General features: G+C 75.4%; 38 protein-coding genes and 1 riboswitch (1 of these 39 only partly in view). Of the genes, 18 read left to right on the forward strand and 20 right to left on the reverse strand.

Annotated features, from left to right (window positions below; all coding sequences use genetic code 11):
* Both ACJTNH_RS11665 and ACJTNH_RS11670 read left to right on the forward strand, forming a co-directional pair.
* On the forward strand, window positions 1-328 hold the 3' end of the coding sequence (locus tag ACJTNH_RS11665; protein ID WP_458175781.1) for a zf-HC2 domain-containing protein. 431 nt of this gene lie to the left of the window's left edge; the window shows 328 of its 759 coding nt (coding positions 432-759); its start codon lies off the left edge, out of view; its stop codon occupies window positions 326-328.
* A 110-nt stretch (window positions 329-438) separates the two neighbouring features.
* On the forward strand, window positions 439-2,367 hold the full coding sequence (locus ACJTNH_RS11670) for an alpha/beta hydrolase (protein ID WP_458175783.1): 1,929 nt from the start codon (window positions 439-441) through the stop codon (window positions 2,365-2,367).
* Window positions 2,368-2,369: 2 nt separating this feature from the next.
* On the opposite strand, the gene ACJTNH_RS11675 is transcribed toward ACJTNH_RS11670, so the two are convergent.
* A complete protein-coding gene (locus ACJTNH_RS11675) occupies window positions 2,370-3,611 on the reverse strand; it encodes an arginine deiminase (protein ID WP_458175785.1) in 1,242 nt (413 codons plus the stop codon).
* Between the two features lie 71 nt (window positions 3,612-3,682).
* Between ACJTNH_RS11675 and ACJTNH_RS11680 the strand changes: the two genes are divergently transcribed.
* Together ACJTNH_RS11680 and ACJTNH_RS11685 are read left to right on the forward strand one after the other, a co-directional pair.
* Window positions 3,683-3,922 (forward strand): hypothetical protein, encoded by a 240-nt coding sequence (locus ACJTNH_RS11680; protein WP_458175787.1) that lies wholly within the window; start codon window positions 3,683-3,685, stop codon window positions 3,920-3,922.
* A gap of 111 nt (window positions 3,923-4,033) precedes the next feature.
* Window positions 4,034-4,324: a DUF1540 domain-containing protein gene (locus ACJTNH_RS11685; RefSeq protein WP_458175789.1), complete on the forward strand. Its 291-nt coding sequence runs from the start codon at window positions 4,034-4,036 to the stop codon at window positions 4,322-4,324.
* 9 nt (window positions 4,325-4,333) lie between these two features.
* Here the strand turns inward: ACJTNH_RS11685 and ACJTNH_RS11690 are convergent, their stop codons facing one another.
* The 7 genes from ACJTNH_RS11690 to ACJTNH_RS11720 form a co-directional block, all read right to left on the reverse strand.
* Window positions 4,334-4,762 (reverse strand): hypothetical protein, encoded by a 429-nt coding sequence (locus tag ACJTNH_RS11690; protein WP_458175791.1) that lies wholly within the window; start codon window positions 4,760-4,762, stop codon window positions 4,334-4,336.
* A 62-nt stretch (window positions 4,763-4,824) separates the two neighbouring features.
* The gene (locus ACJTNH_RS11695) at window positions 4,825-5,172 is read right to left on the reverse strand and encodes an ArsR/SmtB family transcription factor (protein WP_458175792.1); all 348 of its coding nucleotides are present in this window, start codon (window positions 5,170-5,172) and stop codon (window positions 4,825-4,827) included.
* A 51-nt stretch (window positions 5,173-5,223) separates the two neighbouring features.
* On the reverse strand, window positions 5,224-5,943 hold the full coding sequence (locus ACJTNH_RS11700; protein ID WP_458175794.1) for a (2Fe-2S) ferredoxin domain-containing protein: 720 nt from the start codon (window positions 5,941-5,943) through the stop codon (window positions 5,224-5,226).
* Complete coding sequence (locus tag ACJTNH_RS11705) at window positions 5,940-6,707, reverse strand: ABC transporter ATP-binding protein (protein WP_458175796.1); 768 nt, start codon at window positions 6,705-6,707, stop codon at window positions 5,940-5,942. Before ACJTNH_RS11705 ends, ACJTNH_RS11700 begins: the two co-directional genes overlap by 4 nt.
* Window positions 6,704-7,756 carry a FecCD family ABC transporter permease gene (locus tag ACJTNH_RS11710; RefSeq protein WP_458175798.1) on the reverse strand — a complete coding sequence of 351 codons (1,053 nt, stop codon included), beginning with the start codon at window positions 7,754-7,756 and terminating at the stop codon, window positions 6,704-6,706. Before ACJTNH_RS11710 ends, ACJTNH_RS11705 begins: the two co-directional genes overlap by 4 nt.
* Window positions 7,753-8,769: an ABC transporter substrate-binding protein gene (locus ACJTNH_RS11715; protein ID WP_458175800.1), complete on the reverse strand. Its 1,017-nt coding sequence runs from the start codon at window positions 8,767-8,769 to the stop codon at window positions 7,753-7,755. The genes ACJTNH_RS11710 and ACJTNH_RS11715 overlap by 4 nt, the downstream gene beginning before the upstream one ends.
* A gap of 30 nt (window positions 8,770-8,799) precedes the next feature.
* A riboswitch (cobalamin riboswitch) is annotated at window positions 8,800-8,988 on the reverse strand.
* 60 nt (window positions 8,989-9,048) lie between these two features.
* Window positions 9,049-9,414 carry an STAS domain-containing protein gene (locus ACJTNH_RS11720; RefSeq protein WP_458175802.1) on the reverse strand — a complete coding sequence of 122 codons (366 nt, stop codon included), beginning with the start codon at window positions 9,412-9,414 and terminating at the stop codon, window positions 9,049-9,051.
* A 113-nt stretch (window positions 9,415-9,527) separates the two neighbouring features.
* Between ACJTNH_RS11720 and ACJTNH_RS11725 the strand changes: the two genes are divergently transcribed.
* From ACJTNH_RS11725 to ACJTNH_RS11735, 3 genes are all read left to right on the forward strand, one after another.
* A complete protein-coding gene (locus ACJTNH_RS11725) occupies window positions 9,528-11,018 on the forward strand; it encodes an FAD-dependent oxidoreductase (protein ID WP_458175804.1) in 1,491 nt (496 codons plus the stop codon).
* A gap of 190 nt (window positions 11,019-11,208) precedes the next feature.
* Window positions 11,209-11,856, forward strand: a complete 648-nt coding sequence (locus tag ACJTNH_RS11730) for a hypothetical protein (protein WP_458175806.1) — start codon at window positions 11,209-11,211, stop codon at window positions 11,854-11,856.
* Between the two features lie 37 nt (window positions 11,857-11,893).
* Window positions 11,894-12,688 carry a methyltransferase domain-containing protein gene (locus ACJTNH_RS11735; protein ID WP_458175807.1) on the forward strand — a complete coding sequence of 265 codons (795 nt, stop codon included), beginning with the start codon at window positions 11,894-11,896 and terminating at the stop codon, window positions 12,686-12,688.
* A gap of 118 nt (window positions 12,689-12,806) precedes the next feature.
* Here ACJTNH_RS11735 and ACJTNH_RS11740 read toward each other — a convergent pair whose 3' ends face one another.
* The 4 genes from ACJTNH_RS11740 to ACJTNH_RS11755 all read right to left on the reverse strand — a co-directional run bounded on the left by ACJTNH_RS11740 (window position 12,807) and on the right by ACJTNH_RS11755 (window position 16,567).
* Complete coding sequence (locus ACJTNH_RS11740) at window positions 12,807-13,178, reverse strand: TfoX/Sxy family protein (protein ID WP_458175809.1); 372 nt, start codon at window positions 13,176-13,178, stop codon at window positions 12,807-12,809.
* A 29-nt stretch (window positions 13,179-13,207) separates the two neighbouring features.
* Window positions 13,208-14,455: an MFS transporter gene (locus tag ACJTNH_RS11745; protein WP_458175811.1), complete on the reverse strand. Its 1,248-nt coding sequence runs from the start codon at window positions 14,453-14,455 to the stop codon at window positions 13,208-13,210.
* Between the two features lie 147 nt (window positions 14,456-14,602).
* Window positions 14,603-15,694 carry an FUSC family protein gene (locus ACJTNH_RS11750; RefSeq protein ID WP_458175813.1) on the reverse strand — a complete coding sequence of 364 codons (1,092 nt, stop codon included), beginning with the start codon at window positions 15,692-15,694 and terminating at the stop codon, window positions 14,603-14,605.
* A gap of 114 nt (window positions 15,695-15,808) precedes the next feature.
* The gene (locus tag ACJTNH_RS11755) at window positions 15,809-16,567 is read right to left on the reverse strand and encodes a MerR family transcriptional regulator (protein ID WP_458175815.1); all 759 of its coding nucleotides are present in this window, start codon (window positions 16,565-16,567) and stop codon (window positions 15,809-15,811) included.
* Between the two features lie 124 nt (window positions 16,568-16,691).
* Between ACJTNH_RS11755 and ACJTNH_RS11760 the strand changes: the two genes are divergently transcribed.
* A complete protein-coding gene (locus ACJTNH_RS11760; RefSeq protein ID WP_458175817.1) occupies window positions 16,692-17,585 on the forward strand; it encodes a haloalkane dehalogenase in 894 nt (297 codons plus the stop codon).
* Between the two features lie 9 nt (window positions 17,586-17,594).
* Here ACJTNH_RS11760 and ACJTNH_RS11765 read toward each other — a convergent pair whose 3' ends face one another.
* A complete protein-coding gene (locus tag ACJTNH_RS11765; RefSeq protein ID WP_458175819.1) occupies window positions 17,595-18,182 on the reverse strand; it encodes a GGDEF domain-containing protein in 588 nt (195 codons plus the stop codon).
* A gap of 144 nt (window positions 18,183-18,326) precedes the next feature.
* Between ACJTNH_RS11765 and ACJTNH_RS11770 the strand changes: the two genes are divergently transcribed.
* Entirely contained in the window at window positions 18,327-18,542 is a 216-nt protein-coding gene (locus tag ACJTNH_RS11770; protein ID WP_458175821.1) for a hypothetical protein, read from the forward strand.
* On the opposite strand, the gene ACJTNH_RS11775 is transcribed toward ACJTNH_RS11770, so the two are convergent.
* Window positions 18,543-19,139: a TMEM165/GDT1 family protein gene (locus ACJTNH_RS11775; RefSeq protein ID WP_458175823.1), complete on the reverse strand. Its 597-nt coding sequence runs from the start codon at window positions 19,137-19,139 to the stop codon at window positions 18,543-18,545. It lies immediately after the preceding gene.
* A gap of 233 nt (window positions 19,140-19,372) precedes the next feature.
* The gene (gene larC / locus ACJTNH_RS11780; RefSeq protein WP_458175825.1) at window positions 19,373-20,554 is read right to left on the reverse strand and encodes a nickel pincer cofactor biosynthesis protein LarC; all 1,182 of its coding nucleotides are present in this window, start codon (window positions 20,552-20,554) and stop codon (window positions 19,373-19,375) included.
* A 50-nt stretch (window positions 20,555-20,604) separates the two neighbouring features.
* Here larC and ACJTNH_RS11785 point away from each other — a divergent pair, with 50 nt between their 5' ends.
* Complete coding sequence (locus ACJTNH_RS11785) at window positions 20,605-21,219, forward strand: class I SAM-dependent methyltransferase (RefSeq protein ID WP_458175827.1); 615 nt, start codon at window positions 20,605-20,607, stop codon at window positions 21,217-21,219.
* A gap of 71 nt (window positions 21,220-21,290) precedes the next feature.
* Here the strand turns inward: ACJTNH_RS11785 and ACJTNH_RS11790 are convergent, their stop codons facing one another.
* On the reverse strand, window positions 21,291-24,224 hold the full coding sequence (locus ACJTNH_RS11790) for a diguanylate cyclase domain-containing protein (protein ID WP_458175829.1): 2,934 nt from the start codon (window positions 24,222-24,224) through the stop codon (window positions 21,291-21,293).
* Entirely contained in the window at window positions 24,221-26,002 is a 1,782-nt protein-coding gene (locus tag ACJTNH_RS11795; protein ID WP_458175831.1) for a diguanylate cyclase, read from the reverse strand. The genes ACJTNH_RS11790 and ACJTNH_RS11795 overlap by 4 nt, the downstream gene beginning before the upstream one ends.
* A 116-nt stretch (window positions 26,003-26,118) precedes the next feature.
* Between ACJTNH_RS11795 and pheA the strand changes: the two genes are divergently transcribed.
* Window positions 26,119-27,081 carry a prephenate dehydratase gene (gene pheA / locus ACJTNH_RS11800; RefSeq protein ID WP_458175833.1) on the forward strand — a complete coding sequence of 321 codons (963 nt, stop codon included), beginning with the start codon at window positions 26,119-26,121 and terminating at the stop codon, window positions 27,079-27,081.
* Between the two features lie 154 nt (window positions 27,082-27,235).
* Here the strand turns inward: pheA and ACJTNH_RS11805 are convergent, their stop codons facing one another.
* The 3 genes from ACJTNH_RS11805 to ACJTNH_RS11815 form a co-directional block, all read right to left on the reverse strand.
* Entirely contained in the window at window positions 27,236-27,571 is a 336-nt protein-coding gene (locus ACJTNH_RS11805; protein WP_299954705.1) for a GroES family chaperonin, read from the reverse strand.
* A gap of 218 nt (window positions 27,572-27,789) precedes the next feature.
* The gene (locus tag ACJTNH_RS11810; RefSeq protein ID WP_458175835.1) at window positions 27,790-28,137 is read right to left on the reverse strand and encodes a metallopeptidase family protein; all 348 of its coding nucleotides are present in this window, start codon (window positions 28,135-28,137) and stop codon (window positions 27,790-27,792) included.
* 10 nt (window positions 28,138-28,147) lie between these two features.
* Window positions 28,148-29,581 carry a GuaB1 family IMP dehydrogenase-related protein gene (locus tag ACJTNH_RS11815; protein WP_458175837.1) on the reverse strand — a complete coding sequence of 478 codons (1,434 nt, stop codon included), beginning with the start codon at window positions 29,579-29,581 and terminating at the stop codon, window positions 28,148-28,150.
* A 287-nt stretch (window positions 29,582-29,868) separates the two neighbouring features.
* Here ACJTNH_RS11815 and serS point away from each other — a divergent pair, with 287 nt between their 5' ends.
* The 7 genes from serS to ACJTNH_RS11850 form a co-directional block, all read left to right on the forward strand.
* Entirely contained in the window at window positions 29,869-31,173 is a 1,305-nt protein-coding gene (serS, locus tag ACJTNH_RS11820) for a serine--tRNA ligase (RefSeq protein WP_458175839.1), read from the forward strand.
* On the forward strand, window positions 31,170-32,123 hold the full coding sequence (locus ACJTNH_RS11825; protein ID WP_458175841.1) for an HAD family hydrolase: 954 nt from the start codon (window positions 31,170-31,172) through the stop codon (window positions 32,121-32,123). Before serS ends, ACJTNH_RS11825 begins: the two co-directional genes overlap by 4 nt.
* The gene (locus ACJTNH_RS11830; protein ID WP_458175843.1) at window positions 32,116-32,925 is read left to right on the forward strand and encodes an HAD family hydrolase; all 810 of its coding nucleotides are present in this window, start codon (window positions 32,116-32,118) and stop codon (window positions 32,923-32,925) included. Before ACJTNH_RS11825 ends, ACJTNH_RS11830 begins: the two co-directional genes overlap by 8 nt.
* Window positions 32,926-33,063: 138 nt before the next feature.
* A complete protein-coding gene (locus ACJTNH_RS11835; RefSeq protein WP_458175845.1) occupies window positions 33,064-34,698 on the forward strand; it encodes a methyl-accepting chemotaxis protein in 1,635 nt (544 codons plus the stop codon).
* 178 nt (window positions 34,699-34,876) lie between these two features.
* On the forward strand, window positions 34,877-36,517 hold the full coding sequence (locus ACJTNH_RS11840; protein ID WP_458175847.1) for a methyl-accepting chemotaxis protein: 1,641 nt from the start codon (window positions 34,877-34,879) through the stop codon (window positions 36,515-36,517).
* A 274-nt stretch (window positions 36,518-36,791) separates the two neighbouring features.
* Complete coding sequence (locus ACJTNH_RS11845; protein WP_458175849.1) at window positions 36,792-39,602, forward strand: methyl-accepting chemotaxis protein; 2,811 nt, start codon at window positions 36,792-36,794, stop codon at window positions 39,600-39,602.
* Between the two features lie 5 nt (window positions 39,603-39,607).
* Window positions 39,608-41,042 (forward strand): chemotaxis protein CheW (locus ACJTNH_RS11850; protein ID WP_458175851.1); only part of this gene is annotated, 1,435 nt, incomplete at its 3' end.

Here is a 41,042-nt window from a genome sequence, read left to right on the forward strand (position 1 = left end):
GCCCCGGCTGGCGATCGGCTCGTTGCCGTTCCTGCTGCCGTTCACCGCCGCGCTCATCTGGGTCACCCTGTCCGACCTCGGGGCCGGGCACGTGCACGCCGGCCGGGCGGTCGGGCACCTGCTGCTGCTGGCCGGGGCGGTACTGGTGAGCGTGCTGGCGCTGCGGACCAGGACGCGGCCCACCGGCCCGGTCGGCCGGGCCCGGGACGGAACGCCGCGCCTCGTCCCGGCGATCGACGAGCCGGCGTGGGCGACGGCGGACGACGACGCCCGCCCCGACTGGCCGCGCGACGCCACCGCCACCGCCGGGGAGCGCCGCGCCGCCTGATCCGGGCAGGAGAACGGGTCGCTGAGCTGGTTGACTGCCCGCGGTGGTCAACCGGCCCGGGCCGGCACCGGTGAACGTCCAGCCCGTCGTCGAGTGCGGAGAGTGTCCACGTGGATCGTCGTCCGGCGGCTGTGCCGCTCGCCCTGCTCCTCCTGCTGGCCGGGTGCACCGGCTCGGGGGACGACGGCGACGCCCCGGCGACCTCCGAGGCCGCGTCCCGGGCGGTCGAGTGGGGGGCCTGCGAGGTCGAGGTGCCGGCCGGGGTCGAGCTGGACTGCGGCACGCTGGAGGTGCCGGCCGACCGCGAGGACCCGGACGCCGGCACGGTCACCCTGGCCTTCGGGGTGGTCCGCGCGGCGGCCGAGGAGCCGGCCGACGACCCGGTCGTCTACCTCTCCGGTGGGCCGGGGCAGGGCGCGCTGGAGTTCGTGCCCCTCGCCTTCGAGCAGCTGTACGAGCCGCTGGCCCAGGACCGGGACCTCGTCCTCCTCGACCAGCGGGGCACCGGGCTCAGCGAGCCGTCACTGGCGTGCGACGAGTACAGCTCGTGGGTCCGGGAGTCGCTCGGATCGGGCGAACCGGCCGACGAGCTGGCGGCCCAGGCGACCGCGACGCTGGCGGAGTGCCACCAGCGGCTGCTCGACGAGGGTGTCGACCCCGCCGACTACGACAGCGCCGCTTCTGCCGCCGACCTCGACGACCTGCGCCGGGCACTGGAGCTGGAGGAGTGGAACCTGTACGGCATCTCCTACGGCACGCGGCTCGCGCAGACCGCCGTGCGCGACTTCCCTGAGGGCATCCGCTCGGTGATGCTGGACGCCGCCTACCCGATCGACGCCGACCTGTACGAGGAGGGCCCGGGCAACGCCGCCGCGGCGATCGAGGCGCTGTTCGCCACCTGCGCCGCGGACGCAGCCTGCGCCGCGCGCCACCCCGACCTCGAGCAGACCGTCACCGACCTCGTCGCGCGGCTGGACGCCGCCCCGGTCCCGGTCACCGTCGTCGACCCGACGACCGGCGAGCGGGTGGAGAGCCCGCTGGACGGCGCCGGCCTGGTCGGGTTCCTGTTCCAGAGCATGTACTCCACCGAGCTGATCCCCTTCCTGCCCGAGGTGCTCGACGCAGCCGCCGACGGCGAGTTCGGCACGATCGGCCTGCTGCTGGGCGCCTCTGTGCAGCAGCTGGACCTGGTGAGCGTGGGCCAGCAGCTGTCCGTGCAGTGCCAGGAGGAGGTCAGCTCCAGCGACCGCGAGGCCGTGGCGCAGGCCGCCACCGAGCACCCGCTGGTGGAGGGCTTCTTCGCCGGCAACCCGACCCAGGGGCCCGGCGTCTTCGACGTCTGCGCCGACTGGGGCGCCGGGGAGCCCGGGCCGGGCGAGGACGAGGCGGTCAGCAGCGACCTGCCCACCCTGGTGCTGGCCGGTGAGCTGGACCCGATCACGCCGCCGCGCTGGGGCGAGCAGCTGGCCGAGGGCCTGTCGAACGCGGTGTTCGTCGAGTTCCCGTACACCGGCCACGGCTCGGTGGGCACGCACGAGTGCGCGGCGCAGCTGGTGCAGGAGTTCCTGGCCGACCCGGACGCCGAGCCCGACGTCTCCTGCGTCGAGGACGTCGAGCCCCCGGTGTTCACCGCCGAGGGCGTGGCCGTGGAGACGGTGCCCTGGGAGAGCGAGGACCTGGGCGTCTCCGGCGTCCGGCCGGAGGGCTGGGCCGAGGTGCTGCCGGGGGCGTTCCAGCAGTCGCCGCTGGTGACCCTGGTGCAGCAGGTCGCCCCGGGTGCCGCGCCCGACCAGGTGCTGCAGCAGCTGGCGGTGCAGCTGGGCGCCGCCGCGCCCCGACCGGTGGAGCAGGTGCAGACCGGGTCGCTCACCTGGGACCTGTACCGGCTCGACGACCTCGGCCAGCGGGTCGACCTGGCCCTGGCCGAGACGCCCGCCGGCCTGGCGGTCGTGCAGCTGACCAGCAGCCCGGCCCGCAGCGACGTCCTCCGGGAGCAGGTGTTCCTGCCCGCGGTGCAGGCCTTCGACCCGGGCGCCTGACCTCAGCGCGCGGCGGGCAGCGGGTCGCGGAGCACCGGGCAGGACATGCACCGCGGGCCGCCCCGTCCGCTGCCCAGCTCCGACCCGGCGATGGCGAGCACCTCGATGCCGGCCGCCTCGAGCGCGGCGTTGGTCACCGTGTTGCGCTCGTAGGCCACCGCCAGCCGGGGGGCCAGCGCCAGGGTGTTGTTGCCGTCGTCCCACTGCTCCCGCTCGGCGGTGACCGGGTCGAGGCCGGTGTCGATCACCCGCAGCCGGTCGATCCCCATGGCCGCGGCGGCCGCCTCCAGGAACGGCTGCGGGCCGCGCACCGACAGCTCGGTGGTGTCCGCGTCGTCCGGCGGCTCGTCACCGGCGGTGACCGTCCAGGCCTGGAGGGAGTCGGCGACCGCCGGGTACATGACCATCGCGTCGACGTCGACCATCGTCGCGATGGTGTCCAGGTGCATCGTCGCCCGCTCCTGCGCGATCGGGACCACGAGCACCGTGTGCGCCAGGCCCCGCGCGAACACCCGCCGGGCCAGCCGCTCGGCGCCGCCGGCCGTCGTGCGTTCGCCGACCCCGACCGCCACCACGCCGGGGGAGAGCAGCAGCACGTCGCCCCCCTCCAGGGGTTCCAGGTGCGGCCCGTAGAGCTGCTCGGTGCCGGCGAACCGCGGGTGGTGGGTGTAGAGGGCCGCGGTGAGCGCGCTCTCCCGGTCGCGGGCCGGCATGGCCAGCGAGGTGACGGCGACCTGCCCACCGACCCACACCGAGGAGTCGCGGGTGAACATCAGGTTGGGCAGCGGCGGGACGACGAACTCACCGCGCCCCATCAGCTGGTACGCCAGGCCGCGCCCGCCGCGCAGCTCGTCGTGGGCGACCCCGGCGATGAGCGCCTGGGCGAGGTCCGCCGGGGCCAGGCCGTCCAGGTGGGCGGTGGTGGCGTGCCGCAGGGTCGCCCCCAGGCGCGGGTCGTCGACGGCGGCGGTGATCACCTCCGCGCGGGCCTCGGGCACCGCCATCACCTCGGCGAGCAGCCGGTCGAGGTGCAGCACCTCGACCCCGCGCTCGGTCAGCGCTGCGGCGAACGCGTCGTGCTCCTCCTGCGCGCGGGCCACCCACGGCACGCCGTCGAAGAGCAGCTCGTCGTTGTTGCGCGGGGTCAGCCGGCGCAGCTCGGCGCCGGGCCGGTGCAGCAGCACGGTGCGCAGCCGGCCGACCTCGCTGCTCACGCCGGTGGTCGCGGTGTTCGGGGCGCTCATGCCCCGAGACTGCTGGATCTTGCTCGGCGCGGCCAGCCCGGGGGCGCCCGGCCCCGTGGTCCACTACCGGGGTGACCCCCGCCGACCCGCCTCCCGGTGGCCAGCCGCGGTGGCTGGTCGTGCTGCTCGCCGCGGGGCTGTCGCTGCTGGTGGCCGCCGTGCTGCTGCTCCTGCTGCAGCTGGTCGGGGTCGAGCAGATCGGCCTGGTCGGGTTGCTGATCGTGCTGGTCGCGGCCGCGGTGGCCGGTGGCTACGGCACCCGGGCGCTGGCGACCCGGCTGCCGTCGGTGGGGCGCCGCCGGCGCGGCTGACCGGCGGCGTGTCGCGGAGCGTGCGCCGACCGCCTGGTCAGCGGCCCGCCCGCTGGTCAGGGCAGCCTCTCCTGTCTGGTGGGCGCGGCCGCCAGGTGTCAGCCTGGGTGCATGACCCAGATGCTGGACATGCCCCAGGTGCAGGACTGCTCGGTCGACAGCTGTTCCTACAACGCCGAGCACACCTGCCACGCCGGCGCCATCACCGTCGGCGGCGACCACGCCCACTGCGGCACCTTCGTGGAGATCTCCTTCCGCGCGGGCCTCGACCGCACCGGCGTCGTCGGCGCCTGCCACCGCTCCGAGTGCGTGCACAACGAGGCACTGGAGTGCCGTGCCGCCTCGGTGCAGGTCGGCTCGGCCGCCGACAAGGCCGACTGCCTCACCTACAAGGCCCGCTGACCCCACCGGTCAGGCGACCAGCCGCTCCAGCTGGTCGGCGTCGGGCACCGGTTCGAGGGCCAGCGACGGGGTGCGCAGCGCGCCGTCGGCCATCGACAGGGCCGCGACCGGGTCGCCGTCGTCCACCAGGACGGCGCGGCCGGACGACGCCACGCCACGCAACGCGGTGAGCACCGCGTGCCGCTCCCGCGCGCCCAGGCCCTCGGTCAGGTGGTCGACCAGGACGACGGACGCGCTGCCGGTGCGCGCCTGCTCCACGGCGCCCAGGCGCGCGCCCAGGTCGTCGCCGGGCTGGGCGGTCAGCCACTGCACGCGCAGCGACGCGTGCCCCTCGGCGCACCGGGCGCTGCCCGGATCGAGGGCGGCCATCGTGGCAGCACGCGCGCCCGCAGGGCCGAGCAGCACCGTGACACCGCCGACCGGCAGTCGCAGACCCATCGCACCTCACCCTCGTCGAGTGAGGTGAGGCTGACCTGCCCGGGCGGTCGCCCGCCAACCGCTCAGCGGTGCGGCTGCTCGACCGGGGCCGGCGCCCCGTGGCCGGCGTGCGACAGCGTCTGGCGCAGCAGCGCCTCCAGGTGCCGGTCGGCGAGGGTGTAGATGACGAACGTGCCCTCGCGCCGGTTGGTCACCAGCCCGGCCAGCCGGAGCTTGGTCAGGTGCTGGCTCACCGACGTGGGCGAGGTGTGCGCGAGCTCGGCCAGGCAGGCCACCGACGTCTCACCCTGCATCAGGGCCCACAGGATGTTCAGCCGGGTGGGGTCGGCCAGCATGCGCAGCGCCTCGGCGGCCCGGCGCACCTCGTCGGGCTCGGGCATGGCGAAGCCCTCGATGCCCTGGTGACCCACGTGGCCAGGGTAGCGGGCCGCCGGCCGGGGCCGGTCGCTCCCGCCGACGGGTCACCCCGCGGGGTCACCCCGGGGCACCCGCCACTCCTCGACCGGGCGTCCGGCGACGAGGTGCTCGGCGACGACGCGGCGCACCCGGTCGGCGTCCAGCTCGCCGTACCAGGTGTCCTCGGGGTGCACCACGGCCCACGGTCCGCGGGCGCACGGGACGAGGCAGCCGGTGACCGTCACCAGGACGTCGTCGTCGCCCAGGCCGGCGGCGGCCAGCTCGTCGGTCAGCGCGGTCGTCACCCCGGCCGCGCCGAGCACCGCGCACCGCGGGCCGCGGCAGACCAGCACGTGCCGCCGGTGGGCCGGCACCCGCTCCCAGGCCGGCACGGTCAGCGGCGCCGCCGCGGTGCCCAGCCGGGTGGTCGGCCCCGCCGCCGTCCGGGCCAGCACGGCCGCCACCTCGCCGGTCGCCGCGAGTGGCTCCGCCAGGTGGACGGCGGGGGCGCCCTCCACCGACCGCAGCCAGTGGGCGACCACCCTGCGCAGCCAGGCGACCAGGTACCGGTCCGGCGGCAGGTGCGCCGGCACCAGCACGACGTCGGCGACCCCGTCGGCACGCGCTTCGTCCAGGGCGGCGGTCACCGTCGGTCCGTGCCCGTCCAGCACCGCGACCCGGGCGTCGGTGCCGGCGGCGGCCAGCTCGCTGACCGCCGGCTGCAGCGCCCCGACCGGGTCGGCGTGCAGGCCGGTGCGGGCGACCAGCAGCACCCGCCGGCTCACGGCCCGCTCGCGATCGCGACCAGCGGGCCGTCGCTGAACGGGGAGTCGACCAGCTGCCCGCGCACACCCCACACCTCGGCCAGCAACCGGGGCGTGAGCACGTCGGCCACCGGCCCGGCGGCGGCGACCCGGCCGTGGTGTAGCACCACCAGCTCGTCGCAGAACCGGGCGGCCAGCGTGAGGTCGTGCAGCGCGGCCAGCGTGGTCACCCCGATCTCACGCACCAGGCGCATGAGCTGCAGCTGCGCGGCGACGTCCAGGTGGTTGGTCGGCTCGTCGAGCACCAGCAGCTCCGGCTCCTGGGCCAGCGCGCGGGCCAGCTGCACGCGCTGGCGCTCCCCGCCGGACAGCGTCGGCCAGCTGCGGCCGGCCAGCTCGGCCACCCCGGCCCGGTCCATCGCCCGGGTCACCGCGGCCCGGTCGGCGTCGGACTCCGCGGCGACCAGGCTGCGGTGCGGGGTGCGGCCCAGACCCACGACGTCGGCGACCGTCAGGTCCAGCTCGGTGCCGGCGTCCTGCTCCATCACCGCGACCCGCCGGGCCAGCGCCCGGCGGGGCAGGGCCAGCACGTCGTCGCCGTCCAGCCGCACGCTGCCGCCGGCCAGCCGGCTGAGCCGGGCCACCCCGCGCAGCAGCGACGTCTTGCCCGAGCCGTTGGGGCCCAGCAGCCCGGTCACCCGGCCGGTGGGCACGCTGAACCCGACGCCGTCCACCAGCGTGCGCCCGCCGGCCGCCCAGGTGGCGCCCTCGACCTGCAGCGTCACGACCGGCTCCGCTCGCGGCGCAGCAGGACGAGGAACAGCGGCACCCCGACGAACGCGGTGAGCACCCCGATCGGCACCTCGGTGTCCCCGAGCAGCGTGCGGGCCAGGGTGTCGGCCCACAGCAGGAACACCGCGCCGACCAGCGCGGCGACCGGCAGCAGCCGGCGGTGCAGTGGGCCCAGCACCAGCCGGACGGCGTGCGGCACCACCAGGCCGACGAACCCGATCGACCCGGCGAGGGCCACCATCGCGCCGGTGAGCAGGGCGACCGTGCCGTAGAGCACCCACCGGGTCACCTCGACCGGCACACCGAGGCTGGACGCGGCCCGGTCGCCGAAGGCGAAGGCATCCAGCGCCCGAGAACCGGCCAGCACCACCGCGCCCAGCACGCCGACGACGGCGGCGGCCACCGCGACGGCGTCCCAGCGGGTGCCGGCGAGCGAGCCGACCGTCCACCGCAGCACCCGCCGGGCGGCGTCGCTGTCCCCGGAGGAGAGGACGACGAAGGAGGTGACCGCGTACGCCAGCTGGCCGACCGCGACCCCGGCCAGGACGGTGCGGCCCGGCGGCAGCGCCCCGCTGCGACCGGTGGCCAGCGCCAGCACCAGCACCAGCGCCAGCACCGCCCCGGCGAAGGCCGCGAGGGAGACGGCGAGCTGACCGCCCAGCGAGGTGACGCCGACGCCGAGCACGATCACCAGCACCGCGCCCACCGACGCCCCGCCGGAGATGCCCAGCAGGTAGGGGTCGGCCAGCGCGTTGCGGGTGAGCGTCTGCACCACGGCGCCGGACAGCGCCAGCCCCGCGCCGACCAGGGCCGCGCCGGCGATCCGCGGCAGCCGCAGCTGCCAGACGATGTGCTCGGTGAGCAGCGGGACGTCGTCCCGGGCGAACACCGCGCGCACGACCGTGCCCAGCGGCAGGTCCGCCGACCCGATCGTCACCGCCACCACGGCGCTGAGCACCAGCAGCGCGATCAGCGCCGGGACCAGCAGCACCGGCGACCGCGGCAGCCGGACCGTGCTGGTCGCCTGGCTGAGGGCGGTCACCGGCCGAGCGCGGTGAGCTGCTCGGCGAGGGAGACCACGCCGTCGGCGTTCCGGACGCCGGGGGTCGACTCGGTGAACGGCAGCTCCACGTACCGCTCCTCCCGGACGGCGGTCAGCGCCGACAGCGCCGGGTCGGCGGCCAGGTACCGCTTCTTCTCCTCGACCGTCGACCAGGTGGCCTCCGGGAGCACGATCACGTCGGGGTCGGCCTCGACGACCCGCTCCCAGCTGACGTCGGCCCAGGTGCCGGGCACGTCGGCGAAGAGGTTGGTCGCACCGACCGAGTCCAGCAGCAGCTGCGGCCCCCCCTCACCCACCCCGGCGAAGGGCGTGGTGTCGCCGCTGTCGTACCAGAACACGGTCAGCCCCTCGCCGGCCGTGGCGATCGCCGGGTCGGCCAGCAGCTCCTGCTGCTCGGCGACCAGCTCCTCGGCGCGTTCCGCGACGCCGAACACGCTCGCCATGTCGCGCAGCTCGCCCCAGACGTCGTCGAAGGTGACCCCGTCGGCGCCGGCGGACTCACCGGGGGTGTCCCGACCGCAGCCGAACGGGGAGACGTAGGAGGGGATGCCGAGGTCGGCGAGGTCGGCCTGCGAGCCGGCGGCGTCCCCGGCGAAGGAGGTGAGGTAGGAGCCGTAGACGAAGTCCGGCTCGGCGGTCAGCAGCGTCTCGGTGTCCGGGTACTCCGCCGACAGCACCGGGACGCTCGCGTACTCGTCGGCCCAGCGGTCGGACACCTCGTCGTCCAGGTAGGCGGTGCCGACCATCCGGTCGGCCAGGCCCAGGGCGAGCAGCACCTCGGTGGCGCCCTGGTTGATCGTCACCGCGCGCTCGGGCGGGGCCGGCACGGTGGCCTCGTGGCCGCAGCTGCTGACGGTGACCGGGAAGCCGTCGGCGTCGGCGGCCCGGGCGGAGTCGGGCTCGTCGGAGCCGCAGCCGGCGAGCAACGCCGCCGACAGGGCGACGGCCAGCCCGGCCGACCGGGTGGAGCGGGTGGACGTTGACGTGGGCATGCGGATGCAGCCGCCTTCCAGCACCTCGTGGACGGACTCGGTGCCGTGGCCGGTCTCCTGGCTCAGGGGTCGACGCGGCCGCGCCGCCTTCCCGGACCTCTCGGTCCAGTGACTGCCCGCGCGGGACGCAGGCGTGGCGCAGCAACTACCCCTTCACAGTGGCGAGGGCCGCGCCGGCATCACACCGGCTTCCCGAGCACCACGGCAGGGCGGACGCTACGAGGTGGGGCCCCGGCCTGCCAACGGCGCACCTGCGCAGCCGTGCAGGTGCGGTCGTGCTCAGTTGCGGGCAGGGGCCCCGGGCGGCGCCTGCTGGACGTCGTCGTCCACCAGCCGGGAGATCCCGGCGCGGTCGAGCACCGGCCGCAGCTGCTCGGGCAGGCCGATCAACTGCAGGCGCGCGCCGGTGCGGGCGGGCTTGCGGGCCAGGTGCACGAGCAGCTCCAGCCCGGTGGGGTCCAGCGACGTCACGTCGGTGAGGTCGGCCCGCTGCGGCCAGGCCGTCGGCGGGACCAGCAAGCGGAACCGGCGCACGGCCTCACGGTCGATGCGGCCGGAGAGGCGCAGCAGCGGACCGGTCTCGTCCTCGGTCCGGAGCACCTCACCCGAGCCGGGCTCGGGGAGGGGATCGTGGCCGATGGGCATGAGAGCACCAATACCCGGTCCGAGCTGCTGAAACGTGATCAGTCCGGCAGCACGCCGGGGCCGGCGTGCGCCAGCCGGGTCGCCCGGTCGTCGGCCACGGCTACAGTCTGCCGGTGCCCCAGCCGGACGCGAGGGACCTCACCCGGCCCGGGACGCTGGACCCCCGGCAGCGCGCCCGCGACCTGGACCGGCTCGCCGAGCACGGGGTCGACGTGCTGGTCGTCGGGGGCGGCGTGACCGGGGCGGGCATCGCCCTGGACGCCGCGGCCCGCGGGCTCACCGTCGCCCTCTGCGAGCGCGCCGACCTCGCTGCCGGCACCAGCCGGTGGCCCTCGACGCTGGGTGCCGGCCTGCGGCGCCCGGCGCGCGGGCAGGTCGGCGCAGCCCGGCAGCGGGCCCGGGAACGTGCGGTGCTGATGCGGGTCACCGCGCCGCACCTGGTCCGCCGGCTGCCCTTCCTCGTGCCCGACGTCGCCGGCCGGGACGTCAGCGCGCTGGCCGAGCTCGGCGGCCGGCTGGGTGACGCCGTCCGGGTCTCGGTGCGCGGCGGCCGCGGGTCGCTGCCCGGCACCGGCCGGGTCGGGGCGGAGGGCGTCGGGCGACTCCTCCCGGCGGTGCGACCGGGGCGGGGTGGCGTCGTCTCCTGGGCCGGGCAGCTCGAGGACGACGCCCGGCTGGTGGTCGCCCTGGCGCGGACCGCCGCTGCCTTCGGCGCCCGGGTGCTGACCGGGGTGACCGTGACCGGCGTGGACGGCGGGACGGTCGAGCTGTCGGCCGACGGCACCACGGTCGCGGTGCGGGCGGAGGCGGTGGTGAACGCCGCCGGGGTGGCGGTGCAGCGGCTGGCGCCGGGCGTCGACCTGGTGCCCCTGCGCCGGACGCACCTGGTGGTGCCGGCCGCGCGGCTCGGCCGGCCGATCGCGGCGCTCGCCGTCCCGCTGCCCGGATCGCGGTCCCGGTACGTCGTGGCACTGCCGCAGCCGGGCGGCCTGGTGCACCTGGGCGTCACCGACGAACCGGTGGGCGGCCCGGTGCCCGAAGAGGTGCCGGCGCCCGGCGACGCCGAGGTCGGCCGGCTGCTGGCGGCGGTGAACGCGGTGCTGTCGGTGCCGCTGCAGCCCAGTGACGTGGTCGGTGCCTTCGCCGGGCTGCACCCGGGCCCCGCCGACCCGTCCGGCCGGCCGGTGCCGTCCTGGGACGGGTCGGTGCTGACCGTGGCCGGCGGGGAGCTCACCACCCACCGGGCGACCGCCGCCGAGGCGGTCGACGCGGTGGTCGACCGGCTCGGCCGGGGCGCTCGCCGGTCACCCACCGCCCGGCTGCCGCTGGTCGGCGCGGCACCCGAGCGGGTGCTGGCCCGGGTGGACGCCCCGGCGCGGCTGGTGCACCGGTACGGCACCGAGGCTCCTGTGGTCGCTGCGCTCGGGGACGAGCTGGTGGTCGAGGGACGGGAGGAGACGGTGGGGGAGCTGCGGTTCGCCGTCCGGTTCGAGGGAGCGCGCACCGTGGCCGACCTGCTGGACCGGCGCACCCGCATCGGCCTGGTCACTCCCGACCGCGAGCGCGCCGTGGCGGTCGCCGGAGCGGTGCTCACCGAGGTCTGAGCCCTCGGTTCGAGTTGCCTCCTGCACCTGTCCTGCCGATAGCTCCTCCGCAGGCGCAACCGGACGTCGTCCGGTCGGGCCGTTCCGGTGCAGTCCACCGGTCGAGGACCTCGGGTGGTCCACCGACCGGAGCGCCGGCGCGGTGGGGCCGGCGTCGGTCTCCCCGCCGGCGTCGGGGAGAGGAGTGGCAGTGAGCGTGTCGAACGGGACCCCGGGTCCGGAGGCGACGACCGTCGAGTCGGTCGCCGACCTGGGCTGGTGGCTGGTCGACGGCGGTGCCCAGGTGGTGGCCGGGCCCTTCCCGACCCACGTGGACGCCGCGCTCTCCGAGGTCTCCTCCGGAGTGCCCACCGACGCCGTGGTCGCCGCCTACGGCGTCCGCCGGGACGACGGGACGCTGGCCCGGCGGTTCTCCCCGGACGACCGCGCCTTCCTGGCCCACCTGTCGGCGCAGCTGGACCGGCTGGCCGACGACTGGGACCTGCTGATCTCCGACGCCGACCCGCTCACCGGGCTGGTGTGCGAGGTCGCCGCTGCGCTCGCCGAGGCCGGCCTGCCGCTGCACGACTGCTCCGGCCGCACCTCCAGCAAGGCCCTCGGCGGGGTGTGCCTCACCCCGAGCCCCGCGCAGCAGGCGGTGATCGTCTCCTGGGCGCAGCACGACCGCATCTCCCTGGGCCAGGCCCGCGGGCGGCTGGCCGAGGGTGCGGTGCAGGACACGATGACCGCCGCGGTGGGGGAGGTGCTCGCCGCCTTCGGCTTCGTCGTCGAGGGCCTGGGCGACGCCGCGGCCCACCTGGTCCGAGCGGCCGAGGAGCATCCCACCGTCTGGGAATGACGTCCCACTGTCTGGTCCGATGCGGCACGATGCCGGCGTGGACACGTACACGCACGGGCACGCGGAGCCGGTCCTGCAGTCGCACCGCTGGCGCACGGTCGAGAACTCCGCCGGGTACCTGCTGGCCGAGCTGCGCCCCGGGCTCGACGTGCTCGACGTGGGCTGCGGGCCCGGCACGATCACCGTCGACCTCGCCGTCCGGGTGGCGCCGGGGCGCGTCGTCGGACTGGACGTCGTGCCGGCGCCGCTGGCGGAGGCCCGCGAGCTCGCCGACCGGGCCGGGGTGGACGTCGAGTTCGCGGTCGGGGACGGCTACGCGCTGGGGTTCCCGGACGACTCCTTCGACGTGGTGCACGCCCACCAGGTGCTGCAGCACCTGACCGACCCGGTGGCCGCGCTGCGCGAGATGGCCCGGGTCTGCCGGCCCGGCGGGGTGGTCGCCGTCCGGGACGTCGACTACGCGGCCACCACCTGGTTCCCGGCGTCCCCGGGGCTCGACCGCTGGCTGGCGCTGTACCAGCAGGTGGCCCGGCGCAACGACGCCGAACCCGACGCCGGACGGCGGCTGCTCTCCTGGGCGCACGCCGCCGGGCTGCGCGACGTCACCGCGACGACGTCGGCCTGGTGCTTCGCCACCCCGGCCGAACGGGAGTGGTGGGGCCGGTCGTGGGCCGGGCGGGCCACGTCGTCGGCGTTCGCCGAGCAGGCGGTGGCCCACGGGTTGGCCACCTCGGCCGACCTGCAGGACGTCGCCGACGCCTGGCTGGCCTGGGCCGCGGCCGACGACGGCTGGCTCGGGATGCTGCACGGCGAGCTGCTCGTCCGGGTCTGAACGCCGGCCCGCTCCAGCCGCGCCCGGTCGGATCGAGTCTCGCCCGGTCAGATCGAGTCTCGCCCGGTCAGATCGAGCCGCGCCAGGACGTCGGGCCGTGTGCAGCCGCGGCTCGACGTCATCTCGTGCGGGTGGACCCCGCCCGGCGTGGAGCGGGGCCGCTGCGGGCGGCATCGCGGCCGGTGGCGACCCATCCCCGCAGTGCCCTGTCGTCCGGCGTGTCGTCGTCCAGGGCCTGCGGGGCGACCAGCAGCCAGCCGTCCAGGGCCCGGCCGCGCATCACCATCCGCTCCACCCCCTCGGCGGCGGTGAGCTCGTCGGCGCGCGCCGGGTCGCTGCGCACCATCAGGCCGTCCTGCCCGGCGACGGCCACGGCCATCGCGCCGTCGAGGAGGAACGCCAGGCCGCCGAACATCGCCTTCTCCGACACCCCCGGCTCGGTGGACAGCACCGCCCGCACCCGGTCGGCCAGCTCCCGGTCGTAGGTCATGCGCGCAGCATGCCGCGTCGGCGCCGTCCTCAGGCGGTTGCCGGCACCGGTCGTTCGTCGGCGTGGGCGACGTGCCGCAGCGCGCGCCAGATGAGCACCACGAACACCGCCGACCCGGCGAAGGCGAACCAGAACGGGGCGGTGACGCCCCAGTGCTGGGCGAGCACCCCGCCGATGGCCGAGCCGACCACCAGCCCGCCGTAGACGCCGACGACGTTGACGCTGCCCACCCGCCCCTGCAGGGGCCCGGGCACCGCCCGCTGCCGCACCGCGACCGACGTCGTCCCCCAGATGAAGGCGTGCGCGCCGAACGCGAAGAAGACCGGCAGCGCGACCCACGCGCTGGTGGTCAGCGCCAGCGCCAGGTGGGTGAGGGTCTCGACGACCAGGCCGATCCGCATCAGGTCGCCCAGGCTCACCCGGCGGGTGATCCACCCGTAGGTCAGGCCACCGACGATGCCGCCCACGGCGCCGACGGTGGTGACCAGCCCGAAGCCCACCTCGCCGAGCCCGATCCGCTCGGTGGCGTAGAGCACCAGCACCGACCAGGCGGCGCCGAAGGTGACGTTGAAGATCGTGATGGTCAGCACCAGGGTGCGGACGGCGGCGTGGTGCCGCACCCAGCGCAGCCCCTCGGCGATGTCGTGCCGCATCGCGGTGCGCGCGCCGGTGCGCGGCTCCCGGGCCGGCAGGACGACGCGGGTGACGAGCACCGCGCCCAGCGCGATCACCACCGCCTGCGCGCCCAGCGCCCACGCGGCGCCGACGGTGAACAGCGCCGCGCCGAGCGGCGGGCCGGCGAGCTGGTTGACGGTGATGAAGCCGGTCTGCAGCCGGGAGTTCGCCACTGCCAGGTCGTCGCGGGCCACCAGCATCGGCACCAGGGTCTGCGCGCTGTTGTCGGCGAAGACCTCGGCGGTGGCCAGCAGGAACAGCGCGGCCAGCACCACGCCGATCGACACCCGGTCGGTGGCCACCGCCAGGGTGAGAACGGTCAGGACCACGGCCCGGGCGAGGTCGACGGTGAGCACGATCAGCCGCCGGTCCAGCCGGTCGGTCAGCGCGCCGGCGACCAGCCCGAACAGCAGCGGCGGCAGCCACTGCACCGTCGCGGCCAGCGCCACGAGGAACGCGTCCCGGGTGAGCGCGGCCACCAGCAGCGGCCCGGCGGCCAGGGCGATCCCGTCACCGAGGTTCGTCGTCCACGAGGAGGCCAGCAGCCACCGGAAGCTGCCCCCCAGCCGTGTCGGCACCAGGACCTCACCGACGCGGCTCACGAGTACCGGACCTTAGCCGGGCTCAGGGACGCCGTCGTCCGGTTTCGCCGACGGCGCACGTTCCACGTGCAACCTCGTCCTGCATGCGGGGACGACGCCTCGGCGCATGGCGGCCGTGTTGGTCGACATGGCCGGTCTGGAGGCGGGTCAGGCCGGGGTGGGGAAGCGGACGTGCGCCTCGAGGGTCTGCAGCGAGCGGTGCATCCCGATGGTCACCGCGCTGAGGGCGAAGAAGCCCTCGTCGTCGCCGATCTCCGAGGCGCGCACGAGGGCGGTCAGCCGGCCCGCGGCGGCCAGCGCGGTGGCGACGGCGGCGTCGCGCTGGTCGGGCTCGGTGTCGGTGTCGTGGTACGGCAGCCGGACGACACCGGCCAGCCCGTCCAGCGCATCGGCGACCACCCAGCCGGTGCCGTCGTCCACCCGGTCCAGGCCGCGCCGGTGCGGCTGGAACTCCACGACCAGCGTGGTGAGGTCGTCGATCAGGACGGCGACGCGGTCGAGGGCGCGGGACTGCTCCCGGATGCTGGCTGCCGTGCCCTGCCATCGCCGCGCCCGCGGGTTCGCCCGGCGGGCCCGCTCGACCTGCGCCTCGGCCGAGCGCATCCGGTCCAGGGCGTGGTCCAGGTCGTCGCCGCGGGCCTCCCACTCCCCGGGGCCGGGCACCTGCCCGCTGCGCAGCGCTGCGGCGATCGTCTCCAGGTGCTCGGCCAGCAGCGTGCGGGTGCGGGCGACCCGCTCGACCGCGGTGGTCAGCTGCAGCGGCGGGAACAGCAGGCTGGTCACCAGCACGCCGATGGCGGCGCCCAGCAGGGTCAGCCCGGCGTAGCGCACGGCGTACTCGGTCGGGTCCGCCGTCCCCACGGTGAGCATGAGGACGGCGGCGAAGCTCACCCAGCTGGCCTGCTCCCGGAACAGCGACCGCCACTGCTCGACCACGATCGCCAGGGCGACGATCAGCGCGATGGTCAGCGCGTTCGGCACCGCCCGGGTGACCTCGTAGACGACCACGGCCAGCGCGAAGCCGACCAGGATGGCGGTGAGGCTGCGCCACGCGGCCGAGGCCGAGTCGGCGATCGTCGGGCTGACCGCGATGACCGCGCCCAGCGGGGCGTAGTAGGCGTAGTCCGACAGCGACGGCGGCAGCAGCAACGCCACCTGCCACGACAGCCCGGCCGCCAGCGCCGCCCGGACCGCCCGCTGCACCCACGGCTGCTGCAGCCGCCCGATGACCCACCCCACCCGGCCAGCATGCGGCCTGCCCGCCGTCCCGTGGAGGGGAGGGGGAGGTGACGTCGCTCGCCCGAGGGGCCGGCAGGGGGCCGAAGTGGCGACTTCGGCCCCCTGAGGGGCAGGTCAGCCCTGGCGGGCGGCGTTGGCCTGGACGGCGGTGCTCACGTACTGCGCCAGGCCCGGGGCGATCCGGTCGTAGTGCGCGGTGAACCGCTCGTCCTCGACGTACATCCGGCCGATGCAGGCGTGCAGCTCGGGCGAGCAGTCGTAGAAGTCCCGGCTGATCTGCTGCCGGTGCTCCTCGGCGAGGTCCATCGCCTGCGGCGCGTCGGCGGGGACGCCGCCGGTCAGCGCGTCGGCGAAACGGCGTTCGACGTCGTCGGTCCCGGCCTTGACCCGCAGCCAGTCCTCCTTGCCCATCGCCGCCGTCCGGCGCTGGGACTGGGCCCACGCCTCGGTGTCGCCCCACCTCTCCTCGGCCTCGCCGGCGTACTCCTCCGGGAGCCAGTCGCCGAACACCTCGAACCGCTCCTCCGGGGTCAGGGAGATCCCCATCTGCCGTGCCTCCATCTCCTTCTCCACGGCCGCGACCATCGCCGAGGTGGCCTCGAGCCGGTCCCGCAGCAGCCGGTGCTGCCGGCGCAGGTGCTCCGCGGGGTCGGCGTCGGGGTCGTCCAGCAGGGTCGCGACCTCCTCGAGGGGGAACCCCAGCCCGCGGTAGATCAGCACCTGGTGCAACCGGTCCAGGTCGTGGACGTCGTAGCTGCGGTAGCCCGCCGACGTCCGCTCGCTGGGCCGCAGCAGCCCGATCCGGTCGTAGTGGTGCAGCGTGCGCACCGTGACGCCGGCCAGCCGGGCCAGCTCACCCACCGTCCAGCTCATCGCCCCTCCTCTCTCGTTGACGGGGACCACGCAACAGCCTGACCCGACGTCAGGGTCAAGCCCACCGGGACGCGCATCTGGTCGGCGGGGTTCGGACGGCGGGACGGCGGGGCACAGCCCCGTCATGGCCGCCTCCACGCCCGTGCCCGCCGACGACCCGTTCCCGCGCTCCCGGGTGCGGGTCGGGGAGCGGGAGATGGCCTACGTCGACACCGGCAGCGGTGACCCGATCGTCTTCCTGCACGGCAACCCGACGTCGTCCTATCTGTGGCGCAACGTCATCCCGCACGTGCAGCACCTCGGGCGGTGCATCGCCCCCGACCTGATCGGCATGGGGGAGTCGGACAAGCTGCCCGACCCGGGGCCGGGCACCTACTCCTTCGACCGGCACGCCCGGTTCCTGGCCGAGTTCATGCGCGCGGTCGGGGCCACCGAGCGGGTGACGCTGGTGCTGCACGACTGGGGCTCGGGGCTGGGCTTCGACTGGGCCGCGAAGAACCCGGGTGCGGTGCGCGGCATCGCGTTCACCGAGGCGATCGTCACCCCGGTGATCTGGGCGGACTGGCCGCGCGCGGCGAAGCCGGTGTTCCAGGCGATGCGCGGCCCCGACGGCGAGCGCAAGGTGCTGGACCAGAACGTGTTCGTGGAGAGGATCCTGCCGGCCGAGGTACGGCGCGGGCTCTCACCCGAGGCGCACGACCGCTACCGGGCCCCCTTCCGGGAGCGCGAGGACCGCTGGCCGACGCTGGAGTGGCCGCGGCAGATCCCGATCGAGCACTCTCCGCCGGACGTGCACGACATCGTCAGCCGCTACGGCCAGTGGCTGGCGCACAGCGAGGTGCCCAAGCTGTTCCTGAACGCCGACCCGGGGTCGATCCTGGTCGGCCGGCAGCGGACGGTGGTGCGACGCTGGCCGGCGCTGGCCGAGGTCACCGTGCCGGGTGGGCACTTCGTGCCGGAGGACTCCCCGGACGAGATCGGCCGGGCGCTCGCCGACTGGGTCCCGACGCTGGGCTGAGCCGGCGGGTCAGCCGTGCCGGCCGGTGCCCTGCCGGTCGTGCCGGATCTGGGTCATCGCCTCGTTGGCCGCGGCGATCAGCGACTCGGGGGTCGAGGCCCGGCCCGACAGTGCCACCCCGACGCTGAGCCGGACCCGGTGGTCGAGGCCCGGCCGGGGGTGCAGCGGCTCGTCGAAGGCAGCCGCGACCCGCTGGGCGATGCCCTGCGCGTCCTCGACCGCGACGATGCCGGGGCAGAGGAGCACGAACGTCTGGGCGCTGATCCGGGCGACGACGTCGCCCTGGCGGACGGCGGTGACCAGCCGGCCGGCCGCCTCGGTGCGTGCGGCGTCGGCGGTGGCGGAGCCGTGCGCGTCCTCCAGCGCGGTGATCCCGTCGAGGTTGCAGGACAGCACGGCCAGCCGGCCGGTGTCCGGGCCGGCGGCGGCCAGGGCCAGCTCGAGCCGGTCGACCAGCAGGCTGCGCACCGGGAGGCCGGTGAGGGGGTCGGGGACCGTCCGCTGGCGCAGCCGCTGCGCGAACTGACGCTGGGCGGCGATGACCGCCGCCGTCTGCACCAGCACGTCCTGCGACTCCTCGAGCCGGATGGTGTCCATGGCCTCTCCCGTTCTCCTGCGGCCGCTCACGGGCCCGTTCACCGACACAGGTCGGCAGGACGGCGGGGTGACTTGAGGTCGGGCCGGGAGCCTGACCCGTCCGGGGGTCGGGCCGGGGCGCCGCGGGGCCCGTACGGTCGGGGCATGAACGACGTCGCGGTGGTGGTGCTCGTCGTCCTCGCGGTGCTGGTGACCGTGGCAGCAGTGGTCTGGCTGCGCCGGCCCGCCCGGGACGAGGGCCCCCGGCTGATGGGCAACGACCCCGCCCCGTACGACGACCCGGCCCAGGCGGACGCCCGGGGCGCGGTCAACAAGAACAGCTGGATGCTCGGCGGTGGAGGCGGGGGCGGCGGCGGCTGATCAGGTCAGCGCGCGGACCGTCTCCACCACCGCGACCACCGCGAACACCAGGAAGAGCCCGGCGGCGACCCGGTGCAGCAGGCGCACCGGCAGCCGGTCGGCGAGCTTGCGGCCGAGGAACGCGGCGAGCCCCGAGATCACCAGCAGCGCCGCCCAGGCACCGATGAACACCGACAGCGGTTCGGCGTACCGGGCGGCCAGGCCGGCGGTGGCCAGCTGCGAGAGGTCGCCCCACTCGGCGGCGAACAGCACGCCGAAGGAGATCGCCGCCGCCCGCACGAACGAGGTCTGCTCCCGCGCCTGGGCGGTGGCCTCGTCGTCCTCGTCGTCCTTGCGCGACTCCCGCCACAGCAGGACGGCGCCCGCGAGGAAGAGCACCGCGACCACGGCGCTGACCAGTGCCTCGGGCAGCAGGGACAGCAGGCTGCCGGCGGTGACCGCGATGGCCACCTGCAGCCCGAAGGCGGTGCCGACGCCGACGAAGACCGGCAGCGGCGGGAACCGGGTGGCCAGCACCAGGGTCGCGAACAGCGTCTTGTCGGGCAGCTCGACGGGCAGGATCAGCACGAAGGCGGCCAGGATGACCGAGGGGACCACGGGTTCTCTCTCTGCTCGCGCCACCGGGCGGCTGCGCGGGGGCGCCTCCGACCGGCAGCGCACCGACGGGTGGCTGCGGATCGGAAGGTCTCGCCCACCCGCGAGGACGCGGGCCCACTGACCGGGCGCGCGGACGCGCCAGCATGTCGACCAGTGGTCGGGGGGCTACTCCCCTTCTGCCCGGCGACCTTAGCCCACGTCGCGCCGCGCGCATGTGTGACCTCGGTGGCGGGTCAGCTCGCCGGGGTCACCGGGTGCGCTCGTTCGGCCGCGGCGGTGGCGGCCCGCAGCACCTCCTTGACCGGCAGCTGCAGCTGCCGGGCCAGGGCGGCGACGTCCTCGAACTCGACGCTCACGTTCACCACCCGGCCGGCCGAGCGGGCGACCTTCACCCCGACCTGACCGCCCAGCACCTCGACCCGTGCCTGGCTGCGGTCGAGGGCGACCTTGCGCACCGGCTGCACCCGCATGCCGATCGTGGACGTCGTCGCGACCACGACGTCCTGGACGGCGATGATCGCGCCGGGCCGGCACAGCACCGACAGCGTGTGCGCCGGGCGGCCCTTCTTCATCAGGATCGGGGTGAGCCAGGCGTCCGAGGCCCCGGCGGCGAGCAGCTCGGTGAGCACGCCGGGCCACAGCCGCGGGTCGAGGTCGTCGACGTTGGTCTCCAGCAGCAGCCCGTCGGCCGGCTGGTCGGCCGGCTCGCCCACCACCAGCCGGACGACGTTGGGCAGCTGCTCGGGGTCGCGCCCGCCCGCGCCGGAGCCGACGCGCTGCACCTGCATGGCGGGCAGCGTCGTCCACTCCTGCACGTGGACGGCGAGCAGGGCCGCGCCGGTCGGCGTGCAGGTCTCGGCCGGCACCGGCCCGGCGACCACCGGGACGCCGCGCAGCAGCTCCAGCACGGCCGGGCCCGGCACCGGGACGACGCCGTGCGCCCCGCGGGCCGAGCCGCTGCCCAGCGCGACCGGGGAGGCGGTGAGCCGGTCGAGCCCGAGGTGCGCGAACCCGGCGACCACGCCCACCACGTCGGCCAGCGCGTCCAGCGCCCCGACCTCGTGGAAGTGCACCTCCTCGGCCGGCACCCGGTGCACCCGCCCCTCGGCGACGGCGAGCCGCTCGAACACGGCCAGAGCGCCCTTCCGCACCGTGTCCGGCAGGGCAGCCTCGGCGAGCAGCGCCCGCACATCGGCCCAGGTGCGGTGGACGTCGCTGGGCGGGGCGTGCACGTGCACCCGGGTGGCACCCAGGCCGTGCCGGGTCACCGCCTCGGTGGTGAGGGTGACCCGCTCGACCGGCAGCGCGGCCACCGGCGCCGCCAGCACCTCCAACGGCACCCCCACGTCGACCAGCGCGCCGAGCAGCATGTCCCCGCTCGCCCCGGCCGCCAGGTCCAGCCACCCGATCGTCACCCGCCGATCATGGCCCACCCGGCCCGGCGTACGACCTAGGGTGCGCGGCGATGGCCCACTTCGACGTCCCCGGTGCCTGGAGCCGCTACAACGCGACCCAGGTCGACCGCGCGCCCCGGCCTCTGGCCGCGGCGCTGGTGCAGCACGCCGGCGAAGGGGCGGGCCGGCTGGCGCTCGACCTGGGCTTCGGCGCCGGCGTGGAGACGGCGTTGCTGCTCGACCACGGCTGGCAGGTGCTGGCGATCGACGGCGACCCGGCGGCCGGGAACTCCCTGACCGCCCGTCTCCCGGCGGACCAGGCCGAGCGGCTCACCGTGCGGACACAGACCTTCGCCGAGCTCGACGCGCTCCCGTCGGCGCACCTGGTGCACGCCGGCCGGTCACTGCCCTACGCGGGGGCGCACCTCCCGCGGCTGTGGTCGCTGATGCGGGCCGCGTTGCTGCCCGGCGGCTGGCTGGCCTGCGACCTGTTCGGCGAGCGGGACACCACCACGGACGCCGACGACATCGCCACGCTCACCGACGCCGAGGTCGACCGCCTCCTCACCGGCCTGGACGTCGTCCGGCATGAGCTGCAGGAGGCCGACGGCACCGCCTACGCCGGCCCGCAGCACTGGCACACCCACTCCGTGCTCGCCCGCCGGCCGCCTGACGACGTCAGTTGATCACCGGCGAGCGGTCGCGCGACACACTGGGCAGGCCAGCCGATCGGCGGTGATCGACTCGGCGGGTGCGGTCAGGGGCGCGCGGTGCGGCGGGCGATCCGGGCGGCGAAGACGCCGGCGGACCAGCCGTTGTCGATGTTGCTGACCACCACGCCCGGTGCGGCCGAGTTGAGCATCGTCATCAGCGCGCCGAAGCCGCCGAACGAGCTGCCCTGGCCGGCCGAGGTGGGCACCGCCACGACCGGCACCTCGGTGAGGCCGCTGACCACGCTGGCCAGTGCGGCGTCCAGGCCGGCGACGACCACCAGGCAGTCGACGTCGGTGAGCATCGACCGGTCGGCGAGCAGGGGCGCGATCCGGCTGCCGCCGACGTCGTCGACCCGGACGACCTCGGTGCCGGTGACCCGGGCGACGAACGCCGCCTCGGCGGCGATCGGGGTGTCGCCGCTGCTGGCGCAGAGCACGCCGACCCGGCCGACCGGGTCGGGCACCGGGCCGACCGCCGCGGACATCGCCGCGGCGTCCATCGTCGTGTAGGCGTCGTGCTCGCTGGCCAGCGCGACCAGGGTGTCGGCGCTGGCCCGCACCACGATCGCGGGGGAGTCGGGGTGCTCGCGGCGGGCCTCGCGCACCAGGGCGAGCACCTGCTCGGTGCTGCGGCCGGTGCCCCAGATGACGTCCGGACCGGTGGGCAACGCCGGCTCCCGCGAGACCGGAGCCGCGGTCGGCACGGTCATCGGGGCCGGGGCCGGGGCCGGGGGCACGGCCGCGCTGGCGGGGGCCGGGCGCGTCGGGGCCGGGGCGGAGACGGCCTCCGCCGGGCCGATCCGGCGGCCGCTCGGCCGGCGGACCGGGCCACCGAACAGCTCGTCGAGCGGGTTGCTCGGCCGGGCCGGTGGCTCCTCGCCGGCCTCGGGCCCAGCCGGCTCCGCGGCGGGCTCGGGCGTCTCCACGGCCGGCTCGACCAGCAGCCGGGCGAACCCGGCGGTCACGTCGGCCGGGTCGCCGTCGGCCTGCTCGTCGAAGCCGTCGGAGAGCGGAGAGGCGGTCATGGTCTCCATGATGAGGGCCGCCCCGGCCTCGGCCGGGACGCCGGTGGAGGTCGTGTCGGCCACCACCTCGACCGCCGTGCCGTCGGTCGTCGTCCCGGGGTCGTCTGCCCGGGTCTGGGTGACGCCGGACAGCCGGACCACCCGGTCGCGGCCGGCGCGCTTGGCGTCGTAGAGCACCCCGTCGGCGGCGGCGAACAGGGTGCGCCGGTCGTCGCCACGGGCGGCCTGGGCGATGCCCACGCTGATCCGCACCGGCACCTCGACGCCCAGGGCCGACCAGTAGTGCCCGGCGATCGAGCGGCGGATCCGCTCCATCGCCCGCTCGGCCTGCTCGGCGGTCGTGTCGGGCAGCAGGATGACGAACTCGTCGCCGGCCCAGCGGCACACCTCGTCGGTGTCGCGGCAGCCGTCGACCAGCAGCTGGCCGACCGCGCGCAGCACGGCGTCACCGCCCGGGTGGCCGGCGGCGTCGTTGATCGCCTTGAACCGGTCGACGTCGACCACGGCCAGCGCGGGCAGCGCCCCGGACGACAGCAGCCCGTCCAGCCGGGCCTCGGCGTACCGGCGGTTGGGCAGGTGGGTGAGCGGGTCCTCGTAGGCCTGCCGGCGCAGCTGGCCGGCGGCCCGCTCGGTCTCCAGCAGGCTCTTGCGCCGGCCGAAGAGCTCGACCCAGCGGGTGCGCCGCTCGTCGACCCGGTCCAGCTCGTCGGCGAGGTAGGCCTGCAGGTAGGGCAGGGCGCGGGCGGCGTCGTCCAGCTCGGCGTGCAGGGTGCACAGCTCCCGCAGGGCGGCCCGACGCAGCCGGGGCAGGCCGTGCTCGGTGGCCAGCGCCAGGGCCGCGGCGAGGTGGTCGTCGGCGCGGCGCGGCTCGCCGGAGCGGCGCAGCGCCCGACCGAGACCGAGCTCCGCCGAGGCCAGCAGGCCCCGGTCGTCGGTGGTGGTGGCCACCGTGACCACGCTGCGCAGCAAGGAAGCCGCGGCCGCGTGCTCGCCGAGCCCCACGAGCGCCCAGCCGTGCACGACCTGCGCGTCGAGCACCCCCGGGTCACCGGCGGGCAGCCGCTCCAGCGCGCCGGCGGTGAGGTCGCGCGCCTCGGTGAAGTGCGGCCGGGCGGCCTCGGTGCTGCCGTCGTCCAGCAGGCCCTCGCCCAGCTCGGCGCAGAGCGCCGCCAGCCGGGTGGCCGCCTCGCCGGCGAGGCCGACCAGGACGGCGTCGGGCGCCGCGGCGGAGACCTCGGCGGCGCGGCGCTGGTAGTCCAGGGCCAGCGGCATGAGCTCCAGGTCGGCCAGCACCGCGGCCAGGGAGCTCAGCGTGTGCACCAGCAAGGGGCTGGGCGGCAGCGCCGGGTCCAGCAGGCTGGCCGCCTCGACGGCCTCGTCCATGGCGGCGTCGACCCGGCGGGACAGCAGCTCGATGCGGGCGTGCCGGGCCAGCCCGGCGGCGCGCTGCAGGTCGTCGTCCTGGGCGTCGAAGGCGGCGCGCGCGGAGCGCACCAGCGCGATCGCCTGCGCGGCGTGCGTCGCCGACGCCGAGCGGGACTCGCGGTCCACCGCCTCGTCGCCGGTGCCGTCGGCCGGGGCGTGCAGGTCCAGCGGGCCCTCCTGCTCCGGGCCGCCCTCGACCAGGGGCTCGCCGAGCAGTGAGTAGCCGGCCAGCCGCAGCCGGCGCACCAGCAGCTCGGCGCGCAGCGTGTCGGCCCAGGCGCGGGCCAGCGAGGTGAGCGGGGCCGCCGACCGGTCGCGGGTGGGCAGCGAGCCGTCGATCTGGTGCAGCAGCGCCTCGGCGGCGTCGAGCTGCCAGTTGGCGAGAGCTGAGCTCACCTGGTGGTGCAGGAGACCGGGCGGCACCAGCGCACTGTGCACGTCGTCCGGGGGCGTGTCACGCACCGGGGCCGCGGGCTGCCCCTCCCGCCCCAGCTGCCCCTCAGGACCCCGGGCGCGGCGCAGCCTCACGAGGTCACCTCGCCGTCCTCGAACGCCCAGCCGGGGCGCCGCGGCGCGCTGCCGAGCACCTCGGCGACGAGGTCGTCGACCGACGCGTCCGTCGGCACCCCGGCCGGCCGGGGGGCCGGGGCCGGCGCGGGCTGGCCACCGCCGGCGGCCCGCACCCGGTTGCGGCCGCTCCGCTTCGCGGCGAACAGGTGCAGGTCGGCGGTGTCGAACAGCTCACGCCACGTCCGCGCCCCGCCCGCTCCCGCCGGACCGGCGGAGGCGACACCGATGCTGACGGTGACCGGCGAGGGCAGGTCCAGGGCAGTCCAGTCGGCGCCGGCCACGGCGCTGCGCAGCCGCTCCATGGCCACCACCGCCCGCGCCTCCCCGGTGTTGGGCAGCACGACCACGAACTCGTCGCCGGCCCACCGGAACACCTCGTCGCCGGTGCGGGAGTGCTGGCGCAGCAGCTCGGCGACCCGGCGCAGCACGCCGTCGCCGTGCAGGTGGGAGTTCTCGTCGTTGACGGCCTTGAAGCCGTCGACGTCGACCACCGCCAGCGACACCGGCTCCCGGTCCAGCCGCAGCTCGCCCATCCGCCGTTCGGCGCTGCGCCGGTTGCCCAGGCCGGTGAGCGCGTCCTCCAGGGCGTGCCGGCGCAGCACCGCGGTCTGGCGCTGGGCCTCCCGGAGCCGGCTGCGGCGCACGAACATCTCCGCCCACAGCTCCCGGCTGCGCAGGTGCGCCCGGGTCGTCTCCTGCCGGTAGGCCTCCAGCCAGTGCAGCGCCTCGGCGGTCGAGCCCATCGCCGCCGTTGCCTGGCCCAGCTCCAGCAGGCACTGCCGGTAGCGGCGCCGGTCACCGACCGCGGCGAAGGCGCCCGAGGCGCTGACCAGCAGCTCCACGGCCTCCTCGCCCTGTGGCCGGCCCGGCTCGTCGTCCCGGGCGCAGCGCAGCGTCAGCAGCCGGGCCAGCAGCAGGTCGGCGTAGCCGGCCAGCCACGTGCTGCCCTGGCCGCCCGCCAGGTGCCGGCGCACGCGGCGCAGCGGCGGCAGTGCCTCGTCCAGCTGCCCGCACAGCGTCATCGCCCAGGCCTGGACGACGTCGAGCAGGTCGGTGTCGGTCTCGGCCGGCTCCCAGGGCAGGGCCCGGGCCGCGGTGGCGCACTGCACCGCCACCTCGGCGAGGTCCCGGGACCGGGCCGTGTCGCCCCGGCGGTGCACCGTCTGCGCCAGCTCGGCGTGCTGCTGGGCGCACAGCCGCAGCAGCTGCCACTGGTAACCGAGGTCGGGCAGGGCCGAGGCCACCCGGGCGCCGCGCAGCGACTGCGCGACGGCCAGCTCCTCCAGGTCGAGGCCGGTGAGCGCCAGCGACAGCCAGGCGTGCGCCTGGTGCAGCTCGCGGCTCGGGCTCTCGGCGGCGACCTGGTCGGCCAGCAGGCTGGCGTCCACGGCCAGGTGCAGGGCGGCGTCGAACCGGTCGGCGGTGACCTCGAGGTGGGCCAGGTAGGCCAGCACCAGGGCCCGCTCGGGGGTGGGGGCGCAGCGCTCGAGCGCGGCCCGGGCGGCCGCCACGCCGGCGTCGGCGGTGTCGGCGTCGCCGTCGAAGAGGGCAGCGCGGGCGGTGAACGCGGCCGACCACGCGTCCCAGCACGGCTGACCGGTGGCGGCCAGCGGGCCGGCGACCCCGGCCAGCTCGTCGGTGAAGACGCGTGCCTCGTCGGCGGCGCTGGCGGCCAGCAGCCGCCACCGGGCCGTCTCCAGCTGCAGCTCGTCGAGGACGTCCGGGCCGGCGGTCACGCGTCCCTCCCCTCCACAGTCAGGGCACGCGCCATGCGCGTACCCGGCCGGTGACGAGGCAGCTCCCCCCGCGCCGGGGCCCACGGGACCCGGAGCGGCCGCACTACCCTCGCCGGATGCCGCGTTCCACGGACAGCACAGCTCCGACGGGGTTCGCCTATCTGGGTCCCGAGGGTACCTTCGCCGAGGCTGCGCTCGGCAGGCTCACCGCTGCCGCCGGGACGCCCGCGGGGTGGACAGCCCGGCCCGAGCCCAGCATCGCCGCCGCACTGCAGGCCGTGCGCACCGGCGGCGTCCAGGCCGCCCTGGTGCCGCTGGAGAACTCGGTCGAGGGGTCGGTGCCGGCCACCATGGACGGCCTGGTCGACGGCGACCCGCTGGTCATCACCCGCGAGGTGTTCCTCGAGGTCGCGTTCGTGCTCGCCGTCCGCCCCGGGACGACGGTCGACCAGGTGCGCACCCTCGGCAGCCACCCGCACGCGCTGGCCCAGTGCCGTGGCCGGATCGCCGACCTGCTGCCGGACGCCGACGTGCTGCCGGCCGCCTCCACCGCCGACGCGGCCCGCCGGGTGGCCGCCGGCGAGCTCGACGCCGCCGTCTGCGCGGCCATCGCCGCCGACCGGTACGGCCTGGACGCCCTGGCGACCGACCTGGCCGACCACCCCGGCGCCGTCACCCGGTTCGTGCTGGTGCAGCTGCCCGGGCAGCTGCCCGCCCCCACGGGTGCGGACAAGACGACGGTCACCGCCGTGGTCGCCGACCGCACCGGGGCGCTGCTGGACCTGCTGGCCGAGTTCGCCGTCCGCGGCATCAGCCTGACCCGGATCGAGTCGCGGCCCACCCGGGAGCGGCTGGGCGTCTACTCCTTCTCCATCGACTGCGAGGGGCACGTGGCCGACCGGCGGGTGGGCGACGCGCTCGCGGCGCTGCACCGGCTCGCCGAGGAGCTGCGGTTCCTCGGCTCCTACCCGCGGGCCGACGCGCTGGCCGGCAAGCCGGTGCAGGAGCGGGTGGGCGACGCCGCCTTCGCCGACGCGGAGGCGTGGCTGGCCCGGGTGCGGCAGGGCGCGGCGGACTGACCGCCCTCGGCCCACCGCATTGCGTGCCACGGTCGCCCAGTCTGCGGCCTCCACCGGCCGCCCGACACTCGGGACCGGACCGGTCCGTCACCCCATCGGGCGCGCCGAGCTCCGTGGACGGTGCACGCGACGGCACGCTCCCCGGCCGCTGCGCCTACAGGTAGAGGCCGGTCGACTCCTCGATCCGCTCGGCGGCGACGGCGTGCACGTCGCGCTCGCGCAGGATGATCAGGTCCTCGCCGTGCACCTCGACCTCGTGCTGGTCCTCGGGGGAGAAGAGCACCTGGTCGCCGACCTTGACCTGCCGCACGTTCGGGCCGACTCCCTTCGCCTCGCCCCAGACCAGCCGCTTGGCGACCTGGGCGGTGGCCGGGATCAGGATGCCGCCGCTGGACCGGCGGTCACCGTCCTCCTTGCGGAGGGAGACCAGCAGGCGGTCGTGCAGCATCTTGATCGGCAGCGAGCCGCTCCGGGCGACGTCCTCAGGCACGTCCGGCAACGCTACCCGCCGGCCCGAGCCGGTACTTGAGCGCGCGAAAGCGCGCGGGGTGCTTGATCGCGCGAGAGCGCGGGGGGTGCTTGATCGCGCGAGAGCGCGGGGGGTGCTTGATCGCGCGAGAGCGCGGGGGGTGCTTGATCGCGCGAAAGCGCGCGGGGTGCTTGATCGCGAAAGCGCGGGGGGTGCTTGATCGCGCGAAAGCGCGGGGGCTAGCCCCAGCCGAGGGCGTGGAGCTTCTCCTCGTCGATGCCGAAGTGGTGCGCGATCTCGTGGACGACGGTGATCGCGACCTCCTCGGCCACCTCGTCCTCGTCCTCGCAGACGTCGCAGATCGCTGCGCGGTAGATCATGATCCGGTCGGGCAGGGTGCCGCCGTAGTCGGCGCCGCGCTCGGTGAGGGCGTACCCCTCGTAGAGGCCGAGCAGGTCCGGCTCGTCGGGGTTGCGGTCCTCCACCAGGACGACGACGTTGTCCAGCAGGTCCATGAGCGGGGCCGGCACCTCGTCGAGGGCGTCGGCGACCAGCTCCTCGAACCGGGGCAGCGGGATCGCGTCCATCAGTGCAGCGTCACCAGCTGGTCGGCTGCGGGCGGCCCTCCTCGTAGCCGGCCGCGCTCTGCACCCCCAGCACCGCGCGTTCGTGCAGCTCGTCGACGGTGCGGGCGCCGGCGTAGGTGCACGACGAGCGGACGCCGGCCACGATCTGGTCGATCAGGTCCTCCACGCCCGGGCGGGCCGGGTCGAGGTACATCCGGGAGGAGCTGATCCCCTCCTCGAACAGGCCGGCGCGGGCCCGGTCGAAGCCGGACTGGGACGACGTCCGGGCCTTGACCGCGCGGGCCGAGGCCATCCCGAAGCTCTCCTTGTACTGCCGGCCGGTGCCGTCCTCGCTGAGGTCGCCGGCGCTCTCGTAGGTGCCGGCGAACCAGGAGCCGACCATCACGTTCGCCGCGCCGGCGGCCAGCGCGAGGGCGACGTCGCGGGGGTGCTTGACGCCGCCGTCGGCCCACACGTGCCTGCCGAGCTCGCGGGCGGCCGCGGCGCACTCCTCGACCGCGGAGAACTGCGGGCGGCCGACCCCGGTCATCATCCGGGTGGTGCACATGGCGCCCGGGCCGACGCCGACCTTGACGACGTCCGCCCCGGCCTCGACCAGGTCGCGGGTGCCCTGCGCGGTGACCACGTTGCCGGCCACGACCGGGGTGCTGCCGGCCACCGAGCGCACCGCGGCGACCGCCTCGATCGCCTTCTCCTGGTGCCCGTGCGCGGTGTCCACGACGAGCACGTCGACCCCGGCGGCCAGCAGTGCGCTCGCCTTGCCGGCGACGTCGCCGTTGATCCCGACCGCGGCTGAGGTGAGCAGGTGCCCCTCGGGCCCGGTCGCCGGTGTGTAGATCGCCGAGCGCAGCGCGCCCTTGCGGGTGACAACGCCGACCAGCCGGTCGCCCTCGACCACGGGTGCGGCGCTGATCCGCTCGCCGGAGAGGACGTCGAAGACCTTGGGCAGGTCGGTGCCGGCCGGGATGGTCAGCGGGTCGCGGGTCATCACCTCGGACAGCTGGGTGAACCGGTCCACGCCCTGGCACTGGCCGTCGGTGACCACGCCGACCGGCGCCCCGCCCTCGACCACCACGACGATGCCGTGCGCGCGCTTGGTCAGCAGCGACAGCGCCTCGCCCACGGTGGAGGTGGGGGAGAGGGTGATCGGGGTGTCGTAGACGGGGTGGCGGTGCTTCACCCAGTCGACCACCTCGGTGACGACGTCGACCGGGATGTCCTGCGGCAGCACGGCGAGGCCCCCGCGGCGGGCGACGGTCTCGGCCATCCGCCGTCCGGAGATCGCCGTCATGTTGGCGACCACGATCGGGACGGTCGTGCCGACCCGGTCGGGGGTGGTCAGGTCGACCTCCAGCCGGGAGCCGACCGTCGAGTGCGCCGGCACCATGAAGACGTCGGCGTAGGTCAGGTCGTGGGCCGGACGGGCGTCACCGAGGAACCGCATGACCCCAGTGTCCCAGGACCCCGGCGGCCGGGGGAGCCGTCGCCCCGCCCGCCCGGCGTCCAGCCGCCCCGACGTGGACCTCTCCGCCTGGACGTGAGCCGCCGGCCGTGACGTCGAGCCGCCTGCCCTGCCGTGGGACCACGTCCTGGCGCGGCTCGACGTCAGCCGGCGCGGGTCGACCCGGGAGGTCGACATCGTGGCGGGGTGCGTGGCCGACATCGGCGGCCCGGGGGCAGCGATCGGGCGCGGGGCCGGGAGTGGCGGGCTGAGACACCTACGATCAGGGCGTGATCGACCTGCGCCTCGTCCGCGAGAACCCCGACGTCGTCCGCGCCAGCCAGCGTGCCCGGGGCGCCGACGAGTCCCTGGTCGACCAGCTGCTGGCCGCCGACGCCGAGCGGCGGGCGGCGGTCAAGGCCGCCGACGACCTGCGCGCGGAGCAGAAGGCCGCCTCGCAGGCCGTGCGCGGCGCCTCGAAGGAGGAGCGCCCCGCCGTGCTGGAGCGGGCCAAGGCGCTGGCCGCGCAGGTGAAGGAGGCGGAGGAGGCCGAGCGCACCGCGGACGCGGCGCTGCACGCCCTGCACCTGCGCATCCCCAACGTGGTGCACCCCGACGTCCCGCCGGGCGGCGAGGACGACGCGGTCGAGATCCGCACCGTCGGCGAGGTGCCCGCCTACGACTTCGAGGTGCGCGACCACCTGCAGATCGGCGAGGCCCTCGGCGCGATCGACATGGAGCGCGGCGCGAAGGTCTCCGGCGCCCGCTTCTACTTCCTCACCGGCCCGGGCGCGCTGCTGGAGTTCGCCCTCGCCCAGCTGGCGATCACCCGCGCGGTGGCCGCCGGGTTCACCCCGGTCATCGCCCCGGCGCTGGTCAAGCCGGAGGCGATGGAGGGCACCGGCTTCACCGGCGAGCACGACGAGGAGATCTACCGGGTCGAGCGCGACGACCTCTACCTCGTCGGGACGTCGGAGGTGGCGCTGGCCGGGATGCACAGCAAGGAGGTGCTCGACCTCTCCGCCGGTCCGAAGCGCTACGCCGGCTGGTCGTCCTGCTTCCGCCGCGAGGCCGGCTCCTACGGCAAGGACACCCGCGGCATCATCCGGGTGCACTGGTTCGACAAGGTCGAGATGTTCAGCTTCTGCGCCCCCGAGGACGCCGAGGCCGAGCACCGCCGCCTGCTGCAGTGGGAGGAGGAGTTCCTCCAGCTGCTCGAGCTGCCCTACCGGGTGGTCGACATCGCCGCCGGCGACCTGGGCACCAGCGCCGCCCGCAAGTTCGACATCGAGGCGTGGTTCCCCAGCCAGGGCGCCTACCGCGAGCTGACCAGCACCTCGGACTGCACCACCTTCCAGTCCCGCCGCCTGCAGATCCGCCACCGGGACGCCGACGGGAAGCCGCAACCGGCCGCGACCCTCAACGGCACGCTGTGCGCGATCGCCCGCACCATCGCCTGCCTGCTCGAGGTGCACCAGCAGGCCGACGGCTCGGTGCACGTGCCGGCGGCGCTGCGGCCCTGGCTGGGCGGGCACGAGGTGCTCACCCCCGGCATGTCGCTGGCGGCGGTCGCCGGGCCGGGGTTCCCCGCATGACCGCAGACCAGCCCGGCGGTGGTGGCCTCACCGCCCCGGCCGCGGCCGGCCGCGCCCAGGAGCTGGTCGACCTCGGCGACCTCGGTGCCCGGCTGGGCAGCTGGCGGCCGCGGCTGGTGGTCAGCGACATGGACGGCACGCTGCTCGACTCGGCCGGCGAGGTCAGCGGGCGCACCGCCGCCGCGATCGCCGCCTGCCGCGCCGCGGGCATCCCGGTGGTCGGCGCCACCGGCCGCGGGCCGCGGCTGCTGGAGAGCGTCCGCGCGGCGATGGCCGGGCAGGGCATCGCCGTCCTCGCCCAGGGCGGCTATGTCGTGCGGTTCGGCACCGGCGGCGAGCCGGACGAGGTGCTGCGCACCGTCGGGATGACCCGTGAGGTCGCCACCGCGGTGATCGCCGCGATCGAGGACGTCGCCGGTGAGCTGATCGTCGCCGTGGAGGACGCCGCCGAGCAGGCCGAGGCACTGCGGCCGCTGCGGGTGCAGCACGGCTTCGACTGGCCCTACCCGGAGCCGGCGCACCTGCTGCCCCGGCACGAGGTCCTGCCGGTCGGGGCGGTGCTCAAGGTGTTCCTCCGCTCCCCGCGGCTGGGCGAGGACCAGCTGGTCGCGCTGGCCCGCTCGGTGGTCGACCCGGCCGACGCCGAGCTGACCCACGCCGGGCTGGGCTTCATCGAGGTGCTGCCGCCGGGGGTCACCAAGGCCACCGGGCTGGCCGTCGTCCTGGACGCGCTCGGGCTCGGGTTCGGCGACGTGCTGGTGTTCGGCGACATGCCCAACGACCTGCCGATGTTCGAGGCGGTCACCGCCGCGGGGGGCCGGGCGGTCGCGATGGCCAACGCCCACCCCGCCGTCCGGGCCGCCGCCGGTGACCGGACCAGCGGCCACGACGCCGACGGCGTCGCCCGCTACCTCGAGGCCCTGCTCGCCCTGGAGGGCACCGATGTCTGACTGGCGCCCGAAGCTCATCGTCAGCGACCTGGACGGCACGCTGCTGCGCAACGACGAGACGATCAGCGACGCCACCCTGGCCGAGCTGCGCCGCTGGGCCGACGACGGCGTCCCGCTGGTGCTGGCCACCGGCCGCCCACCGCGGTGGATGCTCGGCGTCCGGGACCGGCTGGGCGGCGGTACGGCGATCTGCTGCAACGGCGCCGTCCTGCTCGACCTGGGGGCGTTCCGGGTGCTGGAGGAGCACCCGGTGCAGCCCGAGGTGCTGCGGGAGGTCACCGCACAGCTGCGCCGCCGGCAGCCGGACACCTGGTTCGCCGTCGAGTACGGCGACCAGTTCCGGCACGAGCCGATCTACCGGCCGCGCTGGGACAAGGACGCACCCGGCGTCGCGGAGGCGACCCTCGAGGAGATGGTCGCCCAGCCGGTGGCCAAGCTGCTGGCCCGGCACGAGCGGCTGTCCCGCGACGAGTTCGTCGCCCTGGTCGCCGAGGTGGTGGGGGACACCGCGACGGTGACCACCTCCTCCTCCGACGCGATGGCCGAGATCTCCGCGCGCGGGATCACCAAGGCCACCGGCCTGGCCCGGCTGGCGGCCGAGCGCGGGCTCGGGCCGGCGGACGTCGTCTACTTCGGCGACATGCCCAACGACCTCGCCGCCTTCGACTGGGTGCGTGAGGGCGGCGGGCAGGCGGTCGCGACGGCCCACGCGCACCCCGACGTGCTCGCCGCGGCGACCGAGGTGACCGGCTCCAACGACGACGACGGGGTGGCGGCCTTCCTGGCGACGCTCCGAACGTGACCGCGGGCGGGGCGGGCTGACCCGTCCTGGTGGACTTTCCGGTTCCGGAACCGCGCTGCGCTCCAAGACCCGTCGTGCACTGCCGATCTCACGCTCACCAGGACGCTCGAGTGCGTCCGACCGCGCGAGAGGCCACCGATGACCGACGTCCAGGGCACCGACCACACCGAGCCCCCCGGCTCCGCACGGGGCACGGGGCTCGTCCAGCGGATGGGGCTGCAGGCCCGGCTGCTGGTGGCCTTCCTCGTGGTCGCCCTGATCACGCTTGTCGTGGGCGCCATCGGCGTCGTGCGGATGAGCGAGCTCAGCCACCAGGCCGAGGCCGTCTACGAGGACGGCGCCGTCCCGCTGCGGGACATCCTGCTGCTGCGCTCCACCTACTGGGAGATGCAGGCCGCCACCTCGCGCAGCCAGAGCCCCGGCCTGAGCGCGGACATCGTCCAGTCGCTGCGCGAGCAGTCGGTCGCGATCCGCGGCACGCTGGACGGTCTCCGGGCGGAGCTGGAGGGGACGTCCCTCGAGCCGGCCACCGAGGCCGCCTTCCAGGACTTCCAGACCGCGATCGCGCTCTACGACGACACCAGCGCCCAGATGGCCGAGATCGCCGCGGCGGGTGGGGACATCTACACGGTCCTGCCCACGCTCATCCAGGCCGAGACGGATGCCGTCGACGCGCTCAACGTGGCCACCGACGGGCAGATCGCGGCCACCGAGGCCACCGTGCAGGAGGCCCGGGACGCCTACGCCAGCGCCCGCCTGCTGACCGTCGCCGGCGTGGTGATCGGCCTCGCCGTCTCCGTTGCGCTGGCCGTCCTGATGGCCCGCAGCGTCACCCGCCCGGTCCAGCGGATCCGGGAGACCCTGGAGAAGGTCGCCGGGGGCGACCTGCGGGTGCGCGCCGGCCGCACCGGCGGCGCCGAGCTCGGGCAGGTCGCAGAGTCGCTGGACGAGACGCTCGATGCCCTGGGCGGGGTGCTGACCCTGGTCAACGACTCGGCCGGCCGGCTGGCCGGCGCGTCGACCCAGCTCAGTGCCGGCGCGCAGTCGATGGCGGACAACGCCCGCACCGCCGCCGGGCAGGCAGACGTGGTGGTCGCCTCCGCCGGTGAGGTGGCCTCCAGCGTGGACACGGTGTCGACCGGGTCGCAGCAGATGGAGGCGGCGATCCGGGAGATCTCGCAGAACGCCAGCGAGGCCAGCCGGGTGGCGGGGCAGGCCGTGGCCGTCGCGGAGGACACGACGCGCACGGTCGGCAAGCTGGGGGAGTCCTCGGCCGAGATCGCCACCGTGGTGAAGCTGATCAACGGGATCGCCGAGCAGACCAACCTGCTGGCGCTCAACGCCACGATCGAGGCGGCGCGGGCCGGTGAGGCGGGCAAGGGCTTCGCCGTGGTCGCCAGCGAGGTCAAGGAGCTGGCGCAGGAGACGGCGCGGGCGACCGAGGACATCTCCAAGCGGGTGGAGGCCATCCAGGGCGACACCGCCGGGGCGGTCGAGGCGATCGGCCAGATCAGCGCGGTCATCGCCGAGATCAACGACTTCCAGGCGACCATCGCCGCGGCGGTCGAGGAGCAGACCGCTACCACCAACGAGATGAACCGCAACGTCGTCGAGGCGGCGGGCAGCTCCCGGAGCATCGCCACGGCCATCACCGGCCTGGCGGCCGGCACCGCCGAGACGAACCAGCGGGTCGCCGAGGCGCAGCAGTCCGCGGCCGAGCTGTCCCGGATGAGCGACGAGCTGCAGCAGGCGGTGAGCCGGTTCACCGTGTGACCGACCCAGCCTCCGCCCGGACGCCGGTCACCGCTCCTGCGGTGGCCGGCGTCCTGCCGTCCGGGCCCGGTCACCCCGTCGGGAGGCGCGGTTCCGGTTGCGCTCGATCGAACCGCCGGACTGCCGATGACAACGCTGAGCGGGCCGCAGCAGCGAGCCCACGGACGGAGAGGCCCAGATGGACGTCGGAGCACGGCACGAGGCGCAGGACGAGCCGGAAGGCGGGAGGCTCGGCGCCCTCGCCGCACGGGTGGGGCTGCGCGGGCGGCTGCTCGTCGCGATCGGCCTGGTCGCGGTCACCACGCTGACCGTCGGTCTGGTGGGCATCCAGCGCATGTCGGTGCTCAGCGACAAGGCCGAGCAGGTGCACGCCGAGGGTGCCGTGCCGCTGGACGCGCTGCGGCAGCTGCAGGCCGAGTGGTGGCAGTTCTCCGCCAGCAACGCCCGGGCCAGCATCACCTCGCTGCCGCCCGAGACGCGTGCCGCGTTCGCCCAGGCGTCGACCGAGAGCCTGGAGGTGCTGACCGAGGACACCGCAGCCGCCGCCGACCTGCCGCTGGCCGCGGATGCCCGCGCCGGGTACGAGCAGTTCGCCGCCTCGTCGCAGCAGTACCTGGCTCTGCTCCAGCAGCTGTCCACCGGGCAGGGCACCCGCACGCCGCAGCAGACGATGGCCCTCATCGCGCAGATGAACGACACCGAGGCGGCCATCTCCTCGGCGTTGGTGACCGCCACCGACGCCGCGGCCGCCGACGCCGCGGCCACGGCCGAGGAGGCCCGGGACGCCTACACCAGCGCCCGCACCACGACCCTGCTGATCATCGCGGTGGGCCTGCTGGTCTCGGTGGTGCTCGCGCTGCTCGTCGTCCGCTCGGTGATGCGGCCGGTGCAGCGGGTCCGGGAGGTGCTCGACCAGGTCGCCGGCGGTGACCTGAGCGTGCGCGCCGGCGAGACCGGCGGCGCGGAGATCGGGCAGGTCGCGCGGTCGCTGGACAGCACCCTGGACTCCCTCAGCGGCGTGCTCACGCTCGTCAACGAGTCCGCCGGCCGGCTGGCCGGTGCCTCGCAGGCGCTGAACGCCGGGGCGACCGGCATGGCCGAGAGCGCCCGCACCGCCACCGGTCAGGCCGACGTGGTCGTGGCCTCCGCCGGTGAGGTGGCCTCCAGCGTGGACACGGTGTCGACCGGGTCGCAGCAGATGGAGGCGGCGATCCGGGAGATCTCGCAGAACGCCAGCGAGGCGTCGCGGGTGGCCGGGCAGGCCGTGGTCGTCGCGGAGAACACCACCCGCACCGTCGGCAAGCTGGGCGACTCCTCCCAGGAGATCGCCACGGTGGTGAAGCTGATCAACGGGATCGCCGAGCAGACCAACCTGCTGGCGCTCAACGCCACGATCGAGGCGGCGCGGGCCGGTGAGGCGGGCAAGGGCTTCGCGGTGGTGGCCAGCGAGGTGAAGGAGCTGGCGCAGGAGACGGCGCGGGCGACCGAGGACATCTCCAAGCGGGTGGAGGCCATCCAGGGCGACACCGCCGGCGCCGTCGCGGCCATCGAGGAGATCAGCGCGGTCATCGGGCAGATCAACGACTACCAGGCCACCATCGCCGCCGCCGTGGAGGAGCAGACCGCCACCACCAACGAGATGAACCGCAACGTCGCCGAGGCGGCCAGCAGCTCGCGCAGCATCGCCACCGCCATCTCCGGTCTCGCCGCGGGCACGCAGCAGACCAACGAGGGCGTGGCCGAGGCCCAGCGCTCGGCCGCGGACCTGGCCCGGATGAGCGACGAGCTGCAGGACGCCGTCCGGCGGTTCACCGTCTAGCTGTACCCGGCTCCCCGTCCGAGAGGGCCCCGCTCCAGTCCCCGCGTCGCAGGGACCGGAGCGGGGCCCTCTCCGCACGTCACCATGCGTGGACGGGGTCGCTGCGCGCCCGGCACCGCGTGCTGACCCGGCTGCGGCAGGGCGAGCCGGTGTGACGGGTGTGCCGGGTGGGACAGCGCCCCGAACGACCGTGGCGTCCGCTGAAGAACGGGGCCGCAGCGGCCGAAGCTGGCAGCGTCCCCCCTGATCGTCCACAGCCATCGAGGTGCCCCACATGCCCACCCCCGCCGGCAAGGCCGCCGCCCCCGACGACGTGCGCGAGCTGTGCAGGATCGCCGAGGCGATGCGCGACTCGTCCGCGATGGTCGAGCTCGCGCTGGACGGGACCGTGCTGACGGCCAACCAGCAGTACCTCGACATCATGGGGTACTCCGCCGCGGAGCTGGTCGGGCAGCACCACCGGAAGGTCTGCGACCCCGCCCACGCCGCGTCGGCCGAGTACGCCGCGTTCTGGGAGCGGATGGCCGCCGGCGAGGTCGACGCGGGCGTGGTCGTCAAGCGGATGGCCAAGGGCGGCCGCGAGGTGTGGCTGCGCGGCTCCTACATCCCCATCCCGGATGCCTCGGGCCGGCCGGTGAAGGTCGTGGTGCTGGCCACCGACATCACCGAGGGCAAGGTCGCCGCGCTCGAGCAGCAGAGCCAGGCCGTCGCGCTGGACCGGTCGCAGGCGGTCATCGAGTTCGCCCTCGACGGCACCGTGCTCACCGCCAACTCCAACTTCCTGGACGCGATGGGCTACACGCTGGCCGAGGTGCGCGGCAAGCACCACCGCCTGTTCGTCGAGCCGAGCACGGCCGCCAGCGCCGAGTACGCCGAGTTCTGGCAGCGGCTGGGGGCTGGCCAGTTCGAGGGCGGGGTCTACAAGCGGCTGGCCAAGGGCGGCCGCGAGGTGTGGCTGCAGGCCACCTACAACCCGATCCTGGACGACGAGGGCAACCCGCTCAAGGTGGTCAAGTTCGCCAGCGACATCACCGTCGCGCGGCTGGCCGACGCCGAGTCCCGCGGCAAGGTCGCCGCGATCGACCGGGCCCAGGCGGTGATCGAGTTCAAGACCGACGGCACCGTGCTCAGCGCGAACGCCAACTTCCTGGCGACGATGGGCTACGCCCTGCCCGAGATCCAGGGCAGGCACCACCGGATGTTCTGCGAGCCGACGCTGGCCAGCAGCGCCGAGTACGAGGAGTTCTGGGCCCGGCTGGGCAGCGGTGGCTACGAGTCCGGGGAGTTCAAGCGCCTGACCAAGGACGGGCGCGAGGTGTGGCTGCAGGCCACCTACAACCCGATCCTCGACGACGCCGGCAAGCCCATCAAGATCGTCAAGTTCGCCAGCGACATCACCGAGGCCAAGTTCGCCGGCGCCGAGGCGCGCGGCAAGGTGGCAGCGATCGAGCGCGCCCAGGCGGTCATCGAGTTCGACCTGACCGGCCGCATCCTCACGGCCAACCAGAACTTCGTCGACACGATGGGCTGGCCGCTGGCCGAGATCCGCGGCAAGCACCACCGCATGTTCTGCGAGCCCTCGTACGCCGCGTCCGCCGAGTACGCCGAGTTCTGGCAGCGCCTGGGCCAGGGCCACTACGAGTCCGGCGAGTTCAAGCGGCGGGACAGGGACGGGCGCGAGGTGTGGCTGCAGGCCACCTACAACCCCATCCTCGACGACTCCGGCCGGGTGGTGAAGGTGGTCGAGTTCGCCACCGACGTCACGCGGGCCAAGCGCCAGAACGCCGAGTACACCGGCAAGGTGACGGCGATCGAGCGCGCGCAGGCGGTGATCGAGTTCGACCTCGACGGCACGATCATCACCGCGAACCAGAACTTCCTCGACGCCCTGGGCTACACGCTGTCGGAGGTCAAGGGCAAGCACCACCGGGTCTTCTGCGACCCCGTCTACACCAACACCCAGGAGTACCGGGACTTCTGGGAGAAGCTGAGCAGTGGGGACTTCCACGCCGGGGAGTACCGGCGGATCCACAAGAGCGGCCGGGACGTCTGGATCCAGGCGACCTACAACCCGATCCTCGACGACCTGGGCCGGCCGTTCAAGGTGGTCAAGTTCGCCAGCGACGTCACCGAGGCCAAGCTGCGCAGCGCCGAGATCGAGGCGCGGGTCAACGCGGTGGACCGCGCCCAGGCGGTGATCGAGTTCGACCTGGACGGCAACGTGCTCACCGCCAACGACAACTTCCTGCGGACCATGGGCTACGCGCGGCGGGAGATCATCGGCCACCACCACAGCGAGTTCTGCGACGACGAGTACATCCGCTCGCCGGAGTACCGGGACTTCTGGCTGCGGCTGGGCGCGGGGGAGGTGCTGGCCGGCCGGTTCCACCGGAAGGGCAAGTTCGGCCGGGACGTGCACATCCAGGCCACCTACAACCCGATCCTCGACCTGACCGGCCAGCCGTTCAAGGTGGTGAAGTTCGCCTACGACGTCACCGCGGAGGTGGAGCGGGAGCAGCGGATCGCCCTGGGCACCAGGGACATGACCGCCTCGGTCCGCCACCTGTCGGCGTCCATCGAGGACATCGCCCGCAGCTCCCAGACGGCCACCGGGCTGGCCGCCGAGACCCAGGACAACGCCCGGCAGGGCGTGGAGGCGCTGCGCGCGTCACTGGAGGCGATCGCGCTGATCCAGCGGTCGTCGAACTCGATCACCGAGATCGTCCGGGTGATGGGCGAGATCGCCAACCAGACCAACCTGCTGGCGTTCAACGCCTCGATCGAGGCGGCCCGGGCCGGTGAGCACGGCGTCGGCTTCTCCATCGTCGCCGGTGAGGTGCGCAAGCTCGCCGAGCGCTCGTTCGAGGCCTCCCAGCAGATCGGCAAGCTCATCGAGGAGTCCGCCGAGCGGGTCGCCCAGGGCTCGGAGGTCTCCAAGCGGGCGGAGAGCGCCTTCGAGCGGATCGTCAGCAGCGTCACCCGCACCAACGAGACGATCCTGAGCATCTCCGAGTCCACGCAGCAGCAGCAGGAGGCGTCCCGTCAGGTCGACGAGCTCATCTCCCAGCTCGCCGTCGGGGACTGACGGCCGTGACCGACCCGGAGGACCCCGACGCGGACGTCGTCTACGGCCTGCTGCGGCTGGCCGGGACGGACGTCGCCCTGCCGCTGTCGGCACTGCGCGAGGTCGTGCCCTGCCCGGCCGAGCTGGCCGGGCTGCCGGCTGCGGCGCCTGGCCTGCTCGGCGCGATCGAGCTGCGGCGTCTGGTCCTCCCGGTGCTCGACCTGCAGGCGGTGACCGGCCGCCCGGAAGACCGCCGCCCCGACCAGGTCGTCGTGGTCGTGGCCTCGGGCAACCGGGTGCTCGGCCTGCTGGCCGACCAGGTGCAGGGGATCTGCGAGGTCGCCGCCGACAGCCTGGTGGCCGCGCACGCGCACGGCGGCGGGCTGCTGTTCTCGCACACCTTCCGGCACCCCGAGACGGGCCGGGCGTACAGCGTGCTGGACGCCGCGGCGGTGCTGCAGCTGCCGGGCGTGCCCACCGTCACCGACGTCACCCGGGACGCCGCGCCGGTGGGGGCCGGCGGGCCGGTGGCCGGCCGGCACACCCTGACCGTGCTCCGCTGCGGGGAGTACCGGTTGGCGATCGACGCCGCCCACGTGCACACCACGATCCCGACGCCGGAGCTGCACACCTCCGTGCTGACCAGCCGGATGTGCCCGGGCACGGTCGTGTACGCCGACCGGGAGGTGCCGGTCGTCGACCCGCTGGTGCTGCTCGGGCTGGGTGAGCTCCCGCGCGCGGACACCGGGGCCGGCCTGGTGCTGGACCTCGGGCACGGCTACGTGGTGCTGGCGCTGAGCGAGCTGCTGGAGCTGGCCCACATCGGCCCGGACGACGTCCTGCCCACCCCCTCGTTCGCCCTCCCGCGGCCGGACCTGCTGGCCGGGATGGTGGAGGTCGCCGGCGTCGGCGACTGCTTGGTGCTGGACGGCGCGACGATGCTGACCGACCCGCAGCTGTCGGGCTTCGCGGCGGTGAACACCGCGCTGGAGACCACCCGCAGCGACGAGGACCCGGCCGTGTCGGCCGCGGCCGCCGCGGCCGGCGGGGCCCCGGCGTACCTGACCTACTCGATCGGCCTGGACGTCGCCACGCCGCTGGAGCAGGTCAGCGAGATCCTGCCGTTCCCGGACTCGCTCACCCGGACGTCGGTGCCTGGCCTGCTCGGGCTGGTCACCCACCGGCGGGCCGTGGTGCCCGTGCTGTGCCTGTCGACCCTGCTCGGCCGCGAGCAGCGGGAGGTCGGGCCGTCGACCTGCCTGCTGCTGGTCGAGGTGGACGACGGGGTGGTGGCGTTCACGGTCGACGCCCTGCGCAGCATCTCCCCGCTGACCTGGACCGACGCCGACCAGGCCGTGGGGGGGGGGGGGGGGGGGGGGGGGGGGGGGGGGGGGGGGGGGGGGGGGGGGGGGGGGGGGGGGGGGGGGGGGGGGGGGGGGGGGGGGGGGGGGGGGGGGGGGG

Source organism: Modestobacter lacusdianchii (genome assembly GCF_054177765.1).

Excerpts from the sequence above, each read along its gene's own strand:
- ACJTNH_RS11825 (WP_458175841.1), top strand. The coding sequence starts at position 31,170 with ATGACCGCAGACCAGCCCGGCGGTGGTGGCCTCACCGCCCCGGCCGCG.
- ACJTNH_RS11810 (WP_458175835.1), bottom strand. The coding sequence starts at position 28,137 with ATGGACGCGATCCCGCTGCCCCGGTTCGAGGAGCTGGTCGCCGACGCC.
- ACJTNH_RS11675 (WP_458175785.1), bottom strand. The coding sequence starts at position 3,611 with ATGAGCGCCCCGAACACCGCGACCACCGGCGTGAGCAGCGAGGTCGGC.
- ACJTNH_RS11740 (WP_458175809.1), bottom strand. The coding sequence starts at position 13,178 with ATGACCTACGACCGGGAGCTGGCCGACCGGGTGCGGGCGGTGCTGTCC.
- ACJTNH_RS11770 (WP_458175821.1), top strand. The coding sequence starts at position 18,327 with ATGAACGACGTCGCGGTGGTGGTGCTCGTCGTCCTCGCGGTGCTGGTG.
- ACJTNH_RS11815 (WP_458175837.1), bottom strand. The coding sequence starts at position 29,581 with ATGCGGTTCCTCGGTGACGCCCGTCCGGCCCACGACCTGACCTACGCC.
- ACJTNH_RS11835 (WP_458175845.1), top strand. The coding sequence starts at position 33,064 with ATGACCGACGTCCAGGGCACCGACCACACCGAGCCCCCCGGCTCCGCA.
- ACJTNH_RS11845 (WP_458175849.1), top strand. The coding sequence starts at position 36,792 with ATGCCCACCCCCGCCGGCAAGGCCGCCGCCCCCGACGACGTGCGCGAG.
- ACJTNH_RS11765 (WP_458175819.1), bottom strand. The coding sequence starts at position 18,182 with ATGGACACCATCCGGCTCGAGGAGTCGCAGGACGTGCTGGTGCAGACG.
- ACJTNH_RS11720 (WP_458175802.1), bottom strand. The coding sequence starts at position 9,414 with ATGCCCATCGGCCACGATCCCCTCCCCGAGCCCGGCTCGGGTGAGGTG.
- ACJTNH_RS11715 (WP_458175800.1), bottom strand. The coding sequence starts at position 8,769 with ATGCCCACGTCAACGTCCACCCGCTCCACCCGGTCGGCCGGGCTGGCC.
- ACJTNH_RS11755 (WP_458175815.1), bottom strand. The coding sequence starts at position 16,567 with ATGAGCTGGACGGTGGGTGAGCTGGCCCGGCTGGCCGGCGTCACGGTG.
- ACJTNH_RS11830 (WP_458175843.1), top strand. The coding sequence starts at position 32,116 with ATGTCTGACTGGCGCCCGAAGCTCATCGTCAGCGACCTGGACGGCACG.
- ACJTNH_RS11690 (WP_458175791.1), bottom strand. The coding sequence starts at position 4,762 with ATGGGTCTGCGACTGCCGGTCGGCGGTGTCACGGTGCTGCTCGGCCCT.
- pheA (WP_458175833.1), top strand. The coding sequence starts at position 26,119 with ATGCCGCGTTCCACGGACAGCACAGCTCCGACGGGGTTCGCCTATCTG.
- ACJTNH_RS11760 (WP_458175817.1), top strand. The coding sequence starts at position 16,692 with ATGGCCGCCTCCACGCCCGTGCCCGCCGACGACCCGTTCCCGCGCTCC.
- ACJTNH_RS11785 (WP_458175827.1), top strand. The coding sequence starts at position 20,605 with ATGGCCCACTTCGACGTCCCCGGTGCCTGGAGCCGCTACAACGCGACC.
- ACJTNH_RS11685 (WP_458175789.1), top strand. The coding sequence starts at position 4,034 with ATGACCCAGATGCTGGACATGCCCCAGGTGCAGGACTGCTCGGTCGAC.
- ACJTNH_RS11840 (WP_458175847.1), top strand. The coding sequence starts at position 34,877 with ATGGACGTCGGAGCACGGCACGAGGCGCAGGACGAGCCGGAAGGCGGG.